Annotated in this window: 69 protein-coding genes and 2 tRNA genes (2 of these 71 only partly in view); 24 read left to right on the top strand and 47 right to left on the bottom strand. The window is 66.7% G+C overall.

What is annotated here, in order from left to right:
• On the bottom strand, positions 1-668 hold the start of the coding sequence (gene acs, locus EDF42_RS10790; RefSeq protein ID WP_123338891.1) for an acetate--CoA ligase. 1294 nt of this gene lie to the left of the window's left edge; 668 of the gene's 1962 nt are visible here — the first part of the coding sequence; its start codon is at positions 666-668; its stop codon lies off the left edge, out of view.
• Positions 669-1383: 715 nt separating this feature from the next.
• Between acs and EDF42_RS10785 the strand changes: the two genes are divergently transcribed.
• From EDF42_RS10785 to EDF42_RS10710, 16 genes are all read left to right on the top strand, one after another.
• On the top strand, positions 1384-2445 hold the full coding sequence (locus EDF42_RS10785; RefSeq protein ID WP_123338892.1) for a TadA family conjugal transfer-associated ATPase: 1062 nt from the start codon (positions 1384-1386) through the stop codon (positions 2443-2445).
• Positions 2446-2504: 59 nt separating this feature from the next.
• Positions 2505-3305 (top strand): type II secretion system F family protein, encoded by an 801-nt coding sequence (locus EDF42_RS10780; protein ID WP_185002784.1) that lies wholly within the window; start codon positions 2505-2507, stop codon positions 3303-3305.
• A gap of 84 nt (positions 3306-3389) precedes the next feature.
• On the top strand, positions 3390-3602 hold the full coding sequence (locus EDF42_RS10775; RefSeq protein ID WP_123338894.1) for a DUF4244 domain-containing protein: 213 nt from the start codon (positions 3390-3392) through the stop codon (positions 3600-3602).
• Complete coding sequence (locus EDF42_RS10770) at positions 3586-3948, top strand: TadE family protein (RefSeq protein WP_123338895.1); 363 nt, start codon at positions 3586-3588, stop codon at positions 3946-3948. The genes EDF42_RS10775 and EDF42_RS10770 overlap by 17 nt, the downstream gene beginning before the upstream one ends.
• A 16-nt stretch (positions 3949-3964) precedes the next feature.
• Positions 3965-4423, top strand: coding sequence for a hypothetical protein (locus EDF42_RS10765; RefSeq protein WP_185002782.1), 459 nt, complete (start codon positions 3965-3967; stop codon positions 4421-4423).
• Positions 4399-7218 carry a type I DNA topoisomerase gene (gene topA / locus EDF42_RS10760; RefSeq protein WP_123672333.1) on the top strand — a complete coding sequence of 940 codons (2820 nt, stop codon included), beginning with the start codon at positions 4399-4401 and terminating at the stop codon, positions 7216-7218. Before EDF42_RS10765 ends, topA begins: the two co-directional genes overlap by 25 nt.
• Positions 7215-7850: a dTMP kinase gene (gene tmk / locus EDF42_RS10755; protein WP_123672332.1), complete on the top strand. Its 636-nt coding sequence runs from the start codon at positions 7215-7217 to the stop codon at positions 7848-7850. Before topA ends, tmk begins: the two co-directional genes overlap by 4 nt.
• A 78-nt stretch (positions 7851-7928) precedes the next feature.
• Positions 7929-9071, top strand: a complete 1143-nt coding sequence (locus EDF42_RS10750; protein ID WP_123292158.1) for a DNA polymerase III subunit delta' — start codon at positions 7929-7931, stop codon at positions 9069-9071.
• A gap of 48 nt (positions 9072-9119) precedes the next feature.
• Positions 9120-9755 carry a TetR/AcrR family transcriptional regulator gene (locus EDF42_RS10745; RefSeq protein WP_123672331.1) on the top strand — a complete coding sequence of 212 codons (636 nt, stop codon included), beginning with the start codon at positions 9120-9122 and terminating at the stop codon, positions 9753-9755.
• Between the two features lie 46 nt (positions 9756-9801).
• A tRNA-Thr gene (locus EDF42_RS10740) sits at positions 9802-9874 on the top strand.
• Positions 9875-10298: 424 nt separating this feature from the next.
• The gene (locus tag EDF42_RS10735; RefSeq protein WP_123672330.1) at positions 10299-11480 is read left to right on the top strand and encodes a tyrosine-type recombinase/integrase; all 1182 of its coding nucleotides are present in this window, start codon (positions 10299-10301) and stop codon (positions 11478-11480) included.
• Positions 11477-12088: a hypothetical protein gene (locus EDF42_RS10730; RefSeq protein ID WP_148067749.1), complete on the top strand. Its 612-nt coding sequence runs from the start codon at positions 11477-11479 to the stop codon at positions 12086-12088. Before EDF42_RS10735 ends, EDF42_RS10730 begins: the two co-directional genes overlap by 4 nt.
• Before the next feature lie 29 nt (positions 12089-12117).
• Positions 12118-12420, top strand: a complete 303-nt coding sequence (locus tag EDF42_RS10725; RefSeq protein ID WP_148067747.1) for a hypothetical protein — start codon at positions 12118-12120, stop codon at positions 12418-12420.
• A gap of 2 nt (positions 12421-12422) precedes the next feature.
• Positions 12423-12992: a hypothetical protein gene (locus EDF42_RS10720; RefSeq protein ID WP_123672327.1), complete on the top strand. Its 570-nt coding sequence runs from the start codon at positions 12423-12425 to the stop codon at positions 12990-12992.
• Between the two features lie 5 nt (positions 12993-12997).
• Positions 12998-13315, top strand: coding sequence for a hypothetical protein (locus EDF42_RS10715; RefSeq protein ID WP_148067745.1), 318 nt, complete (start codon positions 12998-13000; stop codon positions 13313-13315).
• On the top strand, positions 13315-13575 hold the full coding sequence (locus tag EDF42_RS10710; protein ID WP_123672325.1) for a hypothetical protein: 261 nt from the start codon (positions 13315-13317) through the stop codon (positions 13573-13575). The genes EDF42_RS10715 and EDF42_RS10710 overlap by 1 nt, the downstream gene beginning before the upstream one ends.
• Here the strand turns inward: EDF42_RS10710 and EDF42_RS10705 are convergent.
• On the bottom strand, positions 13572-14249 hold the full coding sequence (locus tag EDF42_RS10705) for a DUF4145 domain-containing protein (protein ID WP_185040904.1): 678 nt from the start codon (positions 14247-14249) through the stop codon (positions 13572-13574). The genes EDF42_RS10710 and EDF42_RS10705 overlap by 4 nt on opposite strands.
• A 227-nt stretch (positions 14250-14476) precedes the next feature.
• Here EDF42_RS10705 and EDF42_RS10700 point away from each other — a divergent pair, with 227 nt between their 5' ends.
• On the top strand, positions 14477-14986 hold the full coding sequence (locus tag EDF42_RS10700; RefSeq protein WP_185040902.1) for a hypothetical protein: 510 nt from the start codon (positions 14477-14479) through the stop codon (positions 14984-14986).
• A 240-nt stretch (positions 14987-15226) separates the two neighbouring features.
• On the opposite strand, the gene EDF42_RS10695 is transcribed toward EDF42_RS10700, so the two are convergent.
• From EDF42_RS10695 to EDF42_RS18970, 31 genes are all read right to left on the bottom strand, one after another.
• Positions 15227-16540 carry an SGNH/GDSL hydrolase family protein gene (locus tag EDF42_RS10695; protein ID WP_123672322.1) on the bottom strand — a complete coding sequence of 438 codons (1314 nt, stop codon included), beginning with the start codon at positions 16538-16540 and terminating at the stop codon, positions 15227-15229.
• Positions 16541-16570: 30 nt separating this feature from the next.
• Positions 16571-17035 (bottom strand): hypothetical protein, encoded by a 465-nt coding sequence (locus tag EDF42_RS10690; RefSeq protein ID WP_148067741.1) that lies wholly within the window; start codon positions 17033-17035, stop codon positions 16571-16573.
• The gene (locus tag EDF42_RS10685) at positions 17026-17490 is read right to left on the bottom strand and encodes a hypothetical protein (protein ID WP_123672320.1); all 465 of its coding nucleotides are present in this window, start codon (positions 17488-17490) and stop codon (positions 17026-17028) included. The genes EDF42_RS10690 and EDF42_RS10685 overlap by 10 nt, the downstream gene beginning before the upstream one ends.
• Before the next feature lie 27 nt (positions 17491-17517).
• A complete protein-coding gene (locus EDF42_RS10680; protein ID WP_123672319.1) occupies positions 17518-17841 on the bottom strand; it encodes a hypothetical protein in 324 nt (107 codons plus the stop codon).
• Positions 17842-17849: 8 nt separating this feature from the next.
• On the bottom strand, positions 17850-18608 hold the full coding sequence (locus EDF42_RS10675; protein WP_123672318.1) for a hypothetical protein: 759 nt from the start codon (positions 18606-18608) through the stop codon (positions 17850-17852).
• Between the two features lie 64 nt (positions 18609-18672).
• A complete protein-coding gene (locus tag EDF42_RS10670) occupies positions 18673-19467 on the bottom strand; it encodes a hypothetical protein (protein ID WP_148067737.1) in 795 nt (264 codons plus the stop codon).
• Between the two features lie 193 nt (positions 19468-19660).
• Positions 19661-20821 (bottom strand): Gp37-like protein, encoded by a 1161-nt coding sequence (locus EDF42_RS10665; protein WP_185040898.1) that lies wholly within the window; start codon positions 20819-20821, stop codon positions 19661-19663.
• A gap of 5 nt (positions 20822-20826) precedes the next feature.
• Positions 20827-21723 (bottom strand): phage distal tail protein, encoded by an 897-nt coding sequence (locus EDF42_RS10660; protein ID WP_185040896.1) that lies wholly within the window; start codon positions 21721-21723, stop codon positions 20827-20829.
• A 179-nt stretch (positions 21724-21902) separates the two neighbouring features.
• Entirely contained in the window at positions 21903-26276 is a 4374-nt protein-coding gene (locus EDF42_RS10655; protein ID WP_148067735.1) for a phage tail tape measure protein, read from the bottom strand.
• Between the two features lie 54 nt (positions 26277-26330).
• Complete coding sequence (locus EDF42_RS10650; RefSeq protein WP_123672313.1) at positions 26331-26753, bottom strand: hypothetical protein; 423 nt, start codon at positions 26751-26753, stop codon at positions 26331-26333.
• A 65-nt stretch (positions 26754-26818) separates the two neighbouring features.
• A complete protein-coding gene (locus tag EDF42_RS10645; RefSeq protein ID WP_123672312.1) occupies positions 26819-27148 on the bottom strand; it encodes a hypothetical protein in 330 nt (109 codons plus the stop codon).
• A 99-nt stretch (positions 27149-27247) separates the two neighbouring features.
• Entirely contained in the window at positions 27248-27874 is a 627-nt protein-coding gene (locus tag EDF42_RS10640; protein ID WP_123672311.1) for a hypothetical protein, read from the bottom strand.
• 72 nt (positions 27875-27946) lie between these two features.
• Positions 27947-28315, bottom strand: a complete 369-nt coding sequence (locus EDF42_RS10635; RefSeq protein ID WP_123672310.1) for a hypothetical protein — start codon at positions 28313-28315, stop codon at positions 27947-27949.
• The gene (locus tag EDF42_RS10630; protein WP_123672309.1) at positions 28312-28623 is read right to left on the bottom strand and encodes a hypothetical protein; all 312 of its coding nucleotides are present in this window, start codon (positions 28621-28623) and stop codon (positions 28312-28314) included. The genes EDF42_RS10635 and EDF42_RS10630 overlap by 4 nt, the downstream gene beginning before the upstream one ends.
• 118 nt (positions 28624-28741) lie before the next feature.
• Entirely contained in the window at positions 28742-28981 is a 240-nt protein-coding gene (locus EDF42_RS10625) for a hypothetical protein (RefSeq protein WP_123672308.1), read from the bottom strand.
• Positions 28982-28984: 3 nt separating this feature from the next.
• Positions 28985-29302, bottom strand: coding sequence for a hypothetical protein (locus EDF42_RS10620; RefSeq protein WP_148067733.1), 318 nt, complete (start codon positions 29300-29302; stop codon positions 28985-28987).
• Between the two features lie 11 nt (positions 29303-29313).
• Complete coding sequence (locus EDF42_RS18655) at positions 29314-29604, bottom strand: hypothetical protein (RefSeq protein WP_148067731.1); 291 nt, start codon at positions 29602-29604, stop codon at positions 29314-29316.
• 363 nt (positions 29605-29967) lie between these two features.
• A complete protein-coding gene (locus EDF42_RS10610) occupies positions 29968-31239 on the bottom strand; it encodes a phage major capsid protein (RefSeq protein ID WP_123672305.1) in 1272 nt (423 codons plus the stop codon).
• Positions 31236-31964, bottom strand: coding sequence for an HK97 family phage prohead protease (locus tag EDF42_RS10605; RefSeq protein ID WP_123672304.1), 729 nt, complete (start codon positions 31962-31964; stop codon positions 31236-31238). The genes EDF42_RS10610 and EDF42_RS10605 overlap by 4 nt, the downstream gene beginning before the upstream one ends.
• Positions 31961-33331, bottom strand: coding sequence for a phage portal protein (locus tag EDF42_RS10600; RefSeq protein WP_185040894.1), 1371 nt, complete (start codon positions 33329-33331; stop codon positions 31961-31963). Before EDF42_RS10600 ends, EDF42_RS10605 begins: the two co-directional genes overlap by 4 nt.
• Positions 33328-33468 carry a hypothetical protein gene (locus tag EDF42_RS18975; protein WP_185040892.1) on the bottom strand — a complete coding sequence of 47 codons (141 nt, stop codon included), beginning with the start codon at positions 33466-33468 and terminating at the stop codon, positions 33328-33330. Before EDF42_RS18975 ends, EDF42_RS10600 begins: the two co-directional genes overlap by 4 nt.
• Positions 33468-35216 carry a terminase large subunit gene (locus EDF42_RS10595; protein ID WP_123672302.1) on the bottom strand — a complete coding sequence of 583 codons (1749 nt, stop codon included), beginning with the start codon at positions 35214-35216 and terminating at the stop codon, positions 33468-33470. The genes EDF42_RS18975 and EDF42_RS10595 overlap by 1 nt, the downstream gene beginning before the upstream one ends.
• Positions 35191-35643, bottom strand: a complete 453-nt coding sequence (locus EDF42_RS10590) for a phage terminase small subunit P27 family (RefSeq protein ID WP_123672301.1) — start codon at positions 35641-35643, stop codon at positions 35191-35193. Before EDF42_RS10590 ends, EDF42_RS10595 begins: the two co-directional genes overlap by 26 nt.
• Positions 35644-36253: 610 nt before the next feature.
• On the bottom strand, positions 36254-36652 hold the full coding sequence (locus EDF42_RS10585; protein ID WP_148067729.1) for a hypothetical protein: 399 nt from the start codon (positions 36650-36652) through the stop codon (positions 36254-36256).
• A 368-nt stretch (positions 36653-37020) separates the two neighbouring features.
• Complete coding sequence (locus tag EDF42_RS10580) at positions 37021-37884, bottom strand: hypothetical protein (protein WP_123672299.1); 864 nt, start codon at positions 37882-37884, stop codon at positions 37021-37023.
• Positions 37881-38183, bottom strand: a complete 303-nt coding sequence (locus EDF42_RS10575) for a hypothetical protein (protein WP_123672298.1) — start codon at positions 38181-38183, stop codon at positions 37881-37883. The genes EDF42_RS10580 and EDF42_RS10575 overlap by 4 nt, the downstream gene beginning before the upstream one ends.
• A gap of 32 nt (positions 38184-38215) precedes the next feature.
• Positions 38216-38431, bottom strand: a complete 216-nt coding sequence (locus EDF42_RS10570; protein ID WP_123672297.1) for a hypothetical protein — start codon at positions 38429-38431, stop codon at positions 38216-38218.
• A 19-nt stretch (positions 38432-38450) separates the two neighbouring features.
• Positions 38451-38672 (bottom strand): hypothetical protein, encoded by a 222-nt coding sequence (locus EDF42_RS10565; protein ID WP_111225027.1) that lies wholly within the window; start codon positions 38670-38672, stop codon positions 38451-38453.
• A complete protein-coding gene (locus EDF42_RS10560; protein WP_123672296.1) occupies positions 38659-38895 on the bottom strand; it encodes a hypothetical protein in 237 nt (78 codons plus the stop codon). Before EDF42_RS10560 ends, EDF42_RS10565 begins: the two co-directional genes overlap by 14 nt.
• Positions 38892-39098 carry a hypothetical protein gene (locus tag EDF42_RS10555; protein ID WP_123672295.1) on the bottom strand — a complete coding sequence of 69 codons (207 nt, stop codon included), beginning with the start codon at positions 39096-39098 and terminating at the stop codon, positions 38892-38894. The genes EDF42_RS10560 and EDF42_RS10555 overlap by 4 nt, the downstream gene beginning before the upstream one ends.
• A complete protein-coding gene (locus tag EDF42_RS18970) occupies positions 39091-39261 on the bottom strand; it encodes a hypothetical protein (protein WP_185040890.1) in 171 nt (56 codons plus the stop codon). The genes EDF42_RS10555 and EDF42_RS18970 overlap by 8 nt, the downstream gene beginning before the upstream one ends.
• A 174-nt stretch (positions 39262-39435) precedes the next feature.
• On the opposite strand from EDF42_RS18970, the gene EDF42_RS10550 reads away from it, so the two are divergent.
• A complete protein-coding gene (locus tag EDF42_RS10550) occupies positions 39436-40020 on the top strand; it encodes a hypothetical protein (RefSeq protein WP_123672294.1) in 585 nt (194 codons plus the stop codon).
• 157 nt (positions 40021-40177) lie between these two features.
• Positions 40178-40789 carry a hypothetical protein gene (locus EDF42_RS10545; RefSeq protein ID WP_123672293.1) on the top strand — a complete coding sequence of 204 codons (612 nt, stop codon included), beginning with the start codon at positions 40178-40180 and terminating at the stop codon, positions 40787-40789.
• A gap of 76 nt (positions 40790-40865) precedes the next feature.
• Here the strand turns inward: EDF42_RS10545 and EDF42_RS10540 are convergent, their stop codons facing one another.
• From EDF42_RS10540 to EDF42_RS19395, 11 genes are all read right to left on the bottom strand, one after another.
• A complete protein-coding gene (locus EDF42_RS10540) occupies positions 40866-41777 on the bottom strand; it encodes a hypothetical protein (protein WP_123672292.1) in 912 nt (303 codons plus the stop codon).
• A complete protein-coding gene (locus EDF42_RS10535; protein WP_123672291.1) occupies positions 41774-43042 on the bottom strand; it encodes a DnaB-like helicase C-terminal domain-containing protein in 1269 nt (422 codons plus the stop codon). Before EDF42_RS10535 ends, EDF42_RS10540 begins: the two co-directional genes overlap by 4 nt.
• Complete coding sequence (locus EDF42_RS10530; RefSeq protein ID WP_148067727.1) at positions 43039-43830, bottom strand: hypothetical protein; 792 nt, start codon at positions 43828-43830, stop codon at positions 43039-43041. Before EDF42_RS10530 ends, EDF42_RS10535 begins: the two co-directional genes overlap by 4 nt.
• Before the next feature lie 5 nt (positions 43831-43835).
• Entirely contained in the window at positions 43836-44345 is a 510-nt protein-coding gene (locus EDF42_RS10525) for a hypothetical protein (RefSeq protein WP_123672289.1), read from the bottom strand.
• The gene (locus EDF42_RS10520) at positions 44342-44611 is read right to left on the bottom strand and encodes a hypothetical protein (RefSeq protein ID WP_123672288.1); all 270 of its coding nucleotides are present in this window, start codon (positions 44609-44611) and stop codon (positions 44342-44344) included. Before EDF42_RS10520 ends, EDF42_RS10525 begins: the two co-directional genes overlap by 4 nt.
• On the bottom strand, positions 44608-45045 hold the full coding sequence (locus tag EDF42_RS10515) for a hypothetical protein (protein WP_123672287.1): 438 nt from the start codon (positions 45043-45045) through the stop codon (positions 44608-44610). Before EDF42_RS10515 ends, EDF42_RS10520 begins: the two co-directional genes overlap by 4 nt.
• Positions 45042-45479 (bottom strand): hypothetical protein, encoded by a 438-nt coding sequence (locus tag EDF42_RS10510; protein WP_123672286.1) that lies wholly within the window; start codon positions 45477-45479, stop codon positions 45042-45044. Before EDF42_RS10510 ends, EDF42_RS10515 begins: the two co-directional genes overlap by 4 nt.
• A gap of 46 nt (positions 45480-45525) precedes the next feature.
• On the bottom strand, positions 45526-45999 hold the full coding sequence (locus EDF42_RS10505; RefSeq protein ID WP_123672285.1) for a helix-turn-helix domain-containing protein: 474 nt from the start codon (positions 45997-45999) through the stop codon (positions 45526-45528).
• A gap of 71 nt (positions 46000-46070) precedes the next feature.
• Positions 46071-46841: a phage antirepressor gene (locus EDF42_RS10500; protein WP_185040889.1), complete on the bottom strand. Its 771-nt coding sequence runs from the start codon at positions 46839-46841 to the stop codon at positions 46071-46073.
• Positions 46842-46957: 116 nt separating this feature from the next.
• Complete coding sequence (locus EDF42_RS18965) at positions 46958-47152, bottom strand: helix-turn-helix domain-containing protein (RefSeq protein ID WP_185040888.1); 195 nt, start codon at positions 47150-47152, stop codon at positions 46958-46960.
• Complete coding sequence (locus EDF42_RS19395) at positions 47149-47376, bottom strand: helix-turn-helix transcriptional regulator (protein ID WP_123672283.1); 228 nt, start codon at positions 47374-47376, stop codon at positions 47149-47151. The genes EDF42_RS18965 and EDF42_RS19395 overlap by 4 nt, the downstream gene beginning before the upstream one ends.
• Positions 47377-47476: 100 nt before the next feature.
• Between EDF42_RS19395 and EDF42_RS10490 the strand changes: the two genes are divergently transcribed.
• A complete protein-coding gene (locus tag EDF42_RS10490; RefSeq protein WP_148067725.1) occupies positions 47477-47929 on the top strand; it encodes a helix-turn-helix domain-containing protein in 453 nt (150 codons plus the stop codon).
• A gap of 549 nt (positions 47930-48478) precedes the next feature.
• Here the strand turns inward: EDF42_RS10490 and EDF42_RS10485 are convergent.
• Positions 48479-49333, bottom strand: a complete 855-nt coding sequence (locus EDF42_RS10485; protein ID WP_123672281.1) for a hypothetical protein — start codon at positions 49331-49333, stop codon at positions 48479-48481.
• A gap of 167 nt (positions 49334-49500) precedes the next feature.
• On the opposite strand from EDF42_RS10485, the gene EDF42_RS18960 reads away from it, so the two are divergent.
• A complete protein-coding gene (locus EDF42_RS18960) occupies positions 49501-49665 on the top strand; it encodes a hypothetical protein (protein ID WP_185040887.1) in 165 nt (54 codons plus the stop codon).
• Between the two features lie 62 nt (positions 49666-49727).
• On the opposite strand, the gene EDF42_RS10480 is transcribed toward EDF42_RS18960, so the two are convergent.
• Entirely contained in the window at positions 49728-51026 is a 1299-nt protein-coding gene (locus EDF42_RS10480) for a site-specific integrase (protein WP_123672280.1), read from the bottom strand.
• 121 nt (positions 51027-51147) lie between these two features.
• Between EDF42_RS10480 and EDF42_RS18955 the strand changes: the two genes are divergently transcribed.
• The 3 genes from EDF42_RS18955 (at position 51148) to EDF42_RS10470 (ending at position 52775) form a co-directional block, all read left to right on the top strand.
• A tRNA-Thr gene (locus EDF42_RS18955) sits at positions 51148-51221 on the top strand.
• A 194-nt stretch (positions 51222-51415) separates the two neighbouring features.
• Positions 51416-52222 (top strand): glycoside hydrolase family 16 protein, encoded by an 807-nt coding sequence (locus EDF42_RS10475; protein ID WP_123338899.1) that lies wholly within the window; start codon positions 51416-51418, stop codon positions 52220-52222.
• A gap of 112 nt (positions 52223-52334) precedes the next feature.
• Complete coding sequence (locus EDF42_RS10470; protein ID WP_123338900.1) at positions 52335-52775, top strand: BLUF domain-containing protein; 441 nt, start codon at positions 52335-52337, stop codon at positions 52773-52775.
• 15 nt (positions 52776-52790) lie between these two features.
• On the opposite strand, the gene EDF42_RS10465 is transcribed toward EDF42_RS10470, so the two are convergent.
• Positions 52791-54294, bottom strand: partial view of an HAD family acid phosphatase gene (locus tag EDF42_RS10465; RefSeq protein WP_123672279.1) — the 3' portion only. 164 nt of this gene lie beyond the right edge of the window; only the last 1504 of its 1668 coding nucleotides appear in the window; the start codon falls outside the window, past its right edge; the stop codon is at positions 52791-52793.

Raw genomic sequence — 54294 nt, 5'->3', positions numbered from 1 at the left:
ACCAGGACGTGCTCGACGCTCTCGGTGCCCTCGCCCTCGAGTGCCTCGTCGACCGCGGGCTTGAGCGCGGAGACCGCGCCGCGCCGCCAACCGCCGTCGGCCGTGACGACGAGCTTCGCGCCGGCGTCCTCGATGCGCGCACGGAGGCTCTCGGCGCTGAACCCGCCGAACACGACGGAGTGCACGGCGCCGATGCGGGCGACGGCGAGCATCGTCACGACGGCCTCGGGGATGAGCGGCAGGTAGACGACGACGCGGTCGCCCTGCCCGACACCGAGGTCGGTGAGCATGTTCGCGGCGCGCTGCACGTCGGCGGTGAGTTCGGCGTAGGTGATGCGGCGGGTGTCGCCGGGTGCGCCCTCGAAGTGGATCGCCACCCGGTCGCCGTTGCCCGCCCGGACGTGCCGGTCGAGGCAGTTCTCGGCCACGTTGAGCGTGCCGTCGGCGAACCACTTCGCGAACGGGGCGCCGGACCAGTCGAGGGTCTGCGTGAACGGGGTGCGCCAGTCGAGCAGGCTGCGGGACTGCTCGGCCCAGAAGGCCTCGCGGTCGGCGGCGGCGGCCTCGTGGAGGTCCTCGTGCGCGACGGCGTCGGCGACGAACTCGGGCGTCGGCGGGAAGGTGGCGCCGTCGTCCTCGCGGTGGTCGGTCTGGGTCGGAGTGGACATCGATGTCCTTTCGCGTCGTTGCGTCCTCAGGGTGCGCCACGGAGACTACCCCTCGGCCGGTGCGCTGCGTGGTTCCGTGACGAGCGGCGGCCCGGGTGCGGGCCCGCCGGGCCGCGACGGTGGCGCCGGCGGTGTCCTCGTCGCGGCGGCACGTCGGGCGGGGTCGGCTGTCCCGGTCGCGGCGGCATGCCGGGCGGGGTCGGCTGTCGGTCGCGGCGGCACGCCCGGCCGTCGTGTCGGGGGTTGCCCCGAGGGGCGGATCGTGGGGTACAGTAGTTCCTGCTGGACTCGTTTCCGGCGGCACCGAATCGGATTCCCCCCAATCCTTCGGTGTCCAGGCGGCACCAGTTCCCCCCAACCGGTGCCGCCTCTTCTTTTGTCCGGGGTCCGGCTCGAGCGATCGGCGCTCGCCGACCGCTGACGATCGGCGGCGATCCGCACAGGGACGCCGGTCCGGTGGACAGACCGGTACATGCTCACGCATCGAGTGCGCGGATTGGCCGTAGCAATTGCTACTCCGCCCCGGCGCCCGTGAACGGCGGGACCTGCTCGCGTGGTCAGTCGTCGCGCCGTGTCGGGTGCTCCGCACCGAGTGGGGTACGGCTTTCCGTTTCGGGGGACAAATCGGTCCGTTGGTGCCGTCGAGCCTTACCCCTCCACAGGCTGGTTGTGGCACCCGATGCCGAAAACGGCTCTCCTCCTACGCTCTGGCGTCATGCACCGTCACCGTGCCACGCCGTTCCTGCCCGGCTCCGGGCCCTTCCTGCCGGGGGCCGGGCCGTACCTGCCCGGGGCGGGGGCTCTTCCGCCAGGGGCTGCCGCTGCCGCCCTTCGGCGCCGGACGCACGGTGTCGTCGAGTTCGAGGAACTCGCCGGGCTCGTGACGGACGCCGGGGTCACCGACGTCCTGGTCGTCGGCGGTGTCGGCACCTGGGTCGACCGTGGCGGCGGACTCGAAGCCGCCGCGCCCCGCCTGACCGAGGCGCGCACCCGCGAGCTCGCCACGCGGCTGGTGGCGCTCGGCGGACGCCACGTCGACGAGACCACGCCGTGCGCCGACGTCCGGCACGGCGACGGGATCCGGGTGCACGTCGTGCTCGCCCCGGTCTCGGTCGGTGGCACGGCGATCTCGATCCGGCTCCCACACCCCGACCGTCCGACCCTCGCCGCACTCGACCGCGCCGGCACCTTCGAGCACGTTCCGCGCTCCGTCGTCGAGGCGGCCGTGCACCAGCGCCGCAACGTCCTGGTCACCGGTGCCACCGGCAGCGGCAAGACCACCCTGCTCGCCGCGATGCTCGGCGCCGTCCCGGCCGACGAGCGGATCGTCACGGTCGAGGACGTCGCCGAGCTGCGCATCGCCCATCCGCACGTGGTCGCACTCGAGGCGCGGCAGGCGAACGCCGAGGGCGTCGGCGCGCTCGGCCTCGACCGGCTCGTGCGTGAAGCCCTGCGGATGCGCCCGGACCGGATCGTCGTGGGGGAGTGCCGGGGCGCCGAGGTCCGCGAGCTCATGTCCGCGCTGAACACGGGCCACGACGGGGGCGCCGGCACCGTGCACGCGAACGGTGTCGCGGACGTCGCCGCTCGGCTCGAGGCGCTCGGCGCCCTCGCCGGGCTCGGCGTCGAGGCGCTCGCCCGACAAGCGGTCAGCGCGTTCGACCTGGTGCTCCACGTCGAGCGTCGGGCAGGCGGACGACGGCTCGCTGCGGTGGGCGCGTTCCACGTCGGGGCGGACGGGAGGCTCGGGGTGCGCCCGGTGGACGGGGCACCGTGAGCAGGGGGTTGCTCCCGGGGCGTCGGGTCCGGCGCCCTCTGCCGTTCGACCCGGCGCACGTGGCCGGCACCCTCGACCGGGTCGCGACGCTCGTCGCCGCCGGGGTCCCGCCGCCGCGGGCCTGGGAGCTCGTCGGCCGGCTCCCCGCAGGGACCGCTCCCGCGTCCGCGGACATCGCCGTCGTCCTGCGGGTCGCGGACCGGACCGGCGCCCCCGTCGCGGAGACGCTCGGGGCACTCGCCGGCGCGCTCCGCCGATCGGCAGCGTCGGACCGGGCGATCCGGGTCGCCCTCGCCGGCCCGCGCACCAGCGCCCGCGTCGTCCTGGCGCTGCCGTTGTTCGGCCTCGGACTCGGGGCCGCGTGGGGCTCCGGAGCGGTGCAGGTCCTCACGAGCTCGCCGCTCGGCTGGGTCTGCTCGGCGCTCGCGGCCGTGCTCGTCCTGTCCGGGCGCGCCTGGACCGCGCGGCTCGTCCGGTCGGCGACGCCGGACGGACGCGTGCCCGGGGTCGTCCTCGACGCCTGGGCGGTGGCCGTCTCGGGCGGTGGTTCGTGGATCGCCGCCGGCGAGGCGGTCCGTCGTGCCGCCGACGGGATCGTCCCGCCGGCGGCCGACGTGGTCCGCCTCCGCGAGGTCCTCGACCTGGCCGTGCGAGCGGGCGTGCCCGCGGCGGGACTGCTGCGCCGCGCCGCGGAGGACGTCCGTGACGACGCTGCTGCTGCCGGCCTCGCCGCGGCCGAGCGCCTGGCCGTCCGACTCGTGCTGCCGCTCGGTGTCTGCGTCCTTCCCGCGTTCGTGCTCGTCGGGGTGGTCCCCGTCGTGGTCGGCGTCCTCTCCTCCACCGTCGTCGGTGCGCGATGACCTCTCCACAGATGCCGCTCGAGGCCACGATCGTGCGGTGGCCACGCGCCACGCTGGGATCACCGCAACAGAAGGGACGAACCCATGTGCACCACCCCGAACCGAATCCGTCGCACCAGCCGCTTCTTCGACCGGCTCCGCGCCGTCGCGCAGGACGACCAGGGGTCCGCGACCGCCGAGTACGCGGTCGTCATCCTCGCCGCCGTGGCGTTCGCCGGTGTGCTCGTCGCCGTCATGCGCTCGGGCGAGGTACAGACCATCCTCACCGAGCTCGTCCGCGGTGCCCTCTCGCTGTGACCAGGCGCGGCGCCCCGACCGGGACTCCGACCGGGGCTCGGTCACGGTCGAGTTCGCGGTCGTGCTGCCCGCCGTCGCACTCGTCCTCACCCTGCTCGTCGCGGCCGTGCTGGTCGTCGACGGACAAGGACGCCTGCAGTCGGCCGCCGCGGCGGCTGCGCGGGGCGTCGGGCGCGGGGACGACGCCGTCGGACTCGCCGCCGCCGAGCGGATCGCGCCGGGATCCTCCGTCACCGTCCGGCGCACCGACGACCTGGTGTGCGTCGACGCCACGCGCGGCGGCACCGGTCCGTTCTCGGCGCTGCCGCTCCGGGCGACGGCGTGTGCTGCGGCCGGGGGACGCTGACCGCGAGCGCGGTTCGGTGACCGTGCTCGTCGCCGCCGTCCTCGGCGTCGGGGTGCTCGTCGCGTCGTCGGCGCTCGCCGCCGCCGGACACCGCACGCAGGCAGTCCGGGCCGGGGACGCGGCCGACGCCGCCGCGACCTCGGCCGCTGCGGCGTCCGTCGGACTCCTGACCGGCTCGCCGTGCGACGTCGCCGAGCGGGTCGCGCGGGCGAACGGCTCGGCCCTCGTGGCCTGCGACCTCGCCGCCGTGACGGCCCGGGTTCGGGTGGTCGTCGACTCCGGACCGTTCGCCGTCGGCGCGTCCGCGGTCGCCGGTCCGGCGGACGACCACCCCGACCACCCCGACCACGGTGTGTATGGTGTGCCTGTCGGCCACCGGTCACCGATGTCCCGGGCGACCCGGACACGTTCGTGTCCAGGGCCGACCAGCACCACGGATCAAGGAGACACGTGCCAGGCACGAAGAAGCTCGTGATCGTCGAGAGCCCCGCGAAGGCGAAGACGATCGCGCAATACCTCGGTGACGGATACGAAGTCCAGGCCTCGGTCGGACACATCCGCGACCTCGTCGAGCCCAAGAACCTGCCGGCCGAGCTCAAGAAGGGCTCCCTCGGCAAGTTCTCGGTGGACGTCGACAACGGCTTCGAGCCGTACTACGTCGTGTCCGACGCCAAGAAGAAGACGGTCGCCGAGCTCAAGCGTGCGCTCAAGGATGCCGACGAGCTCTACCTCGCAACAGATGAAGACCGCGAGGGTGAAGCGATCGCCTGGCACCTGCTCCAGGTCCTCAAGCCGAAGGTCCCCGTCAAGCGGATGGTCTTCCACGAGATCACGAAGGAGGCGATCCAGCGTGCGCAGGAGGCCACCCGTGAGCTCGACACCGCCCTCGTCGACGCGCAGGAGACCCGCCGCATCCTCGATCGTCTCTACGGGTACGAGGTCTCGCCGGTCCTGTGGCGCAAGGTCGCTCCCGGCCTCTCCGCCGGTCGCGTGCAGTCCGCCGCGACCCGGCTCGTGGTCGACCGCGAACGCGAGCGTCTCGCCTTCGTCTCGGCCAACTACTGGGACCTCTCCGCTCGGTTCGAGAAGGCGGGGGAGTCCTCCTTCTCGGCGCGACTCGCCCGGATCCAGGGCACCCGCGTCGCCTCGGGGCGCGACTTCGACGACCGCGGTGCGCTCAGCGGTGACGTCGTGCGTCTGGACGAGGCCGCAGCCGCCTCGCTGACCACCGTGCTCGAGCGCGCCGGGGACGCCACCGTCCGCAGCGTCGACTCGAAGCCGTACACCCGCCGTCCGGCGGCACCGTTCACCACGTCGACCCTGCAGCAGGAGGCAGCGCGCAAGCTGCGCCTGTCGCCGCGGCAGACGGCGCGTGCGGCGCAGACGCTGTACGAGAACGGGTACATCACCTACATCCGTACCGACTCGGTCTCGCTCTCGAAGCAGGCGATCGACGCGGCGCGCAAGCAGGCGGCCGACCTCTACGGCGCCGCGACCGTGCCGGACAAGCCCCGTCTGTACGCGAGCAAGAGCAAGAACGCGCAAGAGGCGCACGAGGCGATCCGTCCCTCGGGCGACTCCTTCCGTACCCCGCAGGAGCTCCAGGGCACGCTCACCGGTGTCGAGTGGCGGCTCTACGACCTCATCTGGAAGCGCACCGTCGCCTCCCAGATGGCGGACGCCAAGGGTTCGACCGCGTCGATCGTGCTCGGGATCGCGTCGACCGAGTCGGTCGAGGGCATCACGTCGACCGCGAACGGCACGGACGCCGAGTTCACCGCGTCCGGCACCGTCATCACCTTCCGCGGGTTCCTCAGCGCCTACGAAGAAGGCCGCGACGAGGACCGCCACGAGTCGAGCGAGCGTGCCGGTCAGGACGTCGCGCTGCCCGATGTCAAGCAGGGCGAGCACCTCGAGGTGCACGACGTGCTGGCGAAGGGGCACGACACCACGCCCCCGCCGCGCTTCACCGAGGCCAGCCTCATCAAGACGCTGGAAGAGCTCGGGATCGGGCGTCCGTCGACCTACCCGACGATCAGCCCGACGATCATCGACCGCGGCTACGTGTCCCTGCGCGGCACTCAGCTCGTGCCGAACTGGATCGCGTTCAGCGTGGTCCGGTTGCTCGAGGAGTACTTCGGCGAACTGGTGGAGTACGACTTCACCGCCGAGATGGAAGAGGACCTCGACCGGATCGCCCGCGGCGACGCCGACCGGGTCGACTGGCTCAAGGGCTTCTACTTCGGTGGCGGCGACGACGACCAGCGTGGCCTGCGGACCGTCATCGACAACCTCGGCGAGATCGACGCGCGTGAGATCAACTCGGTCGAGCTCGCACCGGGCCTCACCCTGCGGATCGGTCGCTACGGCCCCTACATCGAGGTGCCGAGCGACGACCCGGAGAAGCCGCGTCGCGTCAACGTCCCCGAGGACCTGGCACCCGACGAGCTGACCGTCGAGAAGGCCAAGGAACTCGTCGACGCCCCCGTCATCGGCGACCGCGTCGTGGGCATCAACCCGGACACGGGCAAGGAGGTCCTGGCGAAGGACGGCCGCTTCGGCCCCTACGTCACGGAGCGCACCCCGGAGCCCGAGCCCACCGTCGACCCGAAGACCGGCGAGGTCGTCGACGCCGCCGCCGCCCCGGAGCCCGCAGCGGCCGAGCCCGCAATGGCCGAGGCCCCTGCCGAGACGACGACCGGCAAGAAGGCCCCGGCGAAGAAGGCCCCGGCGAAGAAGACGACGAAGAAGGCCGCGGCGCCCAAGGAACGGACCGCCTCGCTCTTCAAGTCGATGGACCCGGCGACCGTCGACCTCGAGACCGCGCTGAAGCTCCTCGACCTGCCCCGAGTGGTCGGCCAGGACCCGGAGACCGGCAACGACATCACTGCGCAGAACGGTCGCTACGGCCCGTACCTGAAGAAGGGGACGGACACCCGGACGCTCCCGGGCGAGGACGCGATCTTCGACATCGACCTCCCCGGTGCGCTCGAGATCTTCTCGCAGCCGAAGTACGGCGGGAACCGTGCCGCGAGCTCCGCGCTGAAGGAGTTCGAGGCGGACCCCGTGTCCGGCAAGCCGATCAAGATGAAGGACGGCCGGTTCGGCCCCTACGTCACCGACGGCGAGACGAACGCGACGATCCCGAAGGGCGAGGACGTCGAGGCGGTCGACCACGCCCGTGCGGTCCAGCTCATCGCGGACAAGCGCGCCAAGGGCCCCGTCAAGAAGAAGACGCCGGCCCGACGGGCTCCGGCGAAGAAGAAGTGACCGGACGGTTCATCACGCTCGAGGGCGGCGACGGCGTGGGCAAGACGACCCAGGCCGAGCTGCTCTCGGCGTGGCTCGCCGAACACGGCCGCACCGTCCTGCGCACCCGCGAGCCCGGCGGCACCGACCTGGGCCTCCGGATCCGCGAGATCGTGCTGCACGAGCGCGGGCACGTGTCGCCCCGGGCTGAAGCGCTGTTGTACGCGGCGGACCGCGCGCACCACGTCGAGACGGTCGTGCGTCCCGCGATCGCCCGCGACGAGGTCGTGCTGCAGGACCGGTACATCGACTCGTCGGTCGCCTACCAGGGCGTCGCGCGCGGCCTCGGCGCCGAACACATCCGCTCGGTGTCGGAGTGGGCGGCGGACGGCCTGGCGCCGGACCTGACGATCCTGCTCGACCTCGATGTGACGGTCGGACGCGCCCGGGTCGCTGCGGCCCGTGGCGACACGTTCGACCGCCTGGAGTCCGAGGCCGAGGCGTTCCACGAGTCGGTGCGACGGGCCTTCCTGGACATGGCGGCAGCCGAGCCCGACCGCTTCCTGGTGGTCGACGCCGGCGGATCCACCGATGACGTGCAGTGTGCCATCCGTGCCGCGGTCGCCCCGCTCGTCGCGATCGACCCGGCATGACCGTGGTCGCCCGCGTGACGGTGGTGCCCGCATGACCGTGGTCGCCCGCATGACGGTGGTCGCTGACAGGATGGTCCCGTGAGCGTGTGGGACGGCCTGACCGGTCAGGAAGAAGCAGTCGCCTCCCTCCGGAACGCCGCGGAGTCGACCGACGGCACCGGCGGCATGACGCACTCGTGGTTGATCACGGGGCCGCCCGGGTCCGGCCGGTCGAACGTGGCGACGGCGTTCGCCGCGGCCCTCGTGGGCAACGGTCCCGACGACGACCACACCCTGCAGCAGATCACCGCGAAGACCCACCCCGACGTGTCGGTGCTCACGACGCAGCGCGTGATCATCACGATCGACGAGATCCGGCAGCTCGTGACGTCGTCGTACTACTCGCCCTCGGTCGGGCGGTACCGCATCGTCATCATCGAGGACGCCGACCGGATGACGGAACGCACCTCGAACCTGCTGCTCAAGGCGCTCGAAGAACCTCCGGAGCGCACGGTCTGGATCCTCTGCGCCCCGAGTGAAGCCGACCTGTTGCCCACCATCCGGTCGCGCGTCCGCTCCGTGCGCCTCCGGGTCCCCGGCATCGAGTCCGTCGCCGACCTCCTCGTCGCCCGCACCGGGATCGACCGCGCCCTCGCGATGGACGCAGCGCGGCAGGCGCAGAGCCACATCGGCATGGCGCAACGCCTTGCGACGAGTGAAGACGCCCGCGATCGTCGACGCCGCACCCTGACGACCGTGCTCGGCGTCCGGAGCGTCGGTGACGCCGTGATGGCCGCTGCCGACCTGCTCGCCGTCGCCGACGAGGACGCCAAGGCCATCACGCAGCAGCGCGACTCCGAAGAACGCGACGCCGCACTGCGATCGCTCGGCATCGAACCCGGCGGCACGATCCCGCCGGCCCTCCGCTCGCAGCTCCGGCTGCTCGAGGACGACCAGAAGCGCCGTGCGACCCGCAGCCTGCGCGACGGTCTCGACCGCATCCTGGTCGACGTGTCCTCGCTGTACCGCGACCTGCTCCTGCTCGGTCTCGGTGCCCCGGCGGAACCCGTCAACCTGGCGATGCGCGACCACCTCGACCAGGCGCTGCAGTCGGTCACGCCGGCCGCGGCGCTCGAGGTGCTCGACGCCATCGCCCTCGCCCGGCAGCGGATCGCCGCAAACGTGGCGGCGTTGCTCGCGCTCGAGGCGCTGCTCGTCACGATCGCCCGCGTCCGGCACTGACCGCGACGCACACTCCCCGCAGCGAGTGGCGCATGGGACAATCACGGCATGCCCGACGCTGAACCCGGCCTGCGCGAACGGAAACGCCGTGCCACCCGCCGCGCCATCCAGGCGGCCGCGCTCCGCATCGCGATCGAGGACGGCCTCGGTGCGGTCACCGTGGACGAGATCTCGCGTCGAGCCGACGTCTCACCCCGCACGTTCTTCAACTACTTCCCGAGCAAGGAACAAGCGATCCTCGGAGACGACCCGGAGCTGCCGGACGACGCCGCGCTGCAGGAGTTCGTCGACGGGGGACCCGACGGTGACCTCCTGTCGGACCTCGGTGCGCTACTCGTCCACTCGACGCAGGAGCTCATCGAGGAACGTGGACTCATCGAGGAGCGCCAGCAAGTGCTCCGGTCGAACCCCGAGCTCTTCAGCCGTCGCATGGAGTCGATGAAGGAGTTCCAGGCCGAGATCCAGGCGGCGGTCGCCCGACGGCTCGAGCGCGAGGACCCCGAGCTCGCTGCGGACCCCGATGCGCTCCGCCGTCGCGCGCGCCTGGCGTCGATCGTGGCGCTCGGTGCGCTCCGGCACGCGTGGTGGGAGTGGTCCGGGTCCGAGGCCGGTTCGCACCTGGTCGACGAGCTCCGCAGGTCCTTCGCCGAGCTCGGCGTGCTCGTTTCGCGTTCACTCGTCTGAGCCTGTATAGTCATTGATCGTGCCGCTCCGGGTTCGGAGCGAGCGCGCCGCCTTAGCTCAGTCGGTAGAGCGATTCACTCGTAATGAATAGGTCGTCGGTTCGATTCCGACAGGCGGCTCCCACAGAAAGCCCTGTTCAGCACGCCTTCCTGGCTCAGCTGAACGGGGCTTCTTCGCGAGTGCGGTGCACACAGCAGTGCACACAACCGCACCTCGTTGGCCAGAGCCAAGCCGAGATCACGCACGTCATCCCGGGTGACGCCCGGGCACCCCGATGACCTCGAAGATGTCACGCTGCTCGTGATCGAGGTCGCCGGCAGATTCTTCGAGGGGGAGTGCGGTCCGGTCGTAGATGACGCCCCAGCTGCACGCGCGACGGCCCTGAGGCGATCTACCAGAGGCTTCGCGGTAGCCGCCCCTAGGTCCGCGCAGCGCGTCAAGCCGAGAGTTACCCAACCGTTACCGGCTTCGATCGGCGTACCTGCGCGGAAGTAGCACTAGTGACGTTTGACTTCGAGGCTGTCCGGGCACGACGCTCAGGGCATGACCTGGCAGGCGCTCGTGAGCGGACTCAGCGCCGAGAACCGCGCTGAGTTGGCTGCCGCGCTTGCCGACGTCGGAGTAGACGACGGCGAGCCGCTAGAGACGTGGCTACGCCACTGGTTCGCGCATATCCACTCGAAGAAGATCGCCCCGAAGACCATCGCCTCCTACCGGACCAGCATTGAGCAGTACATCGTGCCGGCGATCGGAACCGTAGGACTCCGTGCGCTCACGCCGACCCACGTCGGGCAGGTCGAGGAGTTCATCCGCGGCCGAGGACTGGGTGGCGCCAGCGCTCAGCAGGCCCACCGAGTGCTGTCCCTCGCACTCCGTGATGCCGCCCGGTACGAGCACATCCCGCGGAACGTCGCGACGCTTGTGAGCGCACCCAAGAAGAAGCCGGCGCAGCTCGTCGCCCTTACCGCCGACGACGGGGCTCGGATCCTCGAGAAGGTGCAGCACGACCGGCTCGGTTCACGCGCCGCCGCCGCACTGTTGACGGGGGCACGGCAGGGGGAACTCCTTGGCCTCGAGCTCGACCGTGTCACCGACGAGCTCGACCTGTCGTGGCAGTTGAAGCGATTCTCCTGGTCGCACGGTTGCATGAGGGCGTCGTTCGGGCCTCCGCGCTGCGGCGCACGGCAAGGGGCGAAGTGCCCTGACCGGTACCTGGCCGCTCCGGAGGATCAGGAGTTCCGCCACCTGACGGGTGGACTGTGGCTATCCCGGCCGAAGTCCGCCGCCGGGTGGCGTTTAGTCCCGCTGGTCGATCCGCTGCGGTCGATCATCGAACGGCGTGTGCGTGTTGCTGCGTCGGAGCCGAACCCGCACGGGCTGCTGTGGACCTCCGACCCGAAACGCAGTCGGCAGGGCGGTGTTCTCCCTGTCGATGGCTCTCCGATCGACCCGCGCGACGACAACCGCGCGTGGCACGACATGCTGAGGAGAGCCGGCGTGCAGGACGCTCGACTGCACGACGCACGCCACGCCGCCGTCGACCTGCTCTACGCAGCCGACGTCTCCGAGGCCGTGATCAGCGACATCGTCGGCCATTCGGCGGTCGCGATGTCCAGGGCGTACCGCTCGCGAGGAGACCGTGGCGCCCAACGCGCGGCCCTCCAAGCGATGGCGCGACTCGTCACTCCGACCGGTCCATCATCATCAAAAGGGGGAACACCATGAACCGTCACGCCAGAATCGCGTCGGTCTTCGCTGCTGCAGCCGCCATCGGCATCCTGCTCGCTTCATGCAGCGGTGGAGGGGTGACCGATCAGGGCGAATCGGCGGGCGCTTCTACATCGGAGACGAAGACGACCGCGCCGACCCCCGTCGAGCACATCGCCGACACATGGACGTTCGACTACCAGGGAGCGACCGGCACGTTCAAGCTCAGCGGCGACCCGAGCAACGCTGATGTCGCAGCAGTCGAAGCGGCCCGTGCTTCCGTCGATGGGGAAGCCGTCACCTTGGTGCCCGTTGAGCTCGACAACACGGCAGGCACCGAGGATCTCAACATGTACGGCGTCACCATCGTCACGAAGGACGGCCAGCAGATCGAGAGCATCGACCTTGCCGACAAGTTCTCCGCCTGGGAAGACGCAGCCGGAGACGATGTCGACAAGTACAACGCCCTCGTTGACGTCAACAACAAGTACACCCTGTTCGACCTCGCACCAGGTGCGAAAGGCACCGCTCTCCTCGCGTTCGACGAACCTGTCACCTCCGCATGGCGGGTCACTGTGATGCCCGCCGGAGGATTCGACGAAGTCGAAGCCAGCCCCGGTCAGTAAGCCGGCCCCGACGGCGAGATACTGGGTCGGTGACGAAAGTAGTAGGCACCCTCCGGTCAACCGAGACGCAAGAGTCCGAAGGCAGCGGCGACAACATCACTGAAGCTCGACAGGCCGCTATCGCGGCGTTGAACCTCGACGGGTTCGAGCTGCAGCAGGTGAACACGGTCACCAGTAAGGCGACGGGGGAGACCACGATCAAGGCTCACGCCCGGTCGACCGCGACGAAGCCGCATGAAGCCAGCGGCGCGAACTACTCAGCTGCGCTGCAGGCCTACTTTGCATCGATCCCCGAAGGGTGGCAGTCGCAGAACCTGCGAGAGGTCGAGTAGCAGTGAGTTCGACAGAGGACACCAACGGTGAAGACCTCAGCAGCCACGCGGAGCTGGTTTTCATCTACGAGGCGATCGAGCAAGCCGCGGCCGCTGTGCGTGCCCGCCGAAGGATGGAACGGGAGCTGCTTCACGGAACCACCGACGAATTCTGGGATGCAGTCGAGCAGCTTCTGAACGCCGCGGTGCGTGTGGCCAATGTCTTCTGGACGTCCTCGACCAACTCGAAGGTCAAGCGTCGGTCGAGAACTCTCAGAGCTCGCCTCGACCTAGAGAGCGTGAGCGCATTCTCCGATCTCCGAGAGGTGCGGAACAGCTTCGAGCACATTGACGAACGCATCGACGCGTGGGCGGAGCGCTCCGGAGAGTTTTTCTTGGACCGCACCATCCTGGGTTCGCGGGGATCGACCTACGTCGGCGACGATGCCGAGATGGTGGACCGCAATACCGCACGCAGTTACCACTCCGACACAAACGAGATCCGCGTGTTTGGGAAGTCCGTGTCGGCGGACGCTCTCGTCAACGAGGTGATCGTGCTCCGCCAGCACTTGAAGGACAAGACCGGACGGTGACGTCGGTGGCTACGTCCATCATCAGCTTCATGGCCGAGCACCGGTGGGCTGCACCTCAGCACCAAGACGTTCCCGTCTACGCGGCGGCATCACTGCCCCTCGACCAAATTGGTGAACCGGAGCAGCTTGATGCGCGGGAGCCGGTCTGGATCGACCGTCTGACTTTTGACCAGGTCGGTGAGCTCGGGAGGGTCAAGGCATTCGCCGTCGCCCGCTCCGACGTCGCCGTGTATGTCGAGATCTCTTGGCAGGGCCGGCTGCAGCGAGCTTGGGTGCCGCGTTCCAGCGTGACCAGGCGCAAGCTCGCACCGCGTCGAGACTGATGGCGCGCAGACGCCGTGACCGGTGGGCTCTCGGCCCCGCCTACTCACTCCCCGAGCTGGCACGGGGCGGCCCCGACTACGACGTCGCCCCACCCGACCCCGTGCTCGCCTGGGTGCAGTTCCCCGACCGGATACTCGAAGTAGAAGCCCGCGTCATCGCGTACACGGAGCGCGCGGTGCTCGTCGAGTGGGGGTTCTCGCAGGCGGCCGAGTGCGCGTGGGTGTGGCGGGACGCCGTGCAACCCCATTCAAATTCCTAGTCCGTGCGATCTCGCTTCTTCTCCGCGTTCAGTCGAACGCCTTCGGGAATCATCGAGTACAGGCGTTCTGCCTCCGCAGGCTGCACGATGACCTCCTCCACGATCGAGTTGATCGCGCCGAAGACAGGCTCCACCAGCTCCGCTGCGTCCCCTTCGAGGTAGAGCCCAACGAGCTCCGACGAGCCGTCGCCATGAAGCGAATCGTTCCCGACGTATCGAACGACGGTCAACAGCTTCCAAAGAGTCGGAGAGACGACAGAGGAGAGCTTGGCGATCAGGTCGTCCAGCCGCGCTTCTGGGCTCGACTCTGGCAAGGCGCGGAGTAGCCGCTCGAGTGCCGCTCGAGCCAGTGCCGCAGCGGCTCGCCGTGAGTGTGGCAGCACTGCCGCAGCTTCGACGTAGAGCTGCTTCGCTCCTTCGGGCATGGCTTCATGTGGAGGCGGCGTTCGGCTACGTGAGGGGTAGATGAGCTCATCCCCCCGCCACACGCTGCCCTGCGAACAAGCGGCGCACACTGACAAGTGCCATTCGAGTAGCACGCCGTTGTGCTTGGCCGCATCGCTGCTTTTCATCAATTCTGTGCCGACCACTGTGAACACGCCTTGGGTGTCGTCGACCGTTAGATAGCCCGCCACGACTTCGTCTCCCGCGTAGACGGAAAGCTCTTTGACCACGTGGTAGGAGTCACGCGTACACCGAGGGCATACGAACGAGGATGCTGGCTTCGGGGACTGTTTGGTGATCGACGGTGTAACGAAGCCACGTGCGGCAGGATTTGGCATCTGAGTCCTTGTCTCGGTGAACGTGAGTCTCCGAAGGATAACCAAGACCCAGACACGGGCGTGAAGGTGCAACTCTCGCTCGCGGGATGCGAGTCGGCGTGAGTAGCGTCGCTGATGTGATGGAACTCCTTGACCAGATCGACGCAGCAGCCGGCGGGCGCAGCTACTACTTGGCCCTCATGGGGGCACTCACGGTGCCGGATATCGCCGGTGCGCTCGCCTCCCCGACCGGTAGGGCGTCGGCCCGCTCCTACGAGAACTGGGTGCAGGGGAACTTGCCCTGGTGGGGGGACACGGACCGGGCAGGGCTTTTGTACCACTATCGGAGCACCATGCTCCACCAAAATCGGGCCTCCGCCGACGAGCGCAAGGGCTTACCCCGCCTGCTGTTCCGCGAACCCAATTTGGAGTACAACGTGCTCGTACACAACGCCTCGATCACGAAGGGCGAGAGCCGTGCCATCATCATTGACACTCGCGAGTTTTGCAACGAAGTGACCTCCGCAGGGCGAGTTTGGCTCGATAGGAATTCCCATGATGGTCATGTTGTGCGGAATCTCGACCAATCGCTCCGTCGATATGAGCACGGCTTGTCGCCGTTCATGACGGGTGTGTCGTTGATCGGGTGACCGGCGACCGGAGGCGCAAACAGAGCCCCGTTCGGCCCCGAAGTGGGGTCGAACGGGGCTGTCGCTTCAAACGCTTGATCTGTCGTACACTCGCGACGTGGAGACACCGATCGCTCGATTCGCTAATTGGTGGCACCTGCGCCGCACGCTGTGCGTCGAGTGTCGACAGCAGCCGCGCGGTCACGGTCGGTTCTGCTCTGAAGAGTGCAGCACCGAGGCCGGCTATTGGCAGGCGATCGCCTAGGCCACTTCGATCGCTCGAGCCACAGCCGTAGCGATGTCGACGTACCCAATCGTTGACGGGTGCAGACCATCGGAGTACATGCCGAGCGGCTGCGACTCTGCGTACGAGCCGAACCTTCCGAGGATGTCGACGAAGCCGACTCCCTGTGTCCGCGCAAACCCCGGAAGCGCATCCCTGTACTGCCGCTCGAGCGCATCTTCCGCAGGCGTGTTCGAGGGCACGACGGACAGAAGCATCACTGACCCAGAGGCTTTCGCGGCCGCGATGGTTGCAGCGACGTTCGCCAGGTAGGCATCGACGCTGACCGCCATCTTGGCGTCGTTGATCCCGAGCATGATCAGGGTGAGGTCAGGTGCGTACGCACGGATGGCAGCTGCGGATCCGCTGCCCGTGACGGCGCCTTGCACGCTGCCCCACTGGCCGGATGCGCTGCCGGAGACGCCGACGTTTCCAACTCGGGCGTTGGGAGTCGCCGCGACGTAGGCATCCACTCCCAGTACCGCGACGGGCTTAGGCGTGGGGTTGTAGAAGTTGACCACGTGGTTTGCGGTCGCGACGGAAGCCGTGACCGTGACCTTCTGCACGCTGCCGGCGGCGCCGGATGTGTCCACGTCGATCTTCTCGCCAGTGTCGAGTTCGACGTGGAGTGTGCCGTAGCCGCCCGTTCCGAAGTAGTAAACGTCGAAGGTGTCGGCGAGCGCCCCCGGGGTGTAGCTGGCCAGGCCCACTCCGGGGTTGTCAGACATGAGAGCAAGGCTGTCGGCCCACCCGAACGAGTTGATGACGGCCCACCCACCGAGGGACCAGCGAGGGTCTTCTACCTGCCGGGGCGGGATTGAGAGGCCGGCCCGCGCCGGGACTCCAGCTGCCAGCGCTGCCACGAGGCGTGACGGGTACGACAGCGCAGAGGAAGTGCCGTAGCCAGCGGTTGTTGAGTCGCCGACGCAGAGGATCTTCGCGGAGCGGGTGCCTGCTCTCACCCCAGCAAACGCTGCACGGGCTCTCCCCATGCTGGCGACCGTGAAGTTCCCCTCTCGACCAGCCGCTTGGGCGACGGCGGCACCTTCCGTGGTGGAGATGTCGACGATGTTCGAGGCTAGAGCCGAGCGGACGACAGTGGGGAGCTGGCCGTCTGCGCTCGAGAGCGTGGCGGCGGGGAGATCGTTCCACATCGTGAACCCGTCGCCGATCTTCACGACCCGGTTCGTCTCGTCGTACCCCCACTCACCAGACGACAGGGGACGCCCACTACCCGCCCAGTAATCCGCGCTTCCACGCCGCATCAGAATCGTGGCGAAATCCGTTGCCATGCTGGCCTCTCTCCAAAGTCTTGTGATGCGTCAGACGTCGCGCGTCGTGTCGCTCTGAAAGTCAGCACGGAACTGCGCGATCCCGTGCTCATCGAACGTGCCGTCCAAGTCGTCCTCAGCCAGCAACTCCCGGATGTGCGCATCCACCGCCGGCGGCTCAACAGCGGAACCCCACTGCGCCCGCACCGCCCGGATGTACTCACGGAACGCCTGACGCACCGAACGGAGCGTCCGCACCAACTGCGCGTACCCAGTCTCGAGACGCCCGATACGGTCCTCGTACGGCTGCACCGCCTTCGCGACAGCCGCCTCCACCCGGTCGTTGACGTACTTGTCGAGCTCCGTCGCCTGCGCGAACTGCGTCGTCGACTCCTGCGCCCGGTTCTTCGCTTCCTCAACCCGCGTCGACCGACGTGAGGTCCAGATCGCGAAGACACCAGCGATCACCGCGACAACAACCGGGGCGACGTACGGAAGCCAGTCCTTCACTTCCACTGGTGCACCTCCCGGTCACGAGCGATGTCAGTCACCCTCCACGCTGGCATCACGGCCATCGCGAAGATCGCCCAACCCACACCAGCACGGCCGATGTCACCACCGACGATCCCCGCGAGGAACACCGACCCTGCGTACAGCAGCAGCAGGCCGAGCATGAAGCACTTGCCCCAGAACTCGATCCGCCACAACCGGTTCGGGAACGCCACCCCAACGAGACACACCAGTCCCGTGATGGACAGCATCAGCCCGAACGACTGCGCGTACCCCTCACCGAACGAGTCCCGCAGCGCGGGGATGCCGCCGAGGTAGCCGAAGATCCCGAACCCGATCGCGAACAGGTCGAACGCTGGCAAGCCGATTCGGAGCAGCCAACGAACCCGATCGTCGGACTCGTCGACCCCGTTCGGACCCCAGATGGATGCAGCAACGAGCCGCCTGAACAAGCGCATCATGCGCCCCTCTCGGTACGGGTCGGGCGGTCAGGCGGAGTGCTTCGGTTCGCCGTCATCCCCGAGGCCATCACCCTTCACGAGAACGTCACCAGTACCAGGCGCATCGGGAGCGGTGTTCGTCGGCAACCACGCACCCACGAACGCGAGCACGAACCCTCCGACCACGGCCGAGATGATGACACCCACCTCGGCGCCGTCCACCTTCCCGTCCGCGAAGATGCCACCCAACGAAACGGTGCCCGCTCCGGTGATCGCACCGGCCACACCAGCCGCGTACGCCTTCTTCGCGCGCGCCAGGCTGAACTGTTCCTTCAGCGAAGACCCCACACTCGGGTCGATGATCTGCGACATGAGTTCTCCTACTTGATCTTCTTGAGGGCGGCGCGGATCACTTCGATCTGCAGGTCGTTGAACGCTGCAGGTTCGTCAGCGGTGGACTTCTCCACACGGACCAGAAGGTCCCGCACTGCGCGTCCGTCGAACAGTTGACCGGCGACGCGAAGCGAGCCGATCTTCCAGGTGCCGCCAGTCGCTCCGATGAGCAGCCATGCGGTCCCTCCCTTGATGCACTTCATGCCGATTGCCTCCTTGGGTGCCGGCTCCACGCCGGGGATGGATTCTGCGATGGTCCCCATGAGCGGGGGATTCGTGATGGGCGGCAGCTCGGCGTCGTAGATGCCGTTGCAGTGCCACGCCTCGTACACACGGAACAGAGCGCCCGTGTGCTGCACGCCACGGCGGTCGAGGATCCGGTACAGCTGGGGCCACTCGTCGCCGGTGAGTGGCCGGTTCGATCCGTCCTTGCGGGTGATGCCGAAGTCGACAGCGGTCCCGATCTGCGGGCCGTGGGTCGACGTCCCCGGGTACGCAGCAAGAGCGCCGCGTCCCTGCAGGTACAGGTTGTAGAGGTCCCACTGCCGGTCGAGCTCCCGCACACCCTCGTTCGGGGTCAGGTGCTCACCGTTGCCCTTCAGGACGTCGCGGTCGAACTCGAGCGCTGCGGATCGCAGCTGGTCAGCGAGGTACTGGTCAGTGACGGTCTGCATCCGACCCCGCGGCGAGGTCGGGGTGCCGTCGCTGTACGAAGACACCCCGATGGGGTACCTGTTCGAAGCCATGCGGCCTCCTCATGAAGAAAGCCGCCCCGATGGGACGGCTGATGGGTGAGCTAGTGGATGGGTGTCAGGCGACGCGGACCACGTTCAACGAGAACGTCGGCGCCAACTGCTTCCCAGTGGTCTGGAACCCGTAGATCCGGTACCCCGTCGAAGAAGTCACCTTCGTCGGGAACGTCACCGACTCCCGGTCCTCCCCAGAGCCGAACGCTCCACGCGCGTACGGTTCCGCACCACCATCCGGGGAGCCGATCTCAACGAACGAACGTCCCGTCGCTTTCTGCGGCAACACCATCGTCGCCGTGATCTCGTAGATGCCCGCGTCGAGCGTGAACACACCCGAATCGGCCATGCTCATCCACGAATCGTTGTCCGCCGACGACACCGTGAAGCCGAGCACCGCAGAACGGTTCCCGTTCGCCATCGCCGTTGAACGCTGACCACGCCAGTACCCCTGCATCGGACCGCCCACCCACTGCGGGGAAGCCAACGACCCCGACGCGCGGAACGTGCGCCGCACATCGGTCGCAAGGATCTCCGTCCCGTTCAGGAACATCAACGGATCCATCTGCTGCAGATCATCCGCAGACGACACCACCAGGCGAGGCTGCACTCGAGGTCGGGGAGAGTACAACGCAGCCGCAGCCAACGTCTGCCCCGACTGCCGGACGAACATGTGCAACGGCAGGAACACCTGCCCCGCCGTCAACGGCACCGTCGTCCCCTTCAACACGACCAGCTTCACCGGCAGGTTCGTGTTCGCCGGGTCGTACAGCAACCCGATGTGGTACTTCGTGGTCGACGTCACCGCCGGCACCGACAACGTCACATCAGCGTCGATCTGATGGCCGAACCCGTTCACCACAGCCCGGCCGAAACCGGACCGTGTGGACCGTCTGATCGTCACCGTGTCGTTCGTGTTCACCACGATCGCGTACGCACTACCCCAGTCGTCGAGGATCCCGTTCGACGTCGCACCGACCGTCTGCCCCCACGCAGCGTTGGTGAGGTCCAAACCGACGATCGGGAATGAGCTCTCCGTCATCTCTTCTCCTTCAGATCGCTTGCAGGGCCTGCAGTTGCCGCAACGCACGTGCAACGTCAGCGTTGGTTTTCGTTGTCCAGTTCGACGAGTCCCGGGAACCGACCATCGCGGCGACCGTTTCCGTTGGGGAACCTGCCTGCGTTTGGACGGTGGTGGTCACTTCACGGACCACGTTCGACAGGTCCATGCCGTCGATCGACACGCCGATGCGGTCACCGACCCGCCAGTCCTGCCGGTACTTGATGTCCGCCGTCTCGGTGACGGTGAACGACACTGCGACAGGGTTCGCGCCGTCAGCCAGCGCATCGGTTCCCGCCTGCGTCAGTTCCGCCGTGTCGGTCGTTTGTCGCTGATCGATGAGGGATTCCACCTTCATGCCCCACAGCGTCTCCGCAGTCACGTCGACCTTCTCGACGAACAGACGGTTCACGCCCTGCCCGCCACCCGCAACGATCGCGTCAGTGACGGTCGGACGTGACAGTGTGTACGACCAGTCATCACCAACGAGCCCCGCGGTGAAGTTCGTTGCCGCACCGAACCGGATGTTCGCGGTCAGGTCACGCACCGGACGGACCGTCATCCCCAAGTACGGGGCGGTGTCCTCACCGTGGACAACATCCACATGCAAACTGCCCGACTCCGACACGTCACCGACCGTGTTGCTGAGCAGGTCCAACCGTCCCTTGATCGACACGTTCTTCCCACGCCCCTGAGACGCCGGGACACGGAGACTGTTCACCCGTCTCGAGGTGAGCGCTCCGGGGCCGATGTTCGCGTTGACGTAGCCGAGGAGAACTGTTTCCGCCGGCCCCGACCGGTTGTCGTACGCAGCGGGCTGCGCAGTGATCGCTTTCGTCGGGTCGGGGTAGATGATCCGCCCACTGAGGATGTCCGCGTCGGACACACCCGACACCGTCGACACCGTCGCGCCACGCTGGATCGACGTCACCGGCCCCGACATCACCACCACCGAACCGGACACATCCGAACGGGTGAGGATCACCCCAGCACCAGGAACCAGCAGCCCCCGCAAACCCTCGTTGCGGGCAGTCACCGACCACGTCCCCGAAGCCGTCCCCGTGACGTTGTGCCGCTCCACGACGATCAGCTGCGACCAGTACCGCACCGGATCCGACGTGCGCACCAAGCTGATGCTCCGCGGCTGGATCATCCACGTCACCATGCCGACACGAACCTCTCCCACCACGACACCGTCATCGACGTGCCATCACCCGACGAGTTCAACGCAACATCCATCACGTTCCCGCCAGGCATCAGCGGCGAGAACGTCGAGGTGAACGCGATCTTCGACCACGCCACCGCACCATCAAGACGAGCCGAGCGGCGCCGCGGGTCAGTGACCAACTGCAGCTGCGACCCAGCAGGGATCGCAGAATTCATCACCACGTTCGTACCCGGGAACGTCACCGAAGCGAGCGTCGCCGGCCCCGACACGTCCATGTCCATCCACGCAGGCACGTCCCCCTGCACGACGATCTGCATGCCGTTCCCGATGACAACCGCAGGGGTCAACGCGCGAGGCCACGGCGCGATCCCAGTCCCGTTCCCGAGGAAGATCTCCCCGTCCTGCACGGTGAACGTCTGCGACGTCTTCTCTCGTGCATGGAAGAACGGATCCGCGGCAACCAACGTGAGCCCGAACTTCTGCCACCGGGTTCCACCATCCGCGCCGCCACCAGCGCCTTCCATCCCCGACTTGTACGTCACGTCGAGGAGACGCTCACCCTTCGACGACAGGACGCCGAGCCGGAACGCACCAGTCGCACCCACACGGGGCGCGAACCAGTTCGTGGTCAGCATCCCGCGGAGCTCATCAAGCTCCGCGAAGAACGCCGCTTGCGACTCGTCGGACGCGAACTTCATCGGGAGGAACACTTCCCGCTCGAGGATGTTCTCCTCCTGAATCCAGGAACCCGGGATTCCCGGCGTCGTTGCCGTCACAACATCGACCGGCGGCAGGTACAAGCCGGTGACGCCCGGCATCAGGATCCGTTCCGCGTCAACGTTCAACGGGATGACCGTCTGCCCGTCCATCGACTCGAGCCAGTACACCCGCGTGTCCTCACGGGGCAGGACCGGCGGTGTCGTCGGGAACGACACATCCGACCCTGCCCCGTTGCCGTCCACGACGTTCGCGAACACGTCCGACGGGTTACCCCCATCGAGGATGCTGTCGAGCACCTGGGACGGTGAACCGCCATCGATCAGAGTCGCCATCAGGTGCCCTTTCGTTAGCCGTTCGCCAGCACTTCGCGGCGGTGCATCCAGTCCTCGAACTCGCGGATCGCGCCACGGTCCGGGTTGTTGAACGTTGGCGCGTACGTGTTGCCGCCGCCACCGCTTTCGGTTGAGACGATCTCCCGCAGTGTCTGCATCGGCAGCGCAACCTCCGGGTCGCGGAGGTTGTTCTGCACCAGAGACAGCCCCTGGGGGAGCACACCGCCCTTGTCGTACAAGGTGGGGGTGAGGCCGCCGACGATGCCGCCAGCAGCCATCCCGCCGCCCGAAGGACGGCCCTTGTACTCGAAGTGCCACGGCTCACGCTGCGCGAATGACAACCCGGTCGGGTACCAGCCGAAGCGGGGACCGTTCGAACGCATCCACGCCTGCGAACCACCACCGACGTCAGCCGCGTTACCGAGTCCGTGCACCGAGGTGCCCGGGGTGGCTGCGAGGTTCCCGCCGGCCCGGTACATCGCGTACCGCTTCTGCTGGTTCGCGAGATCCCGGTAACCCTCCGTCAACGACAGGCCACCACCGAACGCCCGCTGCATCGCCTCCCACGCGACCGCAGCAGCCTTCCGGAGATACCCACCGATCGGACCGACACCAGAACCACCCGTGAACCCGGTGACCTTCGACAGCGCCGACTTCGGCAGCTGCCCGTTCTTCCCGGACCCGCCGAAGTTCCCGACATCGCCGCCGCCCATGTTCTTCAACACGGACACTGCGCCCGACAGGAGCTTGTTCCCCATGCCCGCTGCAGCGTCGACCATGCCGCCCGAACCGGGGATGTTACCGATCACGGACTTCACGAGCTTCCCGAGAGTCCCCATGGGGTCCGATACGACTTGCGACGCGGTCTCCGCGGCGTTCTTCGTCCAGTCCCACGCGTTCCCCGCAGCACCCTTCGTCCACGACCAGGCAGCCTTCGCACCCGCGAGGAGTCCGTTCCCGTTGCCGCCATCGGAACCGGAGTTCTTCTTGACGACACCGCCCTTCGCGTAGCCCGTCATCTGACGGACAGCGGAGGCGCCACCGGAGTTACCGGCAGCGTTCAGTGCATGGATCGTGGACGGTCCAAGACCGCGAACGACCTCGGGGACGAGGACACCTTCACCGCGACGCATCGGCGTCATCACGTCGTCACGCTTCGCGGCCTGGTAGCCGGGGATCACACCACCACGGGCGAACCCGTCAGGCAGGCTGACCTTGTCGATCTTCTTCGTCCCGAAGAACCCAGCGACCTTGTTGAAGTTGCCGATGAGGGCCTTGTTGATGACCGTGTCGACGACGAACTTGATCGGGATCTTCGCGGCAGTCTTCACCGCGTTCCACGCCTTCGCGATGCCGTCCTTCATGACACCGAACGCAGCCGGGATCGTGACCTTCGCCACGTGTGCGAGCTTGTCGAACACAGGCTTCAGCCAGGACCACAACGCACCGACAGCTACCCGGATGCCGAGCATCGCCGGAGCGATGATCGACCGGTCAAGCCAGGTGAAGATCGGTCCGAGGACACCCCGAATGTAGGAAGTCGCCACGGAGAAGATCGCCCGCACCCGAGCCCACCACGCTGCGGTTACGGCGCTGATTGTCGCGAACGCTGTCCGCACGATACTGCTGACCCAGGTGAATGCGACACCGAAGGTGCCACGGAGGAACAGGACCGCCGTGTTGAACACGGTCGACGCGAGCCCCCACCACCACCGGATCCCCGCAGCGATCGCAGCGAACGCGGTCTTCGCGACTGCCGAGAAGAACGTGAACGCCGGGGCGAGCACGAACTTCAGCATCGCGATCGCGAGGTCGAAGACTGCGGACGCCGTGTTCCAGAACCAGCCGATGACTGCTGCGATCCCGCGGAACACGGGCATGGTGATGTTCTGCCACCACCACGTGAGCACGGCGCCGACAGCACGGACGACGGTCATGATGCCCGAGAAGACGGGCTTCAGGATCGTGTCCCACATCCACGTTGCCGCTGTCCCGATGCCGGTCAGTGCCGGCACGAACACGGTCTTCCACAGCCACATGGCGGCTGTGCCGACCGCCTTCGCTCCGACCTGAATCCCAGTCCAGACGGCGTCGACTGCAGTCTTGAACCAGCCAAGGTTCTTGTACGCCCAGACCACACCGGCGACAAGCGCTGCGAGGGCAGCGATGGCGGCGACGATCGCCACGACCACCAGCCCGATCGGATTCGCGAGGAGAGCTGCGTTGTACGCCCACTGCGCTGCGGTGGCGATGGCGACGGCACCGCGCCACAGCCCGAAGACCGCGACTCCTGCCTTGCCCGCCAGCCCCTGAGCCTGCGTTGCAGCTGCAGCGCCGTAGGAAGCGAGCGCGAAGCCTTCCTGAGCGCGCTTCGCGATCAGGGTGGCAGCGGTGACAGCGCCGATGATCCCGGGGATGACCTGCATCGACCAGTAGGCAGCGACAAGGAAGCCGACGGCGCCAGCGGCGAGCCCGACGATGATCTTGTGCTCCCGCAGGAACCCCGTAACGCCGACGAGCAGCGGTCCGATCATCTGCATGGCTGCCGCAGCCGCACGGAGCCCCAGCACGAAGATGCCACCGACCACCGCGGCAACCGGAGCGACCGCGACAGCGATGTTCTTCAGAGAAGGAATCAGCGACTGAGTCGTGAAGGCCCAGATGTCGCGGAACGCCCCCACGATGACCGTGCGGGCAGCCTGCACACCCGACACGACCGCAGGGTCAATCCCGGAGATCGGTGCGGACACCTTCCCGGTGAACGCGAGCTTCCCGAGTCCACCAGCGATGCCGAGGAACTTCGTGACCCTGTCACCGGCACCGTCAAGGCCGCCAGCGATCCCGTTGACCGCCGCCTCGAGGGCCGGGGTCACGGTCTGGTAGATGCCAAGCGCGACGTCTTCAAGCTGCGACTGCAGCTTGTCCATCGCACCGCCAAGACCCTTCATCTTCGACTGCGCCACAGCAGCAGCACCACCCTGACGGGTCACAGCGCCAGCCATCGCGTCGAAGTTCGTCGCACCGGTCTTCGCAAGCGCAGCGACCGCAGCGAGCGGTTCACGGCCGAACGCGAGGACCGACTGAGCAGCGAAGTCCTCCTGCGTCATCGTCTTCCGCGCTTCCGCAAGCGACTCAATGACCGCGCGGAGACCCACGAACTTGCCCTGCTGATCAAAGACCGACAGGTTTAGGGCGTCGACAGCCTTCTGCGCCTGCTTCGACGGCCGCGCCAAAGACGCGAGCATCCCCCGGAGAGCAGTACCCGCCGTGTCGCCCTTCAGGCCGTTGTTCGCGAGGATTCCGATCGCCGAAGCAGTGTCGGAGAGGCTGATGCCGAGCGTGTTCGCGACCGGTCCGACGTACTTCATCGACGTCGCGATGTCGTCGACACCACCAGCTGCAGCGTTCGCCGTGTTCGCGAGGACGTCGGCGACCATCGACGCGTCCTTCGCCGCGAGGCCGAACTGATTGATGGAGTTCGCCTGGATCTCAGCAGCACGCCCACCCGACACCTGCGCTGCCGCAGCGAGCTGGATCGTGCCCCGGGCCGCATCCATTGCGTCCCGGGCGGACAGGCCACCCTTGGCGAGCTCGAGCATGATGTCCGCAGCGTCCTTGCCGGACGTCGCAGGAAGAGTGAGGTCGGAACCGAGCTGGCGGGCCGTGCGGCCCACTTCCACCATCTGCTTACCGGTGAGATTCGCGACAGCCTGCAGCTCGTTCATCGTCGCCGTGTACTCGTTGCCGAGCTTGATGACCTGCCCGGCGCCGATGATCGCACCGAACCCGGCAGCCATCCCCGCGAGCGGCTTCAACGTCGCCAGAGCAGTCGCCGCGACGTTCTTCGCGCCAGCAGCGACCTTCCCCAGCCCAGAAGACAGGGGAGCGCCAGCAGCAGCAAGCCGGCCGAACCGGGACTGCATCAACGCGGTCTGCTTCGAACCCTGAGCCTGCGCAGCCGACAACTGCCCGGTCACGGTCTTCTGCTCGTTGAACGCAGCCTTCAGCTGATCCTCAACCGCAACAACCTTCATGCCGGCGAGCTGCTGCTTCCCACGCGCCGACGTGAGCTGCTGCTCCGCCTTCAACGCCTGCGACGACGACGCCGTGTACTTCTTCCGCTGCTCAGCGAGACGAGCCTCAGCCGCCTGCACACCGACAGCGGCAGCCTTCTCCTCCGAACGCGCCTTCGCGATCGCGACCTTCTCCGACTGGATCGCCTTCGCCGCACGCTTCGACGCGACCTCGAGCTCCGACACCAGAGTCTTCGCCGCCGACGTCGAACCGCCAGCCGCGACACCAGCCGAGAACTGACGGCCAGCAGACAGGCCCGCGGTCTTCGCCGCGGTACCTGCCTGCTTCGTCATCGTCGATGCGAACTTCGACATCGACGGGAGCACATCGAGCCACACAGCTGAACCGGCCACAACGCACTCCAATGTCTAGTTGTTGACGAACCAGCCCGCCTCAACGACGGCCATCTCGGCCCGCTGCTGCGCTAAATACTCGGCGTCCGCTTCGTCCTGCTCGGTCGGCTCCACGACAGGAGCAGGCAGCAGGTCCGGCTTCGGGACAGCCGACTTCGACAGCGCCGACTGCACCGTGTACAGCAGCACCCGCATGATCGAGTTCGTGTCCCGCGCGATCCAGTCGGAGTCCTGCCAGTCCGTGTCCCGATGGGCACGGTGGAACGCTGAATCGGTGGGTAGCCCTTCGACGAGGACCCGCAGCTGCCGGGTGCTGATGCGCCCCTGCAAGTACTCCGCCAACGGATCCCGCGGCGAGTACGTCGACTGCAGCGCAGCGTCCCCGGGACCCTGATGGTCACCGAGGAGTTGCAGCATCGCCTCCGCGCGGACCTGCACAGCGACAGGGTGCGTCGCCGGCAGGTCCGCGATCTCGAGGTCGAAGTCGTCGAGGTCTACCCCCGTCAGTTTCCCTGCGAGTCCTTCAGGTCCTGGCCGACAGCGATCATCACGAGGTTGATGCCCTCGTCGGTGCCGCCCTGCTCGATGAACTTCTCGTACTGCTCGTCACCGAGGAGGATGCGGCCCTGAGCGGACTCGTCTTCGTCGTCGGCGCCCTTCAGCGCCTTCTTCGTTGCGGTGTCGTAGAAGTACGGGTGGGGCAGGTAGAACGCCTCACCACCCTCTTCCACGAAGATCTCGATCGTGTCGCCGCCGACGGACTCCTCGACCTTCCGCCGAGCGGCGGCGAGGGTGTACGACGTGCGACGGTTCTTGTCAGCCTTGCTGGTCATGCTGGTCTCCTAGTGAGCTTGGTGAGCTCGTGAGCAGGGGTAACAGGTGGCGGCGGCGCAGCTCACCAAACGACGCCGCCACCTGGTCTTGGGGGAGGGTCAGCCGCCGGAAACGACGACACCGCCGGCAGCGGTCTGAGCCTCCGTGTACGACTTCCCGACCACCGGGTCCTCGTAGATCGTGAAGGTGCGGTTCACCTCTTCGACGTCGGAACGGTTCAGCGCCCGGTCGTCGATGTCGGTGACCTTGATGCGGTACGCGGCCTCCACGCGGTACACGGCGGAGTCGCCGACACCGTCCTGCGACAGGGTGATCGCCCGGTAGTACGGGTACTCACCCGACGTCTCGTCGTAGATCCACGCCGCGTTCTTGTCCGACGGCCACTCCGACACGGGCTGCTTGTACGCCAGCGCCTTCGTCCACCCGTTTGTCTCACCGAACGCCACCTGGAAGGTGTGCGTCTCCGACGTGACGTCCGACCGGACCGACTGCGTGGTCTGCAGCATGTTCGTCTCGTCCGACGACACGTCGTACGAGTGCGAGATGCCGTCGGTGGTGATGTAGCCCATGTTCTTGTAGCCGGTCGGCAGGGCGATCGGCAGACCGTTGGCAGCGAAGAACGCCTCCGGGACGGCAGTGGAGTAGTCAGCGATCGCGAGGATCGTGGTACCCCACTTGTGGACGTTGCGGTTGTCGTTGGCCAGCTGGCCAATCACGTCAGGCATGCGTTCTCCTTGAACGACAAAGCCGCCCGACGTGCGGACGGCTGATGGATGATGAGTGTGTTGGTGAGCGGCCTATTGGGGGCGCGCGTCGAGCTCGTACGTGCCGACAGCACGACGCAGCGCCGCATTCGAGTACGCGACGTTCCCGAACGAGTCGGCCTCGCGGACCTCGTCGAAGAGGTTGCAGCGGACCATCGCGACTTCGACTTTCTGGACGAGGTCCCACACGGCGCCGCGGGTCTTCGCGAACACCGTCAAGTCGACGTGGAACGTCTTCTCGTAGTCGCGGCCGAACCCGCCAGGGATCCGCTCTACGACAATGACGGGAGCAACGGTCTCGAGGTTGGAGGGGGTCTCCGTGTACGTCGCAGCGCCCGTCTCCTGCTTCAAGTAGGCGAGAAGCACCTTCTCGACGTTGGGCCACACCCCGTACACGTTCATGCGCCCATCGCTCTCCGCAGGATCGCCTGCTTCGACACCCCAACGTCGCCGTGCTCCACTTGGGTCGCATCAGCAGACGTCGCAATCACACGAGCGAACGGACGCTTGTACCCGCCGTTCGCTTTCGTGCCAGGACGAGTGCCCTCCTCCACACGGAGAGAGTCACCGAACTGCTTCGCACCAGCCGAGTACGCCAGCCGTTGAGCACGCGGCAGGATCCGGTCCGCCTTGTCCCGCATCGCCTTCCGCACCACGGGATTCCGGACCGCCTGATCGATGATCCCCCGGCCGATGACGACCTTCGGCATCAGTACTCCTTGCGGCACCGCTCGCAGCGCACGGGCGCAGGAGCCTGCGTGTGCGCGTTCACGAATCGGGGGTAGCGGTGAAGGCCGAGGCGGCAGAGGATGCTCTTCTTCCGAGGCATCAGCTGGCCGGCGGTGCCGCGTACTCGAAGTCGGCGATGACCGCCAGCTTCTCCGCCTTCGTCTTCGCCCCCGCCAGATCGATGCCGTGAGCGTCAGCCCACACCTCGATCTCCGGGACCGTCCACACCTCCGACGGAACCACGCCCACATCAGGAGTGTGCTTCGGCTCCACCAGGCCCAGACGCACCGCGTCCTCGAGGCGGTACTCGTTGCCGTTCACGCTGATCTTGTCCGACATCCGTCAGCCCTTCGTCTCGGTGATCACGAACTCCGTGTGCGGGAGCACGTTCCAGTACGTCTGCGGCCGGCCATCGACGTAGTACGTCTGGCCGCGCCAGATGACCGTGTCCGCGGCCTGGATCCAGTCCTGCGGTTCACGGGTCGACACCATCCACCGTGAGGTGACGATGTCGTTCTGCCCGAGCGATTCCTTCGTCCCCACCGGCTGCACGTTGCAGCCGCCGATGACCTGGTCGACGGTGGTGTCCGTGGGGACGCCGTCCTCGTCCGGGTCGCCCTCGGTGGTGCGCTGCACGGTGACCGTGTCCCGGTGCAGCATGTTCGCGAGGATCACCAATGGTCACCGCCGATGCGGTACCGACCCACCGCTCGAGCCCACTGCGACGTCGTCCCGACCGTTGCCGCGGCAGCCATCGCCACCTGCTCCTGCCCCGACGTGAACTGCGACAGCCACGGCGACGCTTCGGAGATCGACGCAGCCTGGTCCAGGACCACTTCCTGCACGTCCCCCGGAGTGACGTCGAACCCGTGCGTGTACACGACCTCGATCGACCGCCACACGTCGGGGAACCGTGCCGGGAGGCGGAGCAGCCCAGCCGCAGACCACTCAGGGTCTGTCACTGTCTGCCCCGCCACCGTCAGGGTCGCGACGGACACAACCGGCCACACCGGAAGGCGGAGCACCCGAGTCCCCGCCCCGTCGAGAACGATCGTGTCGTCCTCGACGAGGCTGATGGGGTTGCGGGTCTGACCCCGGAACCGCTCCGACGCCATCTGCAGCGCCAGAGCGATCCCAGGGTCACTCGCCGGTTTGCCGAGCCTTGCCGCGAGATCGGCTGGATCGGCCAGCGGGGGCAGCGTCGTCTCCTGCAGAGTCACGTCCTGCCTCCTCCACACCGCGTGCCTTGTTGTGCACCAGACCGAGACGGTTCGCGTCCTCGATCCGGTACCTGATCCCGTTGATGACGACCATGCCGTCCGTCATCAGGCGCCCGTGGTACCGAGGTCGACGAGGGCGAGGTGCGCCGGCTTGTAGATGACCTGCGCAGCACGGAGCTCCGCACGCACGTACACGAGGTTGCGTCGTGCGTAGTCGGCGTGCTGGTTGAACGCGACCACGGACAGCGCCTCACGCTCGAGGACGTTGATCGTCGACAGGTCACCGACGAGAGCGGTGCCCTCGGGGATCGCCTGCGTGGTGACGTACGGACGGCCCCACAGGGTGCGGGGGCCAGCACCGAACGGGCCAGCACCGAAGAAGCGCTGGTTCCCGTCCTGCATCAGGTCCAGCACCTCAGCGTCAGCCGGGTTCAGGACGATGCCGGTGACCTGCGCGCCGACCTCGTCGAGGGCGGTGAGGGCCTTGCGGATCGACGTCGGGATCTGCACCGGGTCGGTGCCGGCCGTCGCGATCTGCTGGATGCCGGTCGTGTTCAGGATGCCGGTCGGCTGACCCGACGCGCCCGTACCGTTCACGAGGTAGTTCTCGATGACGGCGCGGATGTTGTACGCCAGCTGCCCGTTCAGGTAGGAGGCGAACGCACCCGCGTCGGCGAGGAGTTCGCTCGTGACGGTGTAGCCGTCGGCGTAGGTGAACACCTTGCCGGTCGCGAGGTTCGTCGACAGGTCCGACAGCGGCTTCAGCGCGGACGCCGGGTCGCCGGGCAGGATCTCGTCCTTGACGATGCCCGCGTTGCGGAGTACCGAAGTGATCTGCACGTAGTCGAAGCTGTTGCCGGTGATCGACCCGGTGGAGATCAGGTCGAGCAGCGTCAGGGGACGCTGGTACGTCAGGTCCACCTGCGGCAGACGCGTGGGCTGCAGACGCCCCACGGCGACCGACAGGGGGTTCGGGTCGGCCTTCAGACCGCGACCCTTCGCCCCGACGGTGACCTTCGGCAGCTGGATCAGCGAACCCTCACCGAACCCGCCCGGGTTCGACTTGATGAGCTCCTGGTACGGCGCCGAGTCCGTGTACGCCTCACCGAACGACTTGAAGCCCTCGGGCTGCTCGTCGGCCTGCTTCGGCTCCTCGTCGGACTTCGCCGGCGACGTGGACGCGAGGAGCGTCTTCATGTTCGACTGCGCGTCGTCCGCGGCCTTCACCTGCACGTTGAGCTCGTCGGCCTGCGACTTCAGCTCACCGATCTTGGTGATCTCGTCCGCCGTGAACTCACGGTCCTCGGACTTCGCCAGGTCGGCGATGCTCTTCGCTTCGGCCAGGACGGCCGCGAGCTTCTCTCGGAGCGTCTTCATCGTTCCTCCATCAGGATCAGTTCTGCTGCGGTCGCCCAGGCCGCCACTTGGGCATGAGTAAGGCCCGCCGATTTCGACGGGCCTGACGGTTCCCCATCCTGGGGAGGTGAGCTTTCCGGCGGGGCGCCGGAAGATTCGGTCGGGTCGGGCGGAACCTCGACGTCGGGTGTCGGCTCCACCTCCCGAGGGTCGGCGGCAAGTTCCTCACGCACGATGCGGCGGATGTCCTCGTCGGACTTCGTCCCGAGCAGCTGCGTCTCCGGGTTCATACCCTTGAGCGTCGGGCCAAACTCGATCAGGTTCAGCTTCCGGAGCTCGAAGAACTCGTCCTCGTCCTGCGTGACGTAGCCACCATCGACGACGTCGTACCCGAAGGAGAACTCCTTCACCCGACGCTGCTTCAGCAGCTTGTACGTCTGCAGCGCTGTCGGGTTCTCGAGGTCCAGCTGCGCGGTGACGAGGAGCCCGTCCGCGGTCTCCGCAGCCGACAGGCTCCACCCGATGTGCGCGAACGGATCCGACCATTGGTGCGACCAGATCGCGGGGATCGCGTCACCAGACGCCGCCCAGTCCTGCAGCGACTCGGCGAAAGCACCAGGGACGATGACGTCGCCGCCGTGGTCCTTGTTGCCGAACACCGCGACGAGCGCCGTGAACTGACCGTCGCCGAGACCGTCAGCGGTACCGACGGCCTTCACGTTGGCGTTGAAGCTCTTCGTCTTCATGCGCTTGCCTCCAACTGCCCGGTCGCCCAGAGCACTTCCATCGCCTGCTTCGGATCCAGCCCCTTGCTGCGGAGCAGGTCGTACGCCTTCGCCACCTCCGGGGTTGCGTCAGCCGGGGACGCCTGCGGACCACCGCCACGGACCACGTTCAACGGGGTGATGATGTCGTCGCCGCCCTCGATCGCCGGCCGGTTGTCCATCGCCCGCGCCTCGTTGATCGTCAGCCACGGACCACCAGTCGCCGCGGACGTGATCGCCGCACGCTCCTCGAACGACCCGCGCAGCTTCACGCCCAGGTCGAACTCCGCGTACATCGACTCGTCGCCACCGTTGAGGAGCGGAGTGATGTGCGCGTTGAACGCCTGCTCGAACTGCACGATCGTCGCGCCCAGAGCATCGCGGTACAGCGACTGGCGGAACGCCTCCATGTTGGAGTAGTTTCCCTGCCGTGCACCGATCATCTCGGGAGGCACGTGGTACGCCGAAGCGACCTCGATGTCGGTGAGGGTCCGCCCCTCAACCTCCTGCATGTCCTTCGGCGAGAAGATGTCGACCTTCTTGACGTCCGCGCCGATCGGCAGGACGGGCATCTTGCCCTCACTGCCGCCACCGTCGGACCAGTTCGACATCTCCGCCTCGAGGCGCTGCCGTGCAGCACTGTCGAGTGGTTCGACGTCCGGTACCGCGGCCTGCGTGACGACAGCGGGGAACCGGGCGCCCTTCTTCCAGATCGCACGCCGGTACTTCACCGACTCCGTGTGCTCCTCGAGGATGTGCCGCAACGTCTCGATCGGGGGAGTGCCGTTCCCCGACCCGTACCCGCGGTCGAACATCAGCCCGTTGAGCGCGATGTGCTTCGGCTTCCCGTCACCGACGAACAGGTCAACCCCATCCACCAGCGACGTACCCGTGTACGTGAACCGCCACGACTGCGCCGGCCAGTGCTGCAGAACAGCACCAGCCCGCGTGTCAGCGGACGGCACCAGCTGCGCCATGAACCGGTCGTAGACCAGGAAGTCGCAGAGCATCGTGTGCCAGAACCGGTACTGCGTCAGGAACGGCTGCGGAGACTTGATGAGCTCCGCGAGCGGACCCTCCGTAACCCGTGTCCGGTCCGTGTCACCCTGACGGCGGTACACCTTCATCGGGATCGACGCGATGTTCGACGCGATGAAGTCAACGACCTTCCGCACCGACGGCTGCGACTGCCAGATCCCGTACGCCGACTGCGCGTACTCCGTCAACGGCATCCCCGGGTCAGCGACGATCGCACGGCCGTCGTACCGCCACGGCGTCCCCAACGACGGGAACTCCGCGAGGATCTGCCCGTTCGACTGGTCCGACGATTTCTTGAAGAACAGGCTCACATCATCCTCCAAGCGATCAGGAACAGGGCCACACCCGCGACGACGAGCGCCGCCGGCCAGTACACGGCCGCGACCCCCGCAGTGATGAGCAGCACCCCAAGGATCTCGAGGAGGACCACGACAGCTGCACGAGTCATCACGCCACCTCCGAGGTGCCGAACACGCTCGCGTCCGGATCGTTGTACGGGTTCTTCTTCTTCGGCTTCGTGACCAACGCCTCCGACAGGGCATTCACCGTCGCAGCGACACCGTCGATCTTGTCCATCGAGTGCGCCTTGTTCGGCTTCACGTTCCCGTTCGCGTCGATGTCCACCGACAAGTTGTCGACGTTCCACCGCAGCACCGGATTCCCGCCCGTCCGGAACAGGGGCTTCTCCTCGCTGCCGGTCAGCAGCAGACGCTGCAGCTCCTTCAACGGAGGCGACAGGCGCCGGAAGTCCTGGTACACACGCACCAAGTTCTTCACCCCGGAGTCCTGCAGACTGTTGACCATCTGCGTCGAGTTCCACGGGTCGAACCCGATCGACACGACATCGAACTGGTCGAGGTCCGCTTGGATCTGCGCCTGCACGAACGCGTAGTCCGTGACGTTCCCCGGAGTGGTCCGCAGGAACCCCTGCCTAACCCACGCTGATGCGTTGCCCGCCGTGCGCTTGTTCAACGCATCCAGGGCACCCTCAGGTATCCAGAACCGTGCGAGGACGTCGTACCCGTTCCCATCCGGGAACAGCAGCACCCACGCGGTGAGGTCCGACGCGGACGCAAGGTCCCAACCGCCGAACGCCTTCCGCCCCTTGAGCTTCGCCTCATCCACCTTGCCGGCGTTCCGATCCCACGAATCGAGCGTGAGGAAACGTGCCTCCTGCTTCGTCCGGATCCCAAGGTGCAGACGCAGGAAGTCACCGAGCTCCGCAGGGGAGTTCTTCGCCTTCAACGCCGCCGCATCGAGGTACTTCCGCGACGGGCTGATCCCGTACCCCGGGTTCGCCTTCCTCTGCGTCTCAGGAGCGAACGGATCGTCAGCCTCGTCAGCACCCCAGATGGCGCCGTACCAGGAGTGATCCTCGATCGTTCCCGCGGCCAGCTTCTCGACGTACAACCGCGTCTCGTCGTAGATCGTCCCCGACTTCGACGCATCCGGCGTCGTGATCCGAACACCCAACGGCTGCGTCCGCGAACCACGCCCAGTCTCGAGCGTCCGAACCAAGTCCGGTGACTTGTGCACGTGAAGCTCATCGACGATGAAGCAGTGCAAGTTCGCTCCGTGCTGCGCATCAGCAGCCGACGAGATGACCTCGATGTACGACCCCGACTTCGGGTGCACGATCCGCTTCTGGTGCGCCTTGAACCGACCAGCCAACGCCGGCGTCTTCTCCACCAGCTGCTTGATCGGCCCGAACACGAACCCCGCCTGACGCTCCGTCGAAGCAGCCGTCACAACCTGCCCACCAGACTCACCATCAGCGCCAGTCATGTACACGGCGATGCCACCCGCAAGAGTCGACTTCCCGTTCTTGCGGGGCACGTCGACCATCACGTCACGGATGATCCGCACCATCGCGAGCGCATCCTCATCCCACTGCACCCACCCGAACACCGGCGCGATCACGTACGCGATCTGCCACGGGTCAGGATCCAGCGGCTTCCCCGCCCACTTCCCCTGCGTGTGCCGCAGCAGGTGGAACGTCTTCAGCACCTTGTCGACCCGCTCCGGGTCGAACTGTGCACCCTCAACCTCACGCGGCTCAGGGGTCTTGAACTTCGGCGGGATCTCCGGGAGTGGGTAACCCCGGTCCTGCAAGTACCACGCCACCTCAGGAGACAGCTTCAGCGCCTCGAGAGTCGCCTCGTCCAGGACGTCAGAACGGGTTGTCGTCTTCCCCATCGTCGGACTCCTTCGCCAAGCTCTGCTCCGAGCTCGGCGTCAGTCCAAACTCCCGAGCCAGCAGCTGCAGCCGATGCCCCGCATTCCGCCTGATCGCAACCGCCGGATGCGGGATCTCACCCTGCTTCGCATCGATCGTCAACGACCCATGCTCCTGCAGAGCCAACGTCGCAGCCTTGAACTCCGACCACGTCTCGCAGTACGTCGCCAGAACCGCCCGATCCTCCGCCTTCACGATGTCAAGACGAGTGAGTTCCGGAACCACACGGTTCCACTCAGCAACCGCCTCATCCGACAACCACTCAGGAGCCGACGGAGGCACCCGCTTAAACGCCGGAGCATCCACAACCTTCCGACCACCACTGTCACGACCATTCCCACGCCCCTCAACGAGACGCAGAGCAGCCGGCTTCGCAGCACGAGGCATCAGGACCCCCTAGTAGCCGTAGTGAGACGCAAAAGAGGGAGCCACCGGCGGGCGCTCTTATGCGCGGATTCCGCATGATGTTGACGCCCCTACCCCCCTGGGGACACCCCGTGTCACCGTCTCTCGGTCACTCCGTCGTCTGGGCTGCCGCGTTGTAGCTCACTGTCAGGTGGCTGCGCCCGCTACGGCAGTTGGTTCCAGAGTTGGGAGGCGAGGGTTTCGGTGTTGCGGTCTTGGTGTCTCATTGAGGCGAGGCGTGTTGCCCTCTTCAGGGCTGCCTGTCGTGTCTTGTGGTCGTGGTGTGGGTTGCAGAGGGGCTGCCAGTTGCCGTGGTCCCACATGGCACCGCCGTCAGCGAGCTCCGTGATGTGGTCGACGACGGTGGCCGGTCCGTCGCACACTCGACAGCGGGGGTTGGTGCGGAGGTACTGGGCTGACTCTGTGCGCCACCGTGCGGTGTTGCGTCCGTCCCCGGGGATGACGCGGTGGGCGCCGCTCTTCCGCTTCCGCTGGTGTTCAGCGCATCGGCCCCGGTTGGTGGCGAGTTCGTCGCAGTCCAGGGCTGAGCAGCGCATGGGTGCACGGGTGGGCATGTCCCACCCCCTCGGTGTCAGCGGAGCAGAGTGACGGGGACGTCCGTGTCAGCGTCGTCACTACCCATGTGGGAGAACGCCTTGATGGTGCCGACCTCGTCGACGCCGATGCTGGCGTCTCGATAGGTGGCGACGATCGCTTCGTCGGTGACGTGCACCGTGTCGGCTGCGTAGTTGGCTTGGGTGGCGGGTTCCCAGTCGAAGACGTACGCCTTGACCTCGGTGGGTGACAGGCGGACGCCGAAGCGCTTCCCGCCGTTCCCGTCCGTGCCGTAGTAGTCGACGGCGTACCCGAAGTACTCGCTGGCGGTGAGCTCTGTGCCGAGGCCGAACGTGACGATGACCTGCCCGTCACCCTCTTCCATCACTACTGACGTGAGGTGGCGTGGGGTGAGGGCTTCGGGGAACTCGGTCACGTCTTCGATCGTAGGTGCGACCGGTGACATGTGGCGGTTGATCCAGTTGCGGAAGCTCATGGAGTCAGCTCCTGTCTTCGATCACTTCGCTCATGGCCTGGTTGATCTCGGCCACAGTCTGGGGGTGTGGGGTGAGTGGTGCCGGCCACCGGTTGGAACGCACGCGATGGCTGCTGATGTCGTCAGGCTGCTGAGCGTCGGATCGCATCGCGGGCCTCGTGCCGTTCGCGACGTCGAGCCCCGCGCTTGATGCTGCTGCGTACACCTGCGCGCTGCAGGTAGGCGAGGTACTTGCGCCCGAAGCGGCTGAAGGCATCCCACTCAGCGCCAGCGCGACGTTGCCGGTGACCCATGCTCACGGGAGCCTCCTACAGCTTCAAAGCGACGATCGTGACGGTGAACGTCAACGACAGGGTCACCGCTGCCTTCGCGCGGAGGGTGACGGTGACGCCTGCGGCGGTCTGGTTCTTGAACCCTGCGGGTGTGAACTGGTCGGTGCTGAGGATCGCGAGGGGCACGTAGCTGGCGTCTGGGGCTGCCGTGTCGAAGGTGACTGCTACGTCGAGTGTCGCGCCGGCTGCGAGGGTGACGACGGTCGACTGCTTGCGGCCCGACGTGACGCCGGTCATCTTGTTCTCGAGAGCGGCGAGACGGGCGGTGAGTGCCGTGTCTGCGGCGGCTCGTGCGGTCTGCTCTGCCGTGTCCGCTGCCTTGCGTGCGTCGGCTTCCGCTTTCGTCGCGGCGGCTGCGAGTGCAGCGTTCCCCGTGTCAGCCTCAGCCCGTGCGCGTGCCTCCGCAGCGTCGGCGTCCGCGCGGGTCTTCGCTTCCGCTGCGACTGCTGCAGCCCGGACGGTCGCCTCATCGTGGAGAGCGGTCTCGGCGGCGGTCATCCGGTCGGCGAGCCCGTCGTTCTCCGCGGCGAGCTGCGACGTCGCGGTGGTGAGGTTGTCGGCGAGGGCTGTGACTTCCACCTGAACGGCTGCGAGGTCCGACCCGACCTTCTGCACGGCCGTCTTGGTGGCGGCGTCCGCGTTGCTGTTCGCGGCGAGTGCAGTGGTCAGGTCGGTGAGGTTGCCGGTGATGGTGGCGATCTGCCCGGTCTGTTGTGCGACGAGGGCTGCGAGGTCGATGAAGCGGGGGTCACGGTTGATGACCATCTGCCGGGCGTTCTGCGCGAGGGATGCTGCTTGCTTCGCTTCGGCGAGACCGGATCCGAAGTCGCCGCGTCTCATGCTCGAGCCACCGACACGATCGCGTCGGATCGGGATGTGACGGACAGGTCGACGTCGGTGTCGCCTGCACACCAGACGCTCATCCAGGAGCCTTGCATCACGAGGGAAGCGTGCCCATCACCGGGAGTGACGGATGTTCCCTTGCGGGCGTACACGGGGTCGTCTCCGTCATGGGCGATGACCTGCAGGTTGCTGTTCCCACGGTCTTCCATGACGACGTGCACGGTGACCGTGGCGCCGGCGGTGACCGGGAACTCGTACGCGCCTTGCTGGTCAGCGGTGATGGTGTGGTCTGCCATGAGCGCTCCTGATCAACGCTGGTGGTTTTGGTCTAGCCGAGGATGGCGCGCCAGATGGCGACGATGCCCCACACGGTGAGCGAGCCGACGAGCACAGCTGCCGCGACTCCGACGACGACGGCGATTGCCTGCCCCACGCGGAACGCGATGTCGCGCTTCGGGGCTGGTTCGATCTGCACGGTGGGAAGCGTGCCGCCCCAGGGGTAGTGGTCCGTCCAGCTGTCTGGCTGCTGTTCGTTGTTCGTCATGGGGTGAGCTCCCTGGTCGTCAGTCGACGGTGATGCCGAGGTCGCGGATGGTTTCGACGACTTCGTCGCCGTACATGCGGAGTCCGCGTGCTTCCCAGGCGTTGGCGACTTGCTCTTCGCTGAGGTGCACGTCCGCGTGGGCCGTGTTCTGTGCGATGAGGGTCAATTGCTTCTCGATGCCGGCGAGCAGGTTCAGTTTCGCGGACCGGTACTCGCCGAGGCTGAGGTCACCCGCGGTCATGCTGGCTCCGGGACTTGCGCAGACGTCGCTGGGTGCTGATGCGCTTCCGCCAGGGAAGCGTCTTCACCCAAGCGTCGATCTCTGCACGGTTCTCACGCGACTGCTGGTCGAGGTGGTCGACGCTGTGCAGGATCATGCTGATCCAATGCTTGTCGATCGTGACCGTCTCGAGCGCGTAGTCCCTGCCGTTGATGGTGAGGCGGGATCCGGGGGTCAGGTTCATGCCTTCACCGGTTCCGGGTCACCGTACGTGGTGGTCTTGGTCACCGTGGCGAGCGTCACGTCGGGTTCGAGCATCGCGGCCCGCATGTTCGACTCGATGCGGTGGAGCTCGTTGACCGCTTCGGACTGGTCGACGACGTACGAGCTGATCGCTTTCCCGCCACGAGCGACGGTGAAGACGGTCTCCTTGATGGGCTCAGGCACGTTTCCCTCCCCGATCGAGGTACGGGTCGAAGGTGAACCCGATCGTGGGGTGCCAGCTGGTGTCGCGTTCGTGGAAGCCGCTGGTGTCGTGGAACTCGCCGCCGGCACCGAATCGGGTCTCCGCTCGGGCCTGCTGGCGTTGCAGCATGCGTGATGCTCGCATCGTCGCCTCCTCGGTGGTGGTCGGCCGGTCTCGTCTGGGTTCCGCGGTGCCAGCAGTGGGTTACTCAGGGTCACGGCCTTGAAGGGTCCTCGTGCTCGCGCCGCGATTGTTAGGTTCGCTGTGCGGCCGGTCCGTTACGCCCGAGCAGCATCGCGCCGGCACTATGTTTACTGAGTGATCTTTGACTTTGAGGACTTCGATTGGGCCGGGGCAGCCGCCGTTGGCGGCGTAGCGGTGACGGCACTGACCGCGCTCAGTGGCGGCTTGGCCGGTTGGGGTCGGGTGCGACGTATAGAGCGGCTGGCGGCGTTGGCCAAGGACCTTGAGACAGGTTCGAAACAGCGGCTGGTCCTAGACGCAATCGTGCTAGATCATGCTCAGCGGATGGACTTCCGACAACGAGGGCCTAGCCAGGTACGACGCACGACCCTGTTCTGGCTGTCACAGGTGCTTGGCTGGGCGGTGCTCGTCGCCGCGTACGTCGGGCTTGTCATCACGTTGCAGCCACTGACCGTCCTCGATAGCGGCGCCACGTTCCCTCTCGAAGCTGTTGTGATTCTGGCCGTGGCCGTTGCGTTCGCCGTGTTCCTGCTGGTCTCGGGGCAGCAGGTCAGGGCGGGTTCACTGAAGGACCGCGCTGACTGGGTCTCTAAGAACACCCCATCGCCAGCGGCTCCCGTTCAACAGGACGCGCCTGCGCAGCCACATCAGGCAGATGCGCCTATGCAACCAGCGGCGCACACTAGCGCCGAGGGCTAGCGGTTGCATGCGGGGCCTGTGGGTCTGCCGAAACTACGAACACCGCAGCCAGCGGGCATGCGGTGTTACGGACATCTTAGCTCAGAGTTGAACACCCCCGCTGCTCATTCTCCCTCGGAGTGTCGCCAGACAGGGAAATGCCGCTAGCTTGCCGGGTATGACTCAGTTTCCCACTGATTGGCACCCGTCCTGGATCACGTACGAGTGGTGGGGTGACATCGGCACCGGGCTTCTGAGCTTCCTCGCTGCAGCTGTCATCGGAGGAATCACTGTCACCATCGCGATCCGTTCCCACATTCTGGCAGGCCGGTCTGTTCGCGAGGCGAAGGATCGCGCGGAGCGAGACACCGCTGACCGCTATCGCGATCAGCTCGTTCGTGTCGTCGAGCCAGCAGTCGGCGACCTGGTCGCATACGGAAACCTGATCGACGCGGCAAAGATGGTCAACACGGATGAAGAACGGCAGGTGCGTGCCGGGGTGCTTTCGCGCCTGATTCTGGTGGATGCTGTTGCTCAGGGAGAGGATCGAGCACTCACCTCCGCCATCATCGAGTCATTCAGTCAGGGGTCGCGCGTCTTGCGCCATGGCTGGATTGTGCGCGTACAGATCGCTGGCCGCTTGGCAGGAGCGCTTGCAGGCGTAGTGGGGAAACAAAACTCCCATGACGAGCTCCTCGCGGATATCAAGGGCGCTGTCGCGAACGAGGAGAAGAAGGCTGACGCCGCTGTGCAGGCCCAGAAGAACGCGGAGGCAGAGGCGGCCCAGTAGCTCCGAGATTGGGTGCAGTACGGCAAACCAGTGGCGCCCGCGCTTGAGAAGATCAGCTTGGGCGCCACCGAGATGCTTATGCTCCCTGCTGCAGCCGCGGGTTCTGGTCTCGCATCCGCTTGCCTCGCCAGATCTCACGCAGCTGGTCCGCGTTCACGTACACCGCCCCGTCCGCCGTGTGGGTCTTCAGCCCGTCCTGCTGGATGTACCGGTTCAGAGTCTGCGGTGTGATCCGCATTTCTCGGGCAGCCTGCTTCTTCGTCCACCACGTAGTCGGTTCTGCGACTTCCTCGGAGCGCATGTCACGCAGGAGCTCGGCGAGGTCCCGCTCCTTCAGAAGCGCGGCGGTGTCGCCTTCGAAGCCGCAGTAGGAGCACACGAGCTTGAAGTCCTGCAGCTGCTCCGAGTGCCACTCGACGCCCATGGACGGGTCCCCGCAGACCGGGCAGGGCCGCGGGAAGACCGGGCGTGGACCTCGGCCTTCGCGAGGGAACTTCTTCCGGAGGTCCCAGACGATCGCTGCGACGTCGTCGAAGTAGGCGCTGGCCTGCTGGTGGCGTTCGATCTTGTCCTGGTGCAGCAGGAGCCACACGGTCGAGTTTCGCACCAGGACGGCTGCGCCCTCTGGAGCGACGCCAGCGCGGAACCCCTGCACCTCTCGGCTGTTCGACCATGCGTACGTCGCTGTGACAGGGGGAGCGATGTGCAGGGTCTCGGACCAGTACGCGACCCAGTTGAGCAGCTGCGCATAGGCAGCGTCCGACTCGTCGACGGCGTCCACTCGGAGGGGCGCCGGTGCTTCCTTTGACGCAGGGCGGGGGAGTCCGTCCGAGCGCTGAGCTCCCGCCGGGGTGATGAGCGTCCGCACGTAGGCGACCAGGCCCGGGGCCTCGCCGAGCCGGTGCCGTGCTCGAGCTGCAGCGAGCGGCAGGAGAACGGTGGGGTCGACGGCTGCTTCCTCTTCCTCGGGCTGCTGGGTGATGGTCATGCTGCTGCTCCTTGCATCGGGTGTGCTGTCGGGTCAGTGATTCGGGAGTGGGTGCCGTCCCAGTCCAGCCGGACGATTCCGGTTTCGCCGTGGCGGTTCTTCGCGACGTCGAAGGTGATGCTGAATTCGTCGAGCTTCTGTGTCTGCGGGTCCTTCTCACGGTGCAGCAGGACGACGAGGTCCGCGTCCTGCTCGATCGCGCCGGACTCGCGAAGGTCGGACAGCTTGGGCTGGCCAGACAGGGTGGCTTCGCTGTTGCGGTTCAGCTGGGACAAGGCGATTACGGGCACGTGGAGGTCGCGGGCGAGGATCTTGAGCCCGCGGGAGAACGCGGCGACGACCTCTTGGCGGCTGGTACCCGGGGTGCCCTCCATGAGCTGCAGGTAGTCGACGACGATGCCGGCGAGTCCGCCGTCGTGCTGCACCTGCCGTGCGTGCTGACGGATCTCCGCCAGACCGACCGATGAACGGTCATCGATCGCGACGTGCGGGGACACCCGGCTGACGTTCGAACGGATGGTTTGCACGTCGGAGTCGGTCACCCTGCCGTTCTTCATCCGGTACAGGGTGATCTCGCTGTTCGCCGCGATGAACCTCTGGTGGAGCTCGTAGCGGCCCATCTCGAGCGAGCTGAACGAGACCCCGCCGTGCTGCGCGAGCGTCTGCGCGAGGTTCTGCGCGACGACGGTCTTCCCGACGCCGGGTCGAGCGCCGAAGACGTACAGCGCGCCCGGTCGCAGCCCTCCGATCATCTGGTTGAGCTTCGGCCACGGTGTCGGCACGAACTGCTGCTGCTCGGTCATGTATTGGACGGTCTCCTCGACGATGTCCGCGAGGTAAGCGACCTTCGACACCGTGGCCCCCATCGCGTCGTCCACGAGGCCGTAGGCGAGTTCGCGCATCTGCCCCTGGTCGAGGTCGCTACCGACGCTCTGCAGACGGAGGCCGACGTTCGACAGTCGACGTCGCAGCGCATCTGTTGCGACTGCTTCGCCGTGTACGGCGACTGCCGCGTGACCCCAGCCGGCCTCGAACGCTTGATCGACGTACTGGACGTCGGCTGCGGGCACCAGGGTCAGCATCGTGATGTGGTCGACCGGCTCGCCGCGCTCATGTCGACGTCGCATCAGGTCGAACAGGTCTCCGTGTCGCTTGTCGCGGAAGTCACGGCCCGCGACGGCGATCTTGGCGAGTGCGCGCCCATCGGTGTGAAGCACGGCGCCGACCACGGCGAGCTCCGCGTAGGGGATGTCGTTGTCGATCATTCGGGTGCCCGGTATTCCTCTCGGCCCGCGTAGGCGGGCTGGCGGTTCTGTTGCGGCTGCTCAGCTCGTTGCGCGGTGAGCCGCAGCTGGTCGTACTTCTCCCGGAGCTTCGCCATCGACAGGATGTTGGAGCGCCAGAAGGAGTCGGTCGTAGCCCAGTCGATGGCCTTCTTGACCTGGTCGACAGTGCGACCGTCGTTGTCGAGCAGCCGGCGGGCCGCGTCGAGGTTCTTCTTCGTCCGGGACGGCTTCTTCGCCTCGTTGCGCTTGATCGCTGCATCGAGGTAGTCGAGGATCTCCTTGACGTCGTCGCGGATCGTCGCTCCTGCGACGTCCGACGTAGAGAGAGTGTCTTGACTAAGAGGAAGATTCCGTCGATCGACGGCGTCCTGATCGTCGTTCGACGACGTCATGATCGTCGTTCGACGGACTCCATTCCGTCGATCGACGGAGTCGAGTTCGTCACCCTCGACCACGGTGCGCCAGGACTGCGTGCGATCGTAGTTGCCGGCGAGCCGGTGCTCGGTGGACTCGATGAAGCCTGCCTTTCGCATCGTGCTGGTTGCCTTGTAGACCTGGTCCGGGGTGAGGCCGACTTCTTCGCCGATCTGCTCGTTCGAGGCACGCCACCAGGCGGTGCCGGTGTCGTCGACGTGCCGCTGTGCGCCGTCGGAGCAGCGGAAGTGGATCCGGGTCCACACCAGCGCGTTGTTGGCGGACCCGAGCCGTTGGACGAGCGCGGCGCGCACCATGACGAAGTCGTGCGCGGTGACTTCTGATGCGGGCACCCCGGTCACAGCTGTCCCGCCTCTCGGCGAATGTGTCGAGCGAGCACTTGGGCGACCATCGGGAACTGCACCGCTGCGGGCCGGGCCTGCAGCTCGCCCCGAAGGTCGTGGGCGGCGAGCTGCAGGATGTTGAGCACGCCGATGAGGAGTCCGTAGCTGCCGAATCCCGCGTCGTTGTCAACGGCCCCGGGGTTATCAGGAGTGCGGACAGCGTTCGTGTCGGCCATGATCTGCTCGACGATCGCCAGTGCTGGGGTGATGTCGTCGAGGAAGTCCGTGCCGAGGCTCGTCGGGGAGTGCGGTTCGATCGTCCATGCGAAAGTGCCCGTGCGGCTTCGCACGCCATAGCCAGCTTGTTCGAGCTCCACGGCGATGGCTTCTGCGTCGGCGGTTGTCCACGGGCCCTGCTCGGTATCGACGAGCGTTGCGGCCTCAGTCGTGCTGCTCAGCATGTCGGTGAGCGCCTGGCGGGCGCCGGCGGACAGTGTCGATGGGATGTAGATGGAGACGGTCATGCCAGGTCACCGCCGTTCGAGCTCTGGCGAATGAGACGCTCGACCGAGCCTGCGGCTCGCGCGACGTCGTCCGCGAAAGCACGAGCCTCCGTTGGCGTCATGAGGTGCACGATGGCCGAGGAACGGTCGTAACTGGTGAAGGTGACAGCAACCGTGTTTCCGTCCTCTTCGGAGTAGGCAGAACCGACGTCAGCACTCTCGGCGCCGGCAGTTTCCTGAGTAGTGGTCTGATCCTCGATGGAGGGAAACGAGATGATGTTGGTCATGAGTGGTTTCCACTTCTAGATGTCTGGTCTGCTGCTACGTCCACAACTGAGACGGTCGCTTTTTCACGATCGATCAGCGCTCGAATCTCAGCTGCGGCGTCACTGATCCGCGCCGCGAACGCCTCGAGCGGCGCGACATCGGGCAAGTTGGCGTCGAACTGCTCGCCCACGCCGATGCTGATCCGGTATGGGCCGACGACCATGCGCGACTCGTCGTCCTGGAGTACGAGGTCCGCTCGGCTGACCTGCACGACGATGGATGGCGCGTCTACGTGATTGAACCTCGTAGGGACACCTGGCAGCGGTACTTCTGTCAGGACGCCGTAGTGATCGACGACAGTGCGTTCGTGGCCGTCGACCGTGATGCTGCTGCCCTCGGATTCGTCAGCCCAGTCGGGTTCGAAGCTGCTCGAGATCACTGTCCCCTGCTTCATTTTCCCTCCTGGGATGCATCGAGCGCTCGGCTGTAGATGCCGGTGCGGGACTCTCGAACGAGGACCAGCAGGTGCTGTCCCAGTGCGCGGGCAGCATCATGCTCAAACTCGACCATCTGCTCGGGCCACCCGACGCACTTGCCCGCGGCGACCAACTTCTCGGCATCGATGCGGACAGATCCGTAGTAGGCGCTCGCTACCCCGTAGATGCGCGCTGTCGGCCGGTAGCGAGGCGATGCAGACGGCTGACCGGTTCGAGCTAGCACGGGCACGGGGTCGCCGGCTCGGACTCCGTAAGCCATTTCGAGGACATCAAGTGCGAGTTCGGTCGCCTCGTCTAGCGTCATCGTCAGGTTGGCGTGGCTCTCCGACAAGGTGACGGTCACCTCGTCCGGAGCAGAGGTGGTCCGACGCATGTCGATCTCGACGGGCATCAGGCGCTCATCTCGCAGTCACTGCCGACCTTGCGCTCCGACGCGCTCATCGGGTCACCGCCGCGGGGTGACGGTTTAGCGCGACAGCGAGGGCGCTCGCCGTCTTGTACGCGCGGTCGATAGAGCGGAACGTGCCCGGGTCCGTCGCGTAGTCGTCCTCGACTCGGAGGTATGTCGTCCACTCCTCGTCCTGGCCCTCGCACTTGCGGACCTCGACGGAGCCCCAGTCGCCCGCGATCGTGTCCGCGTGGTGGAAGACGATCTCGTCGGGCTCATGCGTGACAGTGCAGCCGAGCATGAGGCAGGGACGCGGAGGAGCGTCGAGCAGCTTGACGACGGCATCGAGGATCTTCCCGACATAGCTCTGGGTCGGAGTGACGAGGCCTTCTTCGAGCTTCGCGAGGTAGGCGGTGGTGGTGCCGATGGTCGATGCGAGGCTCTGCTGCGAGAGACGGCCTTGGAGTCGGAGCGACGTGAGGGTTGCGCCGATCTCGGCAGCGGATACGATTGGAACAGACATTTCGTGTTTCTCCTTCGGGAGTGAGGGTCTTCGCGTTGCACCGCGAGGGCCTTCGGTCTTTGTGGCCGTCGCTAGACGGCAGGGCTGAGGTGCTGCACGGTCAGGTCTCCGAGGCGGACGCGTAGGCGTTCGATGCCCTTCAACGTGACGCGTACCTGCGGGGGGTCGACGACGACCTCACCGGTGCGCGGGTGGTGGTGCGACATCGGTCGCTCGGCGAGATAGCCGGCGTCGACCTGTGCCTGACGGGCCTTCCACTTCCCGGCGCTACCGCGGTAGATCCAGCCGAGGTCGTTGAGCTGCCGGAAGAGGCGTTGTGATCCGAGCGGGATGCCAGCGCGCGCGAGCATCTTGGCTGCGTCTGCGACGTCGTAGTCGCCGGCGCCACTCGCAAGCTCGTCCCATGCGTCCGCTCGGGGTACGAGCTCAGCGATCCTGGCGTCCTTCTGCTCGAGCATGCGGGCGGACGCCTGCAGCGCACGAGCGATGAGGGTGGTGTCATCTTCCTCGGTAGTGGCGATGTACGAGCCGGTGCGCCGGATGCTCGGTAGCACCTCGTGTGTGACCCAACGGCGGAATTGGGCGGCGCCGGGGGTCCGTGACTGGAAGATGAGTTCGTAGAGTCCAGCCTCGTTGATGACCTTCGCGTTCTGTGTCCGGCCGATGCTGTCGATGACGTCGGCAGTGCCGACCCCATCCGGGTCGAGCCGCCCGAGCGCGTCGCGGGGGTTGAGGAGCCCTATTGCCCTGCAGACGTCGACGCCGACGATCCAGGGTTCGCCGTCGATGACCAGGGTGCGGACAGTGAGACTGTCGTACTTGAAGTTCAGGAGATCGGTCACGGGGTGGTACTCCGTTCGGGTAGACCGTCGAGGTGATCGAGCTTGCTGTAGCAGGGGATCGGGTCCTCGGCGATGAGGACGGCGGCTATGAAGCGACGAAGGAGCTGGACCATCGGTCAGTCGCGTTCGGGCAGCGATGCGACATGTCGGTCTAGGTCTTCCTTGCGGAACTTGATCCGCTTGGAGTCGCCAACCGGGATGAGTTCGCCCTTGGCCCTGAGGTCGTCGACGTCTCGGAGGCTGCAGCTCAGGTAGTAAGCGGCGAGCTCTCGTGTGAAGAGCGCTGGCGCAAACTCGATCCGCGCGCTCACGCCGCGCCCCTGAGATCGAGAGGTCGGGGTTCGGCCAGGTAGCTGCCGATGGCCGAGGCTGCATTGCCGAGCCAGAGATCGGAGGCCTTCACAGCTCCGTTCTCGACGCGAGAGAGGTAGGTGGGCGACGCTCCCATGAGGAGAGCGACTTCGTCTTGGGTGAGACCCGCACGTTCGCGAAGTAGACGGATGCCTACCCCCGGGTGACTCGATCGGTTGGTCATAGGCAAAAGAGTACGCCTTTCTGCCGGTTAGGGGAAGGAAATCAGTGGGTTTTGCCGGTTCCCTTGCCGCCAACCGGCAAGAACTAGTAGTGTCAACGGCGTGAATACGGGAGCCGACGGGCAGAACATCGACTGGGCGCAGGTGGACCTTCGGCGCGCCACTGCGCAAGAGCGCTTGTTCTACGGCGCAGCTGTTCGCGACCTGCGGCACGCCAGGGACATGACGCAGGAGGACCTTGCGTTTGCCGCGAACGTGTCCCCGAGGACGATCCGAAACATCGAACGCGGCATGGTCACCGGCCAGGTGGATGTGCTCGAGCGACTGTTTCGTGCGCTCGACATCCAGCTGAAGGGCGCCGCCCTGAGCTCATCCACTCAGAGCTGGATGGCTGTCATCGGACCGCTGCTAGAAGTCCTTCCCGAACCGCAGCGTGGCGTTGTGGTGCAGAAGGTGCTCTCGATGCTGGCTGAGGCGATCCAGCAGTCGAACGGCTCGTCGACCGACGTTGAACGAAGCCTTGGGGATGCAACAGCTGCGCGCGCTGAGGAGTAGCCGGCGCCCGCCCCGAAACGTCGAAACCCCCGAGCGTCATTGCTCGGGGGTTTCTGAGTTCTGGGCGCAGCTACGCTACGTGGTGTCGAGTGTGCCACGCGCGGCGTCCGTTTGGCTACGAGCGCGGTCTACGCGGCTTTACTCCTACGTCGGGGCAGCCGCGCTCGATCCAGTGGAGGACCTCGCGAGCGCAAGCGTGCGTAGCGGAGGCAGATCAAGAAGCCCCGCTGCGCCGCCGAGGACGAAGGGCTCAGCCCCGACCTCTTCTAGAGACCGTCTGGGTGCCCTTGCCGTGACGCCACTCGGGCGACCGTCGGCTCCGCACGACAAGCGAAGCCCCCGCGATTGGATGATGGTCGCGGGGGCTTCGTTGAGCTGGAAAGGACTGTCTAGCTGAAGCGTCGGGTGGCGGCAGGGCTGACCGACATCGCTCGCGATTGGAGCCACTGTTCCCTCGCCCGCGATGCTCGAGCCGCGCTTCGTCGCGCAGTCTGCTCTCGGTTCTGGTCGATCTTGGCGTCTAGGCGAGCCTGTGCAGCACGCTCCGAATTAATTTTGCTCATGATCGGTTCCTGTCTCGGTGGTGTCGGCGACGTTACTCGATGCAACCGACAAATCTTTTGAACTCGCGCGCGAGTTCATGCCTTGCGGTCCTTGGTCGAAGGCGAGAGCAGTCGCCATTGCGCGCGCCATCGCCAGCACCGCTGCGCGTTGAGAACCGCCGATCGCGCCCTCGTTCGCGCAGTTCACGCTCAGAAGACCGAACTGGACGTCTCCGGCCTTCACCGGGACGGAGAGGAACGTCGAGTACGGCTTGCGCCCCCAGTCGACGCCGTAGACCTCGTCGACCCCTTCCCGCATCACCTCGACTTGCTCGTCCGGCCCATCTAGGAGCTGCCAGATGCTGTGCCCCGGGTCCTCTTCCTCCAAAAAGGGTCGCGAAGGCTTGTCATGACGTCCGTACTCGGTTGCGTGCTGCGGACTACCGAGGACTCGGTGTCCCGGCGTGCTGTCTTCCAGGGTGTAGTACGTCGCTCGGCTTCCCGGACCAATCGACTTTGCAGCAACGAGCACGAGGGAACGACGGAGCCACCTCATGTGTGCCGCCTTGGCGGCGCCCTGCAAGAAGGTGACCTCGATGACTTCACCGAGGAACGTGTTGAGATCTGTGATCGAGTTCTCAGCGCTGTCCTCGCTGCCGCTCAGGCGCAACTTGGACAGCTTCTTGTCGTAGGCATCCGCGATCCGGTCGAACACGACCGCGAGAGCGGAGAGCACCGTGGCCACCACTAGCCAGGGAGTCCAGGCTGGATCGGGCTTGCCCTCAGCCGTCAGGAGAACTCGGGCCGTCAGCACCGCAAACACGGAGGCAGCAAAGATGATGCTCGGGAGGATCCAGGTCACTTTCAGGAAGGTCGCAAGCTCTCCGAATAGGCGAAAGCCCAGGCCTAGGTTGTCGGACGCGTTCGTTTTGGGGCGTCTACGACGGCGGCCTCGCCGTAGCCGACGGGCGTCGGGAACTCGCTGATCATCGATGAGGGGAGACCTGGGCACAACTCAGATATTGGCAGATGATCGTCACCCTGGAAGGGGTTGGTTGCTGTCGCTCTGAGCGCGGCGCGGTGACGGTGGAGTTCGCGGTCGTGCTGCCGGCGGTGACGCTGCTCGTCGCCGCGGTGGTTCTGGTCGACCGGCAGGGTGCACTGCAGTTCGCCGCCGCGACCGGCCGGCCGTGACGGAGACGGCGGCCGCGTTAAATTGCCGCGGTCCTGCGTGAGTCAGAAAGATCGAGCGCAACTCATTCCGAACGCAAGGCAGACGCACTAGTTGCGAGTGCGAAGTGCGATCCGAGCTTGTCCATCGCGTCACGGGCGGCCGCGGAGGAGACGTGCTGGTAGCGGCGGGTGACAGCTTCTGACTGGTGGCCGACGATCTCACCGATGATCTTCGCGTCGACCCCGAGCTCCATGAGGACGGTCGCCGTCGTGTGCCGGGCCCAGTGAGTGGTCGGCACGGGAGAGCCCGGCGCGCGCTGGTCTTCGGCGATGATGCCGGCCTCGAACAGGAGGTCGCGCCAGGTCTGCTCGTCCTCGCCCCAGAGGTACGGTTCGCCGTTGGGCTTGCGCCAGATGAGCCCGTACGGGTTCGGCCGGTCGGCGGTCTTGATCAGGTAGCGGCGGAGCGCTTCGGCGAGCGCCGGCATGAGCGGCACGTACCGTGGCTTGCCGGACTTTGGGCGGATGAGGCAGAGGCGGCCGTTGAGCTGCTGATACTCGAAGCCGTCGGGGACCCGGAGCCGGCGGTTTGAACATGAGCCGGCGCGAGTCTTGCCGCAGCGCCAGGCGTCGCCCTCGGTGCGGCCGCAACCGTGCTCGAACGGCACTTCGGACAGCGCCCACTCGACGCCGATGGTCGGCTGCTCGGAGTCGAGGTCGAGGGAGTCCAAGCGAGCCCCGACGCGCTCGCCTTGGCGCAGACCGCTCAGTAGTGCGACCCACCAGCGGGTGCCGTCGTCGTGCTCGGCGGCAACTTTGAGGACGGACAGCGCTGCTTCCGTGCTGAGTGCGCCACGGTTCGACTCGCCCTGCACCGGTGCGGTCACGTCCTCGCACACGTTGCGCGCGGCGATGCCCTCGACCCGAGCCGACTCGAGCATGAGCGACAGCACCTGGTACGCCTTCCTCGCTGTCGCGGAGGTGCGGCCGGCGTCGGCGACGGCCTTCGTCATGATGCGCACGTCGGACGGCTTGAGGAAGGAGACCTTCTTCGCGCCGATGGTCGGAACGATCCAGTTCCGGCTCACCGACTCGTACGACAGCAGAGTGTTCGGCTTGAGGGTCGGTTTCCCGACCGTTTCCAACCAGTGCGTCGCCCACTGCTCGAGCGTGGTCTTCGTGTCGAGTGCGGTGCCGTGCTGCTGGATCTGCTTCTTGATCGCATCGAGCTTGCGGCGCGCACCTTCCTTGGTCTTCGACGTCACAACGCGTTGGCGACGGCGGCCATCGGGGTGGAAGCCGTCGTCGATGACGCCCCGGTAGAGCTTGCCGCCGCGGATGGCGTAGAGCCCTCCGTCGCCCGAATCCCGCTTCCTCGGCACTGTTCCTCCCGGTACACACATCAGTACACACACATAACCGCAACCATATGGTTGCGGTTGATCTTCTCGATGGTAGTCCGATCCGCATGAATCCGGGGATCGGCCGCCAGTTTCACCGCTCGCCGAGTAGCCCCAGTCTACCGCTCCTATTCACTCGTAATGAATAGGTCGTCGGTTCGATTCCGACAGGCGGCTCAGCACACATCCCCGGTCACGGATCTGCATCAGGTCCTGACCGGGGATTTTTCTGTTGGCGTGAAGCCGCACGCTTCGGCTGCAGGACAGACAGGGGCACGGGGCCCGGGATAGCGTGACGACGTCGCGGGGGTCCCTGCGACGCAAGAACCACATCGCCCAGCCTCCTCCGGCGGACGATCGATGGAGGCACCGTGCTCACCCGTGTGACGATGATCGTCCTCGTGGGTGCGGCGGCAGCGGCACTCGCCGTGAGCGCCGCCGCAGTTCCCGAATCCAGCCGCTCGTCGGCAGCCGCTGCGTCCCAGGGGCAGCAGGCGAACGCGACGCCACTGCGGGCGGACGGCCCCGCCGTCCGACCCGACCCGACGATCGGCCGGGTGCCGACCTTCTCGGTCGACTTCGACACACCGGCGGCGGCGGACGGGCCGTTCGCTGCGACGTACGCGCAGTCGTGGCAGCCGTACCCGGACGGCACTGGTGGACGGTACTGGTCGGGTTCGCAGATCAGCGCGCACGACGGGTACATGGACGTCGCCCTGGACGGCGAGCACGGTGCGGCTGGCACCTTCGGCACCCCGGAGGATGCCTGGTCCCACGTGGGCGGGACGTTCAGCATCCGAGCGCGCGCGATCGGCGGCGCCGACAACGGCGTCGCGGTCATGCTGTGGCCGACCTCGGACGACTGGGCCGACGGCGAGGTCAACTTCCCCGAGGGCAACTTCGACGGCACGCCCCGTGTGTTCCACCACTCGATGGTGCCCGGGCACGAGAAGGGGTTCGACCACTACAACACCCACGTGTCCTGGAGCTCGTGGCACACCTACACGACGGAGTGGATCCCGGGGCGAGCGGTCAACTACTACCTCGACGGGGAGCTGGTGTACACGGTCGCCCGGAACGTCCCGGCGTCCCCGCACCGCTACATGTTCCAGGTCGGCAACTGGGGCGACCCTGGCCACCTCGAGATCGACTGGGTCCGCACGTACGATCCGCGGTGACGGGTGCGGACAACCGCACGTTCTCCCCGTTCTGGGGATTCCCGGGGGCGACGTCCATCGGCCACCATCAGAACCGAACCCGCTCCGCGCGTCGAAAGGTCGTCAGGTCGTCATGCTGCTGTCCCTCCTCTACATGAGTGCCGCTGACGAGCCCTTCGACCAGGAACGCCTGGACGCGCTGCTCGAGCACGCGCGGTCCCGCAACGCCGCGTCCGGGCTGTCCGGTCTGCTCGTGTACAAGGACGGCCGCTTCATGCAGTTGTTGGAGGGTCCGGAGGACGCGGTGCTCGAGACCTACCAGCGCATCATCGACGACCCTCGTCACACCGATGTCGGCCTGCTCGTGGAGGAGCGCATCCACACGCCGCGGTTCGGCGAATGGACGATGGCGTTCGATCGCGACGCGGAGACGCCGCTGCCGGACGGGTTCGACGCGTTCCTGGTCGACGGCGACAGCAGTGCGGACACGAGCAAGGCCCGCGCCCTGCTGCGGTGGTTCCGCAACCACCCGCTGGCGGCGCCGGACGCGGCGCTCGGCAAGCACCGCCGCTGAGGGCGAGCGCCGGCCTCAGGGCAGGTAGTACGTCGGGTTCGGCAGCTTGACGCTGCGGTCCGCCGAGCCCCCGAGCAGGTCGCTGTACTGGTCACCGAAGTTCGCGACCACGTCGTACCGGCCGCCCGATCGTGACTCGATGTGCGCCCGGGTCTGCGACTTGTACTCGACGGTGGTGCACTTCGCCGTGGCGCAGGTGATGTACGACGGCTGCTGCGACGCCCCGACCCCGGTCCACTTCGTGTAGTACGTCTCGGTGCCGCGCTCCGTCGCAGAGAACTGCGGGTAGCCGACGCGCTGCAGGTTGTCGATGGTGGCGGTCTCCTGATCGGCGTTCCGGCCGGTCAGCCCGATGATCGTGCAGCCGGAACGCTGTGCGATCGACACGAGCGAGGTCATCGACGGGGTCGCGGGGAACCGTTCGTCCTGCACCCACTCGTCCTGCCGTGCGGGGTCGAAGACGAAGTGCATGTCCGCGACCTCCATGTCGTACGTCCAGAGCGTGGTGTCGTCGGCGTCGAGCACGATCGCGGGGTTGCGGTGCAGCTTGCGGCCGACGGCGCACTGGGCGGCGACGACGGGGGCCTGCCGCCGGACGAGTGACCGCATCTCGCGGATGTACGGGGAGTCGGTGCGGTTCGCCAGGCCCGTGCCGGGGTCGCCGTAGTACGTGGCGATGGTCTTCTTGACGGAGTCGATGTTCGGGATGCCCTCACCGGACTGCGTCGCACCGGAGGAGCCGTCGGCCGCCATGGTGAACTGCGTCCGTGGGGACAGCCGGGGCTCGGAGACGCCGGGCAGGTCGGCCGAGGGGAGGTAGTAGGTGGGATTCGGCAGCTTGAGGGACCGGTCGGCGTACCCGCCCTGCAGGTCGCTCCACTGGTCGCCGATGTTCAGCGTGATGTCGTAGCCGAGGTCCTGCTCGATGTGCTTGCGGGTCAGGGCCTTGTACTCGACGGTCGTGCAGCTCGCGGCGGCGCAGGTCACGTACGACGGCTGCTGCGAGGCGCCCTTGCCGGTCCACTTCGTGAAGAAGCGGTCCTCGGTGAAGGCGGTGTAGCCGACCTTCGACAGGTTCTGCACGGTCGCGGTCTTCTGGTCGTCGTTCCGGCCGGTCAGTCCGAACACGGTGAAGCCCATCGCGGCGGCGCGGTTGACGAAGCCGACCATGGACGGGGTGGCGGCGAAGCGCTCGTCCTGCACCCACTCGTCCTGCCGTGCGGGGTCGAACACGAAGTGCATGTCCGCGACCTCCATGTCGTACGTCCACAGGGTGGTGTCGTCGGCGTCGAGGACGATCGCGGGCCGCTCGCCGTGCCGGACGGCACGGTCGTGGATGCGCTGCAGCGACGCTCCCTGGCGGGCGACGATCGATCGCATCTCGCGGATGTAGGGGGAGTCGGTCCGGTTCGCCAGGCCCGTGCCGGGGTCGCCGTAGTAGGTGGCGATGGTCTTCTTGACGGAGTCGATGTTGGGGATGCCCTCGCCGCCCTGCGTCGCACCGGACGTGCCGTCGGCA

The sequence above is a fragment of the Curtobacterium sp. PhB172 genome, assembly GCF_003752545.1.
GTDB lineage: Bacteria > Actinomycetota > Actinomycetes > Actinomycetales > Microbacteriaceae > Curtobacterium.
Note: the sequence above shows the minus strand (reverse complement) of the source record. Positions and strands in the feature narration are given on the sequence as shown.

Bases quoted from the DNA above. Each gene is read 5' to 3' on its own strand.
- EDF42_RS18975 (WP_185040892.1), bottom strand. From the start codon at position 33,468: ATGACTCGTGCAGCTGTCGTGGTCCTCCTCGAGATCCTTGGGGTGCTG.
- EDF42_RS10730 (WP_148067749.1), top strand. From the start codon at position 11,477: ATGAACCGTCACGCCAGAATCGCGTCGGTCTTCGCTGCTGCAGCCGCC.
- EDF42_RS10735 (WP_123672330.1), top strand. From the start codon at position 10,299: ATGACCTGGCAGGCGCTCGTGAGCGGACTCAGCGCCGAGAACCGCGCT.
- EDF42_RS10675 (WP_123672318.1), bottom strand. From the start codon at position 18,608: ATGGCTTCGAACAGGTACCCCATCGGGGTGTCTTCGTACAGCGACGGC.
- EDF42_RS10545 (WP_123672293.1), top strand. From the start codon at position 40,178: ATGACTCAGTTTCCCACTGATTGGCACCCGTCCTGGATCACGTACGAG.
- EDF42_RS10680 (WP_123672319.1), bottom strand. From the start codon at position 17,841: ATGTCGCAGATCATCGACCCGAGTGTGGGGTCTTCGCTGAAGGAACAG.
- EDF42_RS10785 (WP_123338892.1), top strand. From the start codon at position 1,384: ATGCACCGTCACCGTGCCACGCCGTTCCTGCCCGGCTCCGGGCCCTTC.
- EDF42_RS10535 (WP_123672291.1), bottom strand. From the start codon at position 43,042: ATGATCGACAACGACATCCCCTACGCGGAGCTCGCCGTGGTCGGCGCC.
- EDF42_RS10560 (WP_123672296.1), bottom strand. From the start codon at position 38,895: ATGAACCTGACCCCCGGATCCCGCCTCACCATCAACGGCAGGGACTAC.
- EDF42_RS10710 (WP_123672325.1), top strand. From the start codon at position 13,315: ATGGCGCGCAGACGCCGTGACCGGTGGGCTCTCGGCCCCGCCTACTCA.
- EDF42_RS19395 (WP_123672283.1), bottom strand. From the start codon at position 47,376: ATGACCAACCGATCGAGTCACCCGGGGGTAGGCATCCGTCTACTTCGC.
- EDF42_RS10540 (WP_123672292.1), bottom strand. From the start codon at position 41,777: ATGACCATCACCCAGCAGCCCGAGGAAGAGGAAGCAGCCGTCGACCCC.
- EDF42_RS10470 (WP_123338900.1), top strand. From the start codon at position 52,335: ATGCTGCTGTCCCTCCTCTACATGAGTGCCGCTGACGAGCCCTTCGAC.
- EDF42_RS10575 (WP_123672298.1), bottom strand. From the start codon at position 38,183: ATGGCAGACCACACCATCACCGCTGACCAGCAAGGCGCGTACGAGTTC.
- EDF42_RS10655 (WP_148067735.1), bottom strand. From the start codon at position 26,276: ATGTCGAAGTTCGCATCGACGATGACGAAGCAGGCAGGTACCGCGGCG.
- EDF42_RS10625 (WP_123672308.1), bottom strand. From the start codon at position 28,981: ATGTCGGACAAGATCAGCGTGAACGGCAACGAGTACCGCCTCGAGGAC.
- EDF42_RS10695 (WP_123672322.1), bottom strand. From the start codon at position 16,540: ATGGCAACGGATTTCGCCACGATTCTGATGCGGCGTGGAAGCGCGGAT.
- EDF42_RS10700 (WP_185040902.1), top strand. From the start codon at position 14,477: ATGGAACTCCTTGACCAGATCGACGCAGCAGCCGGCGGGCGCAGCTAC.
- EDF42_RS10570 (WP_123672297.1), bottom strand. From the start codon at position 38,431: ATGACGAACAACGAACAGCAGCCAGACAGCTGGACGGACCACTACCCC.
- EDF42_RS10605 (WP_123672304.1), bottom strand. From the start codon at position 31,964: ATGAAGACGAAGAGCTTCAACGCCAACGTGAAGGCCGTCGGTACCGCT.
- EDF42_RS10685 (WP_123672320.1), bottom strand. From the start codon at position 17,490: ATGATGCGCTTGTTCAGGCGGCTCGTTGCTGCATCCATCTGGGGTCCG.
- EDF42_RS18960 (WP_185040887.1), top strand. From the start codon at position 49,501: ATGATCGTCACCCTGGAAGGGGTTGGTTGCTGTCGCTCTGAGCGCGGC.
- EDF42_RS10645 (WP_123672312.1), bottom strand. From the start codon at position 27,148: ATGACCAGCAAGGCTGACAAGAACCGTCGCACGTCGTACACCCTCGCC.
- EDF42_RS10775 (WP_123338894.1), top strand. From the start codon at position 3,390: ATGTGCACCACCCCGAACCGAATCCGTCGCACCAGCCGCTTCTTCGAC.
- EDF42_RS10610 (WP_123672305.1), bottom strand. From the start codon at position 31,239: ATGAAGACGCTCCGAGAGAAGCTCGCGGCCGTCCTGGCCGAAGCGAAG.
- EDF42_RS10590 (WP_123672301.1), bottom strand. From the start codon at position 35,643: ATGCCTCGTGCTGCGAAGCCGGCTGCTCTGCGTCTCGTTGAGGGGCGT.
- EDF42_RS18970 (WP_185040890.1), bottom strand. From the start codon at position 39,261: ATGCGAGCATCACGCATGCTGCAACGCCAGCAGGCCCGAGCGGAGACC.
- EDF42_RS10595 (WP_123672302.1), bottom strand. From the start codon at position 35,216: ATGGGGAAGACGACAACCCGTTCTGACGTCCTGGACGAGGCGACTCTC.
- EDF42_RS10565 (WP_111225027.1), bottom strand. From the start codon at position 38,672: ATGACCGCGGGTGACCTCAGCCTCGGCGAGTACCGGTCCGCGAAACTG.
- EDF42_RS10635 (WP_123672310.1), bottom strand. From the start codon at position 28,315: ATGAACGTGTACGGGGTGTGGCCCAACGTCGAGAAGGTGCTTCTCGCC.
- EDF42_RS10620 (WP_148067733.1), bottom strand. From the start codon at position 29,302: ATGCTGCACCGGGACACGGTCACCGTGCAGCGCACCACCGAGGGCGAC.
- EDF42_RS10665 (WP_185040898.1), bottom strand. From the start codon at position 20,821: ATGATCCAGCCGCGGAGCATCAGCTTGGTGCGCACGTCGGATCCGGTG.
- EDF42_RS10520 (WP_123672288.1), bottom strand. From the start codon at position 44,611: ATGACCAACATCATCTCGTTTCCCTCCATCGAGGATCAGACCACTACT.
- EDF42_RS10515 (WP_123672287.1), bottom strand. From the start codon at position 45,045: ATGAAGCAGGGGACAGTGATCTCGAGCAGCTTCGAACCCGACTGGGCT.
- EDF42_RS10580 (WP_123672299.1), bottom strand. From the start codon at position 37,884: ATGAGACGCGGCGACTTCGGATCCGGTCTCGCCGAAGCGAAGCAAGCA.
- EDF42_RS10510 (WP_123672286.1), bottom strand. From the start codon at position 45,479: ATGCCCGTCGAGATCGACATGCGTCGGACCACCTCTGCTCCGGACGAG.
- EDF42_RS10630 (WP_123672309.1), bottom strand. From the start codon at position 28,623: ATGCCGAAGGTCGTCATCGGCCGGGGGATCATCGATCAGGCGGTCCGG.
- EDF42_RS10745 (WP_123672331.1), top strand. From the start codon at position 9,120: ATGCCCGACGCTGAACCCGGCCTGCGCGAACGGAAACGCCGTGCCACC.
- EDF42_RS10505 (WP_123672285.1), bottom strand. From the start codon at position 45,999: ATGTCTGTTCCAATCGTATCCGCTGCCGAGATCGGCGCAACCCTCACG.
- EDF42_RS10525 (WP_123672289.1), bottom strand. From the start codon at position 44,345: ATGACCGTCTCCATCTACATCCCATCGACACTGTCCGCCGGCGCCCGC.
- EDF42_RS10640 (WP_123672311.1), bottom strand. From the start codon at position 27,874: ATGCCTGACGTGATTGGCCAGCTGGCCAACGACAACCGCAACGTCCAC.